The following is a 43,568-nucleotide window of genomic DNA, read 5'->3' as shown; positions in this document are numbered from 1 at the left end:
AATCGCTTCGCCGCCAACCAATACCTTACTTGGAACATGAACACCATCGTACGTTTCTAACAATCCGGCATCTATAAGTAATTGAAGCATTGAAGGCGTTATATCAAAGATTGCTAACTTGTTCTCCCTAATATAAGCTACAAACTGTTCCGGATCACTTCGTACTTCATTCGGAATAATATACAAACTTGAACCATAAAGCAGCATTTGTAATTGCTGAATAGATGCATCAAAGGCAATTGACGCATTTAAACCGACATGCATGTTAGATGGTATCTCATGTTCGAAAACCTCTTTTTGTAAACCATGCGACAAGTTTAGTACAGAATGATGCTGTATCAAGACACCCTTTGGATTCCCCGTCGATCCCGAAGTATAGATAACATACGCTAGGTTTTCTCCTGTTACTTCACATTTTGGTGAAAAAATGCTTTCTTTTAAAATCATTGCCTGATCCCTATCTAGACAAACTGCCTTGACTTCTTTGGGTATCCAACCTTCCAATGACTCATTCGTAACTAATACTTGAATTTCAGTGTCCTCCAAAATATATCGTAGGCGACTTTCTGGATATGATGGGTCCAATGGAACATATGCTGCTCCAGCCTTCCAGATCCCCATAATACTAACAATCATCTCAACTGAACGCTCAAAGCAAATTCCAACTAATGATTCAGTCCCAATCCCACATTGCTGAAGATAGTGGGCCAATTGATTAGCTTTTTCATTCAGCTCTCGATATGTTAACTGCTGTTTTTCATCTACCACTGCTACCGCATCAGGTGTACGATTTACTTGCTCTTCAAACAGCTGATGAATCGTACTTTCCTGTGGATATGCTACAGTATTATTATTCCACTCCTCCAACTGTTTTTGCTGTAATCCTGATAATATAGGCAACTTAGCTAATGATTTATCAGGATTCTCCACGATTACATTCAACCAGTTCCCAAAATGTTCAGCCATGGATTCAATAGTTAAGCTGTCAAATAAATCAGTTCTATAAACAAAAGTAAGTAATAAACCCTCTTCCACTTCTGCAGCAGTTAAACTTAAATCAAACTTAGCGATCGGAGCATTACTTTCCATTACTTCTATATTTCTTCCATGTAGTTCTGGTAGCTTCTGTCCCGTATTTTGCAAAGTAAACATGGTTTGGAAAATCGGAGAATGACTTGTATTTCGTTCAGGTTGGATAACCTCTACAATTTTCTCAAACGGAACATCTTGATACTCATACGCCTTCAATGCTTTTATCCGTACTTGAGATAACAACTCTTGAAATGCCGGTGCATTACTTAAATCAGCTCGATAAACCAAGGTGTTGACAAAGAAACCAATTAGCCCCTCAATTTCTCGATAATTTCGATTTGCAATTGGGCTGCCGACAATAATATCCGTTTGTCCCGTATAACGAGCAAGGAAACTTTGATACGATGCCAATAAGGTCATGAAAAGTGTGGCCCCTTCTTGACGACTTAGTTCGTTTAATTTATCCAGTAATGAGCGTGACAACAAAACATTATGAGTTAATCCATGGTGGGTTTGCACTGGCGGACGCGGACGATCCATTGGCAACATTAAGACTGGTAACTCACCAGATAATTCTTCCTTCCAATATGCAAGTTGTTGATATAGTACTTCATCTTTCAACCAGTCTCTTTGCCACTGAGCAAAATCGGCATATTGAACTGGTAGTGGTTCCAGCTCTGCTTGTTTTTCACCAATCGCATTCTCATAAAATGCCATCCATTCTTGAAGCAAGATTTCCATCGACCACCCATCCGAGATAATATGATGCATATTACACAGAAGAATCCATTCTTCTTCTGAAATTCTTATGAGTTTCCCACGGAATAATGGCCCTTGTTCTAAATCAAATGGAGATTCGACTTCAGTTTGAATCCATTGCTCCAACTTTCTTTCTCGCTCCTCTAATGAAAGCTTAGTTAAGTCCATTTGTAGAAGCGGACGGAAAACGTACGGTTGAATCTGCTGCACAGGATGGCCATCCTCTTCATAAAATACAGTCCGCAAAGATTCATGACGCTCTATCAACTGATTCCATCCCAACTCCAATGCCTCAGGTAACCAATTCCCTGTAAGCCGGCATACCATCGGCATATTATAAAGTGCACTATTAGGTGCAAATTGATCAATAAACCATAAGCGCTGTTGGGCATAAGACAGTGGAATATTTCCCCCTCGTTCCATCGGCATCAATGGTGGAATTTCTCGTTTTTCGCTCCCCTTACGTAACTGATCTATTCGTTTCGATAATGCCTCGACCGTTGAATATTCGAACAGTTCACGTACTGGCAATTTGATTTGAAAGACTTCCTGTAAGCGTGAGACCACTTGTGTAGCAAGTAGAGAGTGACCACCGAGCTCAAAGAAAGAATCCTGAACATCAATGTCTCTTATTCCTAGCACTTGACTCCACACTGAAGCAATAAGTTCTTCCAGCGGAGTTCTTGGGTATACAGTATTTTCAGCGAATTGTTCACTAAGTATAGGCAATGCCTTCAAATCAAGTTTTCCATTCGGTGTAAGTGGTAAAAATTCCATCTCAATAAAGTTTGTTGGAACCATGTAATTAGGTAAATGTGTTTGTAGATGTTCTCGCCATTCATGGACACTTCCTTCACCAACTACATAAGCTACTAATCTCTTATCACCTTGATTATCCTCTCGCACCAATACAACAGCTTCTTTCACAGAAGAATGCGCCTGCAAAACAGCTTCTATTTCTCCCAATTCAATCCGGAAACCACGAATTTTCACTTGGTCATCTATACGTCCATGGAACTGGAGATTACCATCAGAAAGATAACTTGCTTTGTCTCCTGTATAATAGAGACGTTCTCCTGACTTGAAAGGATGTGGAATAAATTTTTCCTTTGTAAGATCCGGACGATTAGCATATCCACGTGCAAGACCCTTCCCTCCGATATAGAGATCTCCAATTACACCAATTGGTACTAGCTGAAGATGAGAATCTAACACATAAACTTCTGTATTCGCAATCGGTCGACCAATCGATGGCGTACCTGTTGTCACTCCTACAGGTACATAACAATCTGTGGTAACAACGGTATTCTCCGATGGACCATACTGATTAATTACCGCAAAAGGAATATCGTTAGATGGATACTGCGTTAATTGATCCCCACCAGTAATGATAAAACGAAGATCCGTTTTATCTGGCCAAGATAATTTCAAGAGTCTTTCCAGAATAGGCGTAGGTGCAAAGCTAGCTGTTATTCGTGAATCAATGAGCCAGTCCCTTAGTGCTTCTGGATTAATTCTCAGTTCCTCTGTTGACAAGTAGAGTGCTGCACCAGCAGTTAGATACGGCCAAATCTCCTGAACAGCCGAATCAAAAGCAACACCTGCAATCTGAGTCGCACGATCCTCTGCTGAAATACGATAAACTTCTTGATGCCAAGAAACCATATTCATTAATGAGCGATGTTCAACCATGACACCCTTCGGTTTTCCTGTAGAACCAGAGGTATAGACAATATAGGCTAAGTTCTCTGGATTTATCTGACGTGTAGGTGCGATTACGCTTTCCACCGTTAATTCTTCTAACCTCACCATTTCGACGTGTGCAAAATGTCCTTCTTGTCCTTCCGCCGTCACTACAAATTGAATTCCTGCATCTTCAATCATGTATTCTAACCTTGATTTTGGATACAACGGATCTAAAACAACATAAGCTCCACCAGCTTTTAAAATGCCTAGTAAACTTGCCATTAGCTCAGCTGACCTCGGAAGATAAACTCCCACCACTGACTCTGGGGCTACTCCCTTTCGCTGTAAAACATTTGCCAACTGATTTGCTTGTGTATCCAGTTCACCATAAGTCCACTGTTTTGTTTGATCGACTACCGCAATCGCATCAGGACGCCTCGCTACTTGCTCCTCAAATCTGTCGCAAATAAGACCCTGATGAGACATTTCCATTACAGTGTCATTCCATGTTTCTAATAACAAAGTACGCTCGTATTCCGATAGCATGCTCAGGCCATGCAACGGATTTTGTGGGCGATGAGAAACTTCATGTAGCCATTTCTCAAAGTGTCCTGCCATCCGTTCAATAGTAGTAGCATTGAATAAATCCTTATTGTACTCAAAAGTAAAAAGTAATCCCTCTTCCGTCTCAACTGCCATTACACTTAAATCAAACTTTGCAATTGGACTATGGCTTTCTATCATTTCAATACTTCTACTAGATAACACCGGAAACTCTTGTTTCATATTTTGCAAGATGAACATAGTCTGGAAGATTGGCGAATGACTTGTACTTCGCTCCGGTTGCACAACTTCTACAATTTTTTCAAATGGAATATCTTGATATTCATACGCCTTCAATGCCTTTTGACGAACCTGATACAGTACATCTTGAAATGTCGGTCTACCACTCAAATTAGCTCGATAAACTAGCGTGTTAACGAAGAAACCAATTAGTCCTTCAATTTCTCTATAATTCCGATTCGCAATTGGGCTTCCGACCAGAATATCTTCTTGTCCCGTATAACGAGATAGAAAACTTTGATATGCAGCTAAAAGCGTCATGAAGAGTGTAGCCCCTTCTTTTCGACTAAGTTCATTCAATTTATCATGTAGTGTGCTTGGCAGAACCAGAGTGTATGTGGACCCGTGATGAGTTTGTATTGCAGGACGCGGGCGATCCATAGGAAGTTGGAGTACAGGAAGCTCCCCAGACAATTCTTCCCTCCAATATTGGAGTTGTTGATCAAGCACTTCCTCCTTTAGCCATCCTTTTTGCCACTGAGCAAAGTCGGCATATTGAACCGGTAATGGTTCAAGTTCCGCTACCTTTCCATCCGTTGCTTCCTCATAAAATGCCATCCATTCTTCAAGTAGGATTCCCATTGACCATCCATCTGAAATGATATGATGTAAAGTACAAAGGAGTATCCATTCTTCCTCTCCCACGTGCAAAATACTTGTCCTGATTAACGGCCCCTCTGTTAAATCAAATGGCACTTCTGTTTCTTGTTGAATGAAACGTTTAACCTCTTCTTCTCGGTCTTCAGAAGAAAGCATAGTTAAATCCGTTTTCGGAATTGATTGAAAAGCATACGGTTTAATTTGCTGTACGGGTTGACCGTTCACTTCGTGAAAGACCGTCCGCAGTGATTCATGACGTTCTATTAGTTGATTCCATCCCATTTCCAATGCTTCAAGTAGCCAATTCCCTGTAAGGCGACATACCATTGGCATATTGTAAAGGGCACTATTAGGTGTAAATTGATCAATAAACCATAAGCGTCGTTGAGCATAAGATAGTGGAATGGTTTCTCCTCGTTCCATCGGTATTAGTGGCGGAATCTCTCGTTTTCTATCTCCTTTACGTAACTGATCTACTCGCTTTGCCAGTGACTCCACCGTCGTACATTCAAATAGTTCACGTACTGGTAATTCGATTTGAAAGATTTCCTGTAAACGTGAAACTACTTGAGTAGCTAATAGTGAGTGACCACCGATTTCAAAAAAGGAATCCTGTACACTAATATTTTTTATTCCTAACACTTGGCTCCATACGGAAACGATGAGCTCCTCCACTGGTGTTCGTGATGAAGTAATATCTTCACTTATGAACTGTTCTTCCAATTCCAATAAGGCTTTCCGATTCACTTTACCATTTGGAGTGAGTGGCATCCCTTCAATTTTGAAGAAGTATGCTGGAACCATATAATGTGGCAATTGCTTCTTAAGATATTTACGCCACTCTCCAGTATCCCCTTCACCCACTACATACGCTACTAACTGCTTATCTCCTGGTCGATCTTCCCTCACCAACACAACAGCCTCTTTTACAGATGGGTGATCATGTAAAGCTGCTTCAATTTCTCCCAATTCAATTCGGAATCCTCTAATTTTGACTTGATTATCTATTCTTCCAATATATTCTAAGTTACGATCATTCATATATCTCACCAGGTCACCCGTTCGATATAATCGTTCCCCATTCTTAAAGGGGTGCGAAATAAAACGTTCAGTAGTTAAATCTGGTCGATTGAAGTAGCCACGTGCCAATCCTACTCCCCCAAGGTAAAGTTCCCCTGCCACACCAATCGGGACCACTTGTTGATATTGATCTAACACATACAACTCTGTATTATCAATCGGACGACCAATCGGAATAAGCATTGGTTCTTTTTCTAAATCACAATCATAATAAGTCACATCCACAGTCGCTTCAGTAGGACCATACAAGTTAATTAACTTTGTTTGTTGAACATTGTAAAAGATCCCCTTAAATCGTCGAACCTGCTCAGTGTTTAACGCTTCTCCACTAGTAAAAACTTGAATTAAAGACGATAGATCCCTTTTCGAATTATATAGTTCCATATAATCTAAGAAAGTAGATAACATCGACGGAACAAAGTGCATGGTGGACACACGATATCGTTCAATGTATTCCTCAATCACCGCAGGATCTTTCTCTCCTCCTGGTGGAAGCAAACAAACCTGCGCCCCTACAAATGACCACCAAAACAATTCCCAGACAGAAACATCAAACGAAAACGGTGTCTTTTGTAGGATTGTATCCTCCTCGGATAATGGATATTTTTTCTGCATCCACTGTAAGCGGTTTATAACGGAATGATGTTCAATCATTACTCCCTTTGGATTTCCCGTCGAACCCGAAGTGTATATGATATAAGCTAAGTTATTTGCTGTCACTCCACTCACTGGAGCTAAATTACTCTCTTTAGAAATCATTACTCGATCCCGGTCTAAACAAATTGCTTGAATACCTTTAGGTAACCAGTCCTGTAGTGCCTCTTTTGTTAACAGCACTTGAATTTGTGAATTCTCCAAAATGTATCTCAGGCGGTTTTCGGGGTAACTTGGGTCCAGTGGGACATAAGCCCCACCTGCTTTCAAAATCCCAAAGAGACCAATAATCATATCAGGAGAACGTTCAATACATATACCGACTAATGATTCAGGTCCGATACCTCGTTTTTGTATAAAATGTGCCAATTGGTTCGATTTTTCATCGAGTTCTTGATACGTTAGCTTTCCACCCTCATAAACTACCGCCACTGCATCAGGTGTCCGTGAAACTTGCTGCTCAAATAGCTCATGAATCATACAATCATGACCATAAACTACGTCCGTATCATTCCATTCTTCTAGGAGTTGTTTTTGCTCAGTGTCCGATAACATTGACAGCTTTGTATATGATTCATCTGGATGATACGTGATTTCATTTAGCCAGTTCTCAAAATGGCCTGCCATACGTGCAATGGTACTACTATCAAATAAATCCGTATTGTATTCAAATGAGACAAATAGACCTTCTTCCACTTCATAGGCAGTTAAGCTCAAATCAAATTTAGCAATAGACATATTACTTTCTACCATTTCAATACTTTTACCAGACAAATCTAGTCGTTCTTGTTTTATATTCTGTAGCGTAAACATGGTCTGAAAGATAGGCGAATGACTCATGCTTCGTTCAGGTTGCACAGCTTCTACCACTTTTTCAAATGGTATATCTTGATATTCGTAAGCTTTTAACGCCTTTTTCTTTGTTTGGCTCAAAATCTCCCGAAAAGTAGGGGTGCCACTCAAATCTGATCGGTAAACCAACGTATTAACAAAGAAACCAATTAATCCTTCTACTCCCTTGTGGTTCCGATTTGCAATCGGACTACCAACTAGAATATCTTTTTGTCCCGTATAACGAGCAAGAAAGCTCTGGTATGCAGCCATTAAAGTCATAAATAAAGTAGATCCTTCTTGTCGGCTTATATCCTTCAATTGACTAAGCAATTTATAAGGGAAAATTACGTGATGCGTAGCCCCAGAGTAAGTCTGCTTAACCGGTCGAGGTCGATCCACTGGCAGTTGTAAGATAGGAAGCTCACCAGACAATTCTTCCTGCCAATACGTAAGCTGACGATTTAGCACATCACCTTGCAACCACTCCTTTTGCCACTTCGCAAAGTCTGCATATTGAATGGATAATGAGCTTAATTTAGCAGGATTTCCGCCCGTTTCTTCTTCATAGAAAGCAAGTAATTCATTCATGAATATACCAATGGACCAAGCATCAGAAATAATATGATGCATCGTACACAGTAATAACCATTCATCCTTCTCTAATTGAACAAGCTGATTACGAATTAAAGGACCATTCATTAAATCAAATGGTTCTTGCGCTTCTCTCGCAATTAAACTATCTACCTCTTTTTCTTTTACTTCTAGAGGAAGTTGAGAGTAATCTCTTACAGGTAATGCTCTAGGGAGGAATTCGACAATTTGTTGCACAGGTTGTTCTCCTACTTCTTTAAAAACAGTTCGTAATGATTCATGGCGTTCAATGAGTCGATTGAATCCCTTTTCTAATGCTTCAGGTATCCAATTTCCTTTTAGATGCCATACCGTTGGAATATTATATAAAGAACTGTTTGGATTAAATCTGTCCATAAACCACAAACGTTGTTGCGCATAAGACAACGGGAGTGCTTCTTTATTCTCCTTTTTTTGCATTTGCTTCTGAAGCCATGCTCTCTTCTCAGGAGAAAGTGAACTCAGCTTTGCAAGTAAATCACTTCTCATTTTTTTACCCCTTCCTCAATCAAATTACTCTCGAATATCCCTTGTGCTTCTTCCTCTGATAACTCTTCTAATTGCTTAAGCAGTTCCAGTAATTCTTCATCATTACTCACTTCTGCTTCTTTTTGAATATAGTCTTGAAGACTTACATTCTCCTTACTATCATTCTGCATTTCTTGATTTTTGTTATCGAACAATTGATCAATCTGTTCTGCCAATTGCTGCACCGTATGAAACATAAATAAATCATGCAATGGTATCTCGATTCCAAAAGCCTCTTTAAGATTAGAAACGGCTTGCGTAGCAAGTAATGAATGTCCACCAATTTCAAAAAACGAATCCTGAATTCCGATGTTTTCCATACCTAAAACTTCATGCCATATCGAAACAATTGTTTTTTCCGTAGACGTACGAGGAGCAATATAACCACTTGCTATCTCCTGTTTCTCTGGTGTTGGTAAAACCTTCCTATCAATTTTCCCATTAGGAGTGAGTGGAAATGCATTTAATCCAACAAAATAGGATGGAATCATATAATTTGGTAGTTGGTCCTTGAGATAATCACGCCACTTTTGAGCATCCCCGTCTCCTACAACATAGGCAATCAAATGTGGATCGCCAGGATAATCTTCCCGCACCATCACAATAGCTTCGTTAACTAATGTATGCTTTTGTAATACCGCTTCAATTTCTCCTAGTTCAATCCGGAACCCACGAATTTTCACCTGATGATCAATTCGTCCAACATACTCCAAATTTCCATCTGGCAAATACCTTACTAGATCTCCAGTCCGGTATACTCGCTCGTTTTCTTTAAACGGATGCGGTATAAATCGATTTTTCGTTAAGTCAGGGCGTTTTAAATATCCACGTGCTAACCCTGATCCACCAATGTACAGCTCACCAACTACACCAATTGGAACCATTTTTTGTTCAGCACTTAGTACATATACTTCTGTATTGAAGATTGGTTTACCAATTGGTGGTACCCTATGCATGACACCCTTTTCTAATTCCATATACGTGGAATACGTAGTATCTTCAGACGGTCCATATAAGTTGTATACCTTCTCAATCGTACTTCTCTCGTATAAATCTTGAACAAGCGGATATGGTAACGGTTCTCCAGCCAAATTCATTACCTTTACTGAAGAAGGAATTGTCTTTGCTCGAACCAGTTCCTTTGCTGCCGATGGCACAGTATTAACCAAAGTCACACCTTTGGTAGACAACTTGTCTAGATGTAGAGCATTTTCAGCGACAATCACCTTCCCCCCCATCGTTAAGGGAACAAATACTTCAAAAACGGATAAATCAAAAGATAGTGAAGTTGAAGCTAATACTCCCGCTAATGCCTTTCGGGAATACGTGTGATGCGCCCAATGAATCATTGTTACTGTATTCCTGTGCTCAATCATTACTCCCTTTGGATTTCCAGTGGAGCCTGAAGTATAGATAATATAGGCTAAGTTATCGCCCGTCACTTCACTCGTGCATACCGTAGTAACTTCTTGTTCTATTTCTGATCGATTACGATCAATACAAATGACGTTGACGAATGTAGGTATAACCATTTTTTGTTGTAACTTTTCCTGTGTCACCAGTACCTTTATTTGAGCATCTTCTAAAATGTACTGCAGTCGACTTTCCGGATATGCTGGATCAATTGGGACATATGCTCCTCCTGCCTTCATAATTCCTAAGAGACCGACAATCATCTCGGATGAACGTGTAACACAAATCCCAACTAATGATTCGCATGTAACACCATTTTTTTGTAAATAATGTGCCAACTGATTCGAGCGTTCGTCCAACTCTCGATATGTTAGTTCTTCATCTTCGCACACTACTGCAATTGCTTCTGGTGTTTTTTCCACTTGTTCTTCAAACATTGTATGAATCATGCTATCTTCTATATCATTAACAGCTAATTCATTCCATTCCTCTAGTAGTTGCTTATATTCTATTTTCGATAACATATTCAATTCTGATAATAAACATTTTGGATAAGAGGCAATTTGATTTAGCCAATGTTCAAAATGACTTACCATACGTTCAATGGTTGTATCATTAAACAAATCAGTATTATATTCAAAGGTTAGTGATAATCCTTCTTCCGTCTCAGAAGCAAATAAACTCAAATCAAATTTTGCAACAGAAACATGGCTTTCCATGAGTTCCATTTGTCTTTCAGATAGCTGAAGAAACTCTTGTTTCGTATTCTGTAAAGTAAACATGGTTTGGAATATTGGTGAATGACTTGTATTCCGTTCCGGCTTTACGGATTCTACCACTTTCTCAAATGGAATATCCTGATACTCGTATGCTTTTAGTGCTTTTTTTCTTACCTGCGACAAAAGTTCTTGGAACGTCGGGTTTTCACTGAAATCAGCTCGATAAACTAACGTATTTGCAAAGAGACCTATTAATCCCTCAATCTCTTTCACATTTCGATTAGCAATCGGGCTTCCAACTATGATGTCGTCCTGTCCTGTATAACGAGAAAGGAAGCTTTGATACGCTGCCATCAATGTCATAAATAAAGTGCATCCTTCTTGCAGACTTAAATCTTTGAGCTTTTCCTGTAGGGAATTCGCCACTATTAAAGACTGACTTGCACCACGATGGGTTTGAACTGCAGGTCGAGGACGATCCATCGGTAATTGTAAAACCGGTAGTTCCCCAGACAATTCTTCCTTCCAATATTGAAGGTGCTGATTCAAATTCTCTTCTTTTTGCCATTCCTTCTGCCACATGACAAAATCTGCATATTGGATAGATAACTCCTTCAATTCCACCGGTTTGTCGCTTAATGCTCCTTCATAAAAAGCCATCCATTCTTCAAGTAAGATTCCCATTGACCATCCATCTGAAATAATATGATGCATCGTACAAATGAGAATCCACTCTTCACTGTCCACTTTCAATATGCGTGTTCGAATTAGAGGACCTTGTCCAAAATAAAATGGTTCCTCAGCTTCGTTTTGAATGAGCCGTTTCATTTCTCTTTCCCTATCTTCCAAAGAGAAATCTGTTAGATTCGTTTGAGGGATATGCCCGAATACATGAGATTGAACCTGTTGAAAAGGTTCACCCTCTTGTTCTAGAATTATCGTTCGCAATGATTCATGACGCTCCAACAATTGATTCCATCCGGCCTCCAATGCTTCAATTGACCATTTACCTGTTAAGCGACACGCTGCATGAATATTGTACATAGCACTATTTGGCATTAATTGATCAATAAACCATAGACGTTTCTGCGCATAGGAAAGTGGAATAGCTTCTTCCCGTTTCATAGGTACAAGAGGGGCAATCTCTCGTTTTTTATCTTCTTTTCGTAACTGATCTACTCGTTTCGCCAACGCTGCCACTGTATCGTGCTTGAAAAGTTCACGTAAGGGAATTTTGATTTGGAACAATTCTTGCAATCGAGAGACAATTTGAGTAGCAAGTAGTGAGTGTCCACCACGTTCAAAAAAGGAATCCTGAATACCAATATTCCCCACCCCTAACACTTGACCCCAAACCGAGGCAATAAGCTCTTCCGATGGCGTCCGAGGTAGAACATTTAAATCTCCAATAGCTTGATCATCAGGTGCTGGCAAGGCCTTTCGATCAATTTTCCCATTCGGAGTAAGCGGGAAGTGTTCTAGCTCTACAAAGTGTGCTGGAATCATATGATTTGGTAATTGGTTTTGTAAATACTCTCTCCACTCCTCGGTATTTCCATCGCTTATTACATATGCAACCAATCGTTGATCACCTGGACGATCTTCTCTAACTAATACAACAGCCTCTTTAATAAACGAACATTTTTCTAAAGTCGCTTCAATTTCTCCTAATTCAATCCTAAAACCACGCATTTTGACTTGATGGTCCATTCGACCTATAAATTCTATATTTCCATCAGTTAAATATCTTACTGAATCTCCTGTTCGATATAGTCGTTCCCCCAATCGAAATGGATGTGAAACGAATTTTTCAGCAGTAAGATTCGGACGATTTAAGTATCCACGCGCTAAACCAGCACCACCAATATATAACTCACCCTCAATTCCTATTGATTGCAGACGTTGATTTTGGTCTAATACATATAATTGCGTGTTCTGTATTGGCCGCCCAATAGAAACAAATTCTTGATTAGGCTGAATATCAAATGCATTCACATAAATAGTGGCTTCAGTTGGTCCATAAAAGTTGGTTAATTTCACTTGTCCACTATAATTCCATTTCTGCTGAAATCGTCTAACTAACCCTGAACTTAGTTCTTCCCCACCAGAAAATACATGGCGTACGGACGAACAATTCATGTTTAATTCAATACGATTGAAATGATCTAAGAAAACTGATAACATCGAAGGTACAAATTGAACTATAGTAACCTGATGTTTTTTAATCACTTCAGCTATAATAGAAGGATCTTTTTCTCCACCTGGAGGTAGGAAAGATACACTTGCACCAACGTGAATACCCCAAAACAACTCCCAAACAGAGACATCAAATGAGAATGGCGTTTTCTGCAAGACCACATCCTTTTCAGAAAGTGGATATTTATGTTGCATCCATTCTAGATAATTGATTACTGAATGATGCTCAATCATTACTCCCTTTGGATTCCCTGTAGATCCTGAAGTATACATAACATACGCTAAACTTTCTCCTGTTACACCACTTATACATGGGGTTGATTTTTCTTTTTCAATTGCAGTGTAATCTTTATTCATACAAATCGTTTCTATATTTTCAGATACAAACAAACTTTCAGAATTCTCTTCCGTCACTAATACTTCGATTCCAGCATCCTCTAATATATATCGAAGCCGACTCTCTGGATAAGTAGGGTCAAGTGGAACATACGCTGCTCCTGATTTTAGAATCCCTAATAACGCTATCATCATTTGTAATGAACGTTCCATATATACCCCAACTAGAGACTCTGGTCCTACACCATGCTTTTGTAAATAATGAGCTAGTTGATTCGCACGCTTCTCTAACTCTTTATAGGTAATTTGTTCATTTTCGTAAATAGCCGCGATTGCTTCCGGTGTTTTTTTTACTTGCTCCTCAAATATCGTATGAATCATGCCTTCAGCCGAATAATTTACTTGAGTATGATTCCATTCCTCAAGTAACAGTATCTGTTCTTCCGCTGTTAAATGAGTAATTTCAAAGAGTTTTGAATCTAGGCTCTTCGTCATCTGAATTAGTATTTGCAATAAGTGATTCTGAATCCGATTTATTGTTCCTTCATTAAAATAGCTTCGATCATACATTAACTTTAAAGTAATTTTCTTACCGGGCATTACAATGAGTGTTAAAGGATAATTGGTTTGTTCCGCGCTTTTAACATCTAATAATCTTAAATCTTCATTTCTCTCACCTTGAATTGGATAATTTTCAAACACATACAAGGTATGAAACAAGGAACTATTTCGTGGAACCTCACTCCATCCTTGAATATCTATCAACGAATTATACTCATATTGTCTTCGTTCCATTTCTTTCATTTGTATTTTACGAAGCCAATCTACTACTGATGTATTATCCGTTAATCGAATTCTAGTAGGTAAGGTGTTAATAAATAACCCCACCATATTCTCTGCTCCCATTAAATCAGTAGGACGTCCAGAGCTAGTTACGCCAAATACGATGTCACTTTCACCGCTATACCTACTCATCAAATAAGCCCATGCACCTTGTACTAACGTATTCAACGTTAATCGACTATTTCGTACCCACTCTTGTAAATTCTCAGTAAGTTCCTCAGATACTTGATAAACACACTCTCCATAGCCCTTCTCTTGTCCTTGGTTCTTTCTTTCCATTGCTAATGGCGTAGGTGCATAGAACCCTTTTAATTCTTCTTTCCAAAATTCCTCTGCTTGACTTTGATCTTGTTTATTTATCCACTGGATATATTTTTTATAAGGAAGAGAGTTAGGAAGATTCAATAATTCTCCCCTTATCATCTTGAGATAAACTTCCATCACTTCACTAAAGACCAATGACACACTCCATCCATCTAGCAAAATATGATGATGTGTCCAAATAATCCTCGTTTCCTCATTTGCCTCTTTAATCGCAGTGACTCTCATCAATGGTGCTTCATCTAATAAAAATCCTTTTCTACGATCTGCATTTAAAAACTGTTGTAATTTTTTCGCCCTTTCCTTGTGTGAATGGGCGCTCCAATCCTCTTGATGAATAGTAAAAGGAAGACGTTGGTAAACCGCTTGTAGTGGTTTTTCTACTTCCTCCCACACAAATACTGAACGTAAAACCTCATGTCGATGAATAACATATTCCCAGGCCTTTTCAAAAGTAGCAATATCCAATTGCCCCCCGAGCAAGAAACCTACTTGTACAATATAGGAAAATGAATGTTCATCATCTTGATCGTATAAAGTATGAAACAGTATTCCTTTTTGCAAAGGTGATAAACCATATATATCAATAACGTCTCCCATTTTCACACCCTCTTCTTTGTTAATTTAAGTAATACTTTGCTCAAGCTTTCTTCCGTAAGATCCTCTGCATCAGCAAAATCTGATACCGTAAAAGCAGACTCTGTTGTTGGTTTATTTATAAGTTGACGAAGGTGCCTCAACATACCATCTGCTATCAATTGAATTTTTAATTTAGAAAACTGTTCTCTACTATACAACCAAACAAAATGTAACTTTTCATCTTTCACCATTCCAATAACATCAATTAGATGAGATGGTTTGGAATCTGGAGCATGATCTAAAAATGTAAATCCTATCTCTTGCATAAACAAAGATTCCCTTGAGAAAACCTGATCAAATTGGCCCAAATAGTTAAAACTTATTGAAGGCTTTTGCTGATAAAACGGAAGTAATCCTTTATTCAAGTAACGTAAAATACCATAGTCAACTCCACGATTCGGAATTCGACGCAATTGTTCTTTGACAGCCTTTAACCCTTCAATAGGTGTTTGAGTTCCTTGAAAATTGAGATGAACGGGATAAATACTCGTGAACCAGCCCACTGTCCTTGATAAATCAATACCTTCAATTACCTCTTCTCTTCCGTGTCCTTCTAGATGAATAGAAACCGTTTGCTGATTTGTACAATCGACGATAGCTTGTCCTAATGCCGTTAATAGTACCTCATCAATCCTTGTCTTATGAGTTACTGGAACTTCGTGTAACAATTCATGTGTTTCTTCTATTCCTAAAGTCCCTGTCACTTGATCAATCGATTCTTCTGTTGTTTTTTGTATTGGATAGTCCATTGGAATTTTCATCGTTTCTTTTTCTACTTGTTCATTCCAATAATCTTGTACTTCTTTCGAAATACCCGAATCACTGTACGTCTGGAGTCGTTCAGACCATTCTTTAAAAGAAGTACTTTTCGCAGGTAAGCGAACTTCTTGACCTTGTTTCATCTGGTTATATACCGTCTGTAAATCTTCCAATAGAACCCTCCATGATACTCCATCTACTACTAAATGATGAATCACCCAGAATATTCGATCATTTCCAGTCAAGTTATCCTCAAAGTACACTATCCTCATTAACGGACCAGTAACTAGATTGAAACTAGCTTGATTAATGTTCATCTCTTCTTGTATTATTGTATTCCACTCTTTTTCATTAACTTGATTCCGTTTTACAACATGGAGTACTGACAGCTCATCAGTCCCTTCATTTCTCTGCCTCCACGTTCCGCTTGGTAACTGTTTGTACCGGAAACGTAAAGCATCATGATGTTTGAGTAAAGTTACTATCGCTCCCTCTAGTAACTTCACATCCAATCTTTCTTTTACTCTTAATAGCATTGATTGATTCCAATGCTCCAGATGTGGATGTTCTTGCTCGAAGAACCAACACTGAATTGGAGTAAGAGACACATCACCTATCACAATTCCCTGCTCCGCTTGTACTCCCTGCGTTTTTATAGCCACTTGTGCCAGCTCAGCGATAGTTGGGCATTCAAACATTTGCTTTGGAGTAAGTTTTAACCCCACTTGACTTGCTTGAGATATGATTTGAATACTGAGAATCGAGTCGCCACCAATTTCAAAGAAATTATCATAGATTCCCACCTTTTTAACACCTAATACTTGCTTCCAAATGGTAGTCAGTATCTGTTCGTTACTATTCCGAGGGCCAACAGATTCACTATTAATCTGCTTTTCCTCCGGCATAGGTAAGGCCTCACGATCAACTTTACCATTAGCTGTAAGTGGAATAGCTTCCATCACCACAAATCCCGAAGGAACCATATAACTTGGTAGTTTCGCTTTAAGATACTCTCTCCACGCATCTACATTTCCATCTCCTACAACATATGCTACTAATCTTTTATCGCCTGGCTGATCTTCTCTTACAATTACAACTGCCTCTTTTACAGATGCATATGTATGTAAAGTAGACTCAATCTCCCCAATCTCAATTCGGAAACCACGTATTTTAACCTGATGATCAATTCTTCCACGATAATCCAGATTTCCATCTGGCAAATACCTCGCTAAGTCTCCTGTCCGGTATAATCTCGCTTTCGGATCACTACTAAATGGATGAGATATAAAACGCTCTGCTGTTAATTCAGGTCTCTTTAAATACCCACGTGCCAGTCCTGCCCCACCAATATAAAGTTCACCATCAACACCTATAGGAACAGGTTGTTGATAAGCGTCCAGTATATACACTTCTAAATCGGGAATCCGCTTGCCAATATTACTTCTTGAAGCATGCTGCACATCTTCTAGAGTAATTGGATAATATGTAACATGAACGGTAGTTTCTGTAATTCCATACATATTAATTAACTGTGGTTTTTTATCCCCATACCTTTGAAACCACGGTAACAAGCTAGTAGGTTCTAACGCTTCTCCGCCAAATATGACATAACGCAGTTGCAAATTTTTATTCATATCTTCTTGTTCACACACTTGTATTAATTGTCGAAATGCAGAAGGTGTCTGATTTAGAACTGTGACTTCTTCCTCCACCAATAATTGATAAAAATCCTTAGGTGATCGACTAATCCAGTACGGAACAACAACTAATTTTCCACCATATAATAATGCTCCCCAAATTTCCCATACTGAGAAATCAAATGCATAAGAATGAAAAAGCGTCCAAGTATCTTTTTCATTAAACTGATACCAACAATCCGTTGATTTAAATAACCGAATGACATTGTGATGCTCTATCATAACACCCTTTGGATTCCCCGTTGATCCCGAAGTATAGATCACGTATGCTAAATTTTGGGAACTGACATCAGAAACCGGTAAAGTCTTACTTTCTTTCCCAATCTCATCTTGATCACGATCCAGGCAAATCGACTCAACATTTTCTGGTAAACATTTCAATTCTTTTAAACTTTCTTGCGTTACGAATAACTGAATGCTAGCATCTTCTAAAATATATTGAAGTCGCTGCTCTGGATATGTTGAATCAAGTGGAACATAAGCCCCACCAGCCTTCAAAATCCCTAAAATACCTACAATCATTTCGAGGGAACGTTCAACGCACAGTCCCACTAAAGTATCAGGTCTTACTCCCTTTTTCTGCAAATAATGAGCTAACTGATTTGCGCGTTCATTAAGCTCTCTATAAGTAACTTTTTCTTTTCCATACGTAACTGCAATATCGCGTGGATAGTTCAACGCTTGCTGTTCGAACAATTCATGAATAGTTACTTGAGATGGGAAATCCAGCTTAGGATTGTTGAACTCAACTAAACTTCTTCTTTTATCTTCATCAGAAATGATTTCGATTTCAGCTACCTTCTGCTTTGGTTTTTCAAAAGTGTTTTCCATTATCGCTAACATCACGTTAAAAAAACGTTTTATCTCTTCCTTAGAAAATAGCTCCTCACGATAATCAATATGTACATGTAAAGAGTCAATATCAATTAGATTTTCAATATGCACTGCAAAATCTTGCACCTCTTCATGGTTTGGAATCCATAGTGAGTCACCACTTTCATCACGATCCCTATAATCAATCGTAGTTCCGAAAAGTCTCACATTACTATTATTCTCTTTATTAATCTGCTTTAATAACAAATCAAATGGATATTTCTGGTGTCTCAATAATTTGCTTTGTTTTCTGGATACCCTACTAATAAATGAAAGTACTTCTTCTTCCGGATCAATATCCATTCTTAAAGGAACTGTACTCACCATCATTCCAATCAATTTTCGCTCCATTTTAGTCATACGATTGCCGTAAGCCATTCCTAAACCAATATCAAGCGATGAGGTCCACCGATACATGGACAACGAGAAAGCAGCAACAAAAAAAGTGTATAAACTAATTTTGTAATCTTCAGAAAATTTTTCTATCTTTCTCTTCAAATGCTCCGTTAATATAAATGTCTCACGTGATGCTTTGGTACTAGCTTGGTACGTATTATAGGGCTTCAATCCAGTCACAGATGGCAGTGTTTTAAATTCCTCTAACCAGAATTTTTGATCTTTTTGAAAGCGACTACTATTCAAGTATGTTTGTTCATTAGTCAGAAATTGAACATATGAATTTTCACTTTCACCTTCCTCATTCTCGTTATACATTTCATAATAATATTTTGCAATCTGCTCAGTAAATATTTGAATTGATAAACCATCCATAATAATATGATGAACATTTCCAAAGACTGCACATTCGTTATCGTTTAATTTTATTAAAGCGAAATAGTATAAATTTGAATTAAATAATGTAAACGTTTCTTTTGTTTTCTGCTCAATCCATTCCTCAAGCAAATTTGTATTCTCCACATTACTGAAATCAAAAAACTCAAATTCTTGTTCTTCATGTTTAATAAAATATTGTTTCGGTTCCTGATGCCCATTTTCTTTTAACCTAATGCACAGACCATCATTTTCACTAATGACTCGATTCACAACTTGGTTTAATTTTGAATAATTCATTTTTCGATGAAGTTTAAATAAAAATCTTAAATTACATATTCCTTTATCAGAATGAATAACTTCTGTATACCATATTCTTCGCTGCGGATGGCTTAATGAATAACATTCCTCATTGGTCATAAAAATCTTCCCTTCAAAAATTATTTGCTCTTATAGGTTCGTGTTTATGTTTAGCCCATAAATATTTCTGCAGTGAAACTCCAATTACTCCAATGATAACAAGCCCAATCCCTCCATAAACATAGAGTTGAGTTACTCCGAACAAATGCACTAATGGGCCACTCATAGCAGGAGAAATAATTAAAACTGCGTTTGTTAAACTGCTTTGAATACCAAATACTCTTCCTACTTGATCTTGATCGGATTCTATTTGTAAAATGACTTGATTAGATACAAGCATCAGCCCACTTCCAATACCAGCGATAAAACTAATTAAATAGGCCAAAACGAAGACCGTACCGGGCGTTATCAAACCAATCCCCCCAAAACCAATTCCCATTAAAACCATACCTCCACATACTACCCAGCCATATTGAAATTGTTTTAATTTCTGAGTTAGTAATGCACCAAGTATTCCGCCAAGACCAATAATAGAAATGATATATCCCATTTTACTTTTATCATGTGGGAATAAGCTCTTAAATAAAGTTGGGAATTGTGAGTCTACTAATTGTAATACTGCCATGGCTATTGTAACGAAAATCATAGTTGATAATATTATCCGATTAGATAACACATAACCCCACCCTTGTACCCAAGCGGTCCAAGTACTTTGTTTTTGCTTTTCAACAAATTCTTTCGATATAGTTTCTTTAAATTTTATTGTGGGTATCAGAACTAAGGTAGCTAATAAACAACTTATAGCTCTTATAATGAGGCAGAACTCTGGTTGAAACCAGCTCAGCAACATGCCCCCTATAAGTGGGCCAACTATTTTGGTACCCTGCTCTACTATTCCGTTGATACTTACTGCTTTAGTAAGCAAATCCGGAGAGACAATCTGTCTTGTTAGTGTTTGCTGTGCAGGATAATAGAAAACAATAAAAATGGAACGAATCATTAATGCCACTAAGAGCCAGTGGATATCTTGTACAAATAAAAGAGCAATCGTTATTAGACCAACCATTAGATTACAGAACATCATAATTGGAATTTTTCTAAAACGATCTGCAATAACACCCGCCCATGAGCCAAAAATAATTCCTGGAAGTGCATATGCAACAGGAATCAATCCAATCATAGTAGGATCTACTTCCCATTCAAACCCAACTATAGTCATAATCGCTAACATATCAATAAAAACACCAAGCATAAGCAATGAATAGGCAGAGAAAACTTGTAAATAAACCCTATTTCCTAATAGGCCTTTTGAATCAGTAGTTTTCATAAAAGCAAGCTCCTTAGGTTACTAATATAAACGCTTTTGCGTATAAGGTACCTCTTTATTAAACCTAATTAATCATTATTGACATCTCACCTAGAATTTAATTTCGTCAAAACTCAAACCAATCTTGTTTTTCATATATTTAAAATAATCAGACAAACGAAAGCGTACCTATTTCTTCATTTTTATATCAACTGTTACAAAATATATCTTTACCTTACACTAATAACAGCTAAACGTTGCCTTAATATAACCCTTTACAGTCGTTTGCACATTCAATTCACATCCTTTTTAAAGTTGGCTTTTTTCTATCTCAAATACTATCACACAAATATTTCACCTACTATATTCATAAAGTTGAAATATTTGAATCAGAAAATTCGGATAAAAAGCTAAATCCACAAATCATACCAAACAATTATTTAGTTATATTGTCATTTTATAGATGGCTTTAGCCATAAGGATATCAAGAATTAAGTTTTTTTAATTTTATTAATATAATAGTTTATGGAGACTATAAATCCTACTAAACAAAAAAACAAATATACAATAAAGTATATTTATTTTTTCTTATCCTACATATTTTCTATGCAAATTAATTCCAATAACTAAAGTTGATCATAAAAATATAATATTACTAATCACTAATGTACTCATAACAAGAATTGAATAATATAGTATTAATACTTCTGCACCTACTACCTATTTTATTTATTGGATATTTATACTTCAAAAAAAATTACACATCATTCACAATTAGGATACATACCCAAAAAATCATTTGAACATGTTATTGTATTTTAAGATAATATAAAATCATTTTTTCTATAAGAGAACTTAATTTTTATGTAGTATGAAACTGTTAGTAATACAGTATATACTAATTTAGTTATAAAACCATTTAAAGACCACCTATTTCCATAAGTGATCTTTCTTTGTGATTCTTTATTTGTGCACTACTGTAGAAATATATCGCAGAAACGCTTTGTTTGCTAAATGTTTAGTTCTTTCCATTTACTAAAAAACATAGCTTCATACACTTAATATCATATTCGTTACATTGCAAACTATTATTTTGTTTTCTGTACAGGCAAACTACTAAAAATTAATTCAGCAACTTTTACATATCCTTTTGAGTTTGGATGAATTAAATCCTTAGACCAAAGCGTATTGTCGTTAACTAAATGATGATTCCAAAAATCAACATGATGAAGCTTATACTCTCTGCTCAGTGAATGTACAACTTCATTTGCCTCTAATAATTGTTCTTTTATTACTTGTTTTTTTTCAGAAGCAAAAGGAAGCCTAACTGTAAAATCTGGAAGGTTTGCTATAATAATATCCGCCCCTGCTTTACTTAATGTATCTATCATAAATTCCATATCATTCTTATATGCATCATGATTCCAACGTCCTTTTAAAACATCGTTTGCCCCTGCAATGAGACTAACCAAATCTGGATTAAAAGTTAACGCCTTTTCCAATTGCTGCGAGCGAATTTCTTTAGTTACTAACCCACGCTTTGCAAAATTGGCATATTCTATATCGTTTTCACACAGTTGAACAAAATGATCTACCCAGCTTTTTAATGCAATTCCCTCAACTTGATCCCCTATCCCCTCTGTAAAACTATCACCAATTGCTACAAATCGCTTCCACATATGTATTCCCCCTTTATTATTAACCATATCTATACTATACAATAGCTCACACCGTAATTGTTATTTCTAAGTGGTTTTCGATTTCAATTATATTCCACTTTACTATATTGACATTTAGAATCCAAAATTGACCGATTCCTAAGTATACTTAGGAATCGGTCATATTCATATATTTACTAAAGAAATGAAGTTAAACTTTAATCAGTAGAGGTTTTCTTCATCCCTCACTGATTATTAGTTGAACCAATTGGGCTTTTACGGACAGTTAATTTCCCACCTAACTTCTTTGCTCTCGCTGAATTTTGAAGTGAAGGGATCTTACTGTGCGGCAAATAGCGGGATATAATCCCTCTAGGTATTATACTTTTTTCAAAAAATTTGAAGTTCTTTGTTTTGCCCAGTTGATACATTTCTTTTCGATTAAATGATACGAAACTATAGAAAAAAGTAGTGTCATTGTAATGCACAAAGTAAGAAGGAAAAAGATAGGTATCTTTGTATACAAAAGTTTAAATAGTACCATCATGATTGGAAAATGACACAAATAGATACTGTATGAAATTTCTCCTAAGTATACAAACACACTCTTATTTAAAAGTATTTTTACTTTTAGGTTACTCATAACCATTATAATAAATATACTAACCCCCATTACGACACCCCAATCTTTTAATAAGAAAGTAGTATCATTACGGGAAAAACCATAAATTAAAATGGAATATAAATATAGAATAATTCCTAAGGCAATAAGAAATCCTTTTTTAAATATTTTCATATTCCTATATGAGTAGATAAGTTTTTCCTGATGCTTAAAAAGTAACATTCCAACCATAAACATAGATGTAAAATGCAGTGTATCGGCATAACCATTATAAAATCCTTCAGCTTTCCCAATATGCAACATATTAAGAAAAACACTAATTAAAGAAAAGCTCAAAGCAAATAGTATCGTTTTCTTCCAATTCAGTTTATAAAAAAGAAGGAATAACAAAGGAAACACAATAGATATACGCATTTCTTGAGCCAATGACCAAATAACTGGATTATAATTTTCCGTAAAAAAGTTATTAAGAAGCACAAAGTGGTTTATAATATCTAATTTTGTTATAGACCCTTGCCACCTATCATAGAACCAATCCCGTAGTCCTACCACTTCATATGGCGAAAATAAAATAAATAAAACAAAGGTAACGATTATCCAAAAATAATAAGGAATATAGATTCTTACAAATCTCTTAATTAAATATCCCCAATAATTTGTTTTTGAATGATAAAGTGCCATAGATAACACAAAACCACTTAGTATATAAAAAACGATAACAGCTTCCCCACCCGCCCATAAAAACCTAAGCGGGGAAAATTTAATAGAATTAGGCAACGATGGTAGCATTAAACAAAAATGTCCAAATACCACAGTAAGTGCCGCTAACCCTCGTATGGAATCTAATTCTTTTATTCTCTTACTCATAAAATGTTCTCCTTGTAAATTGTAGATTTTTCTTTTCATAAAGGCCACTATGCAAATGTAGTGGGAGAATTGTACATATTCTTTCTTTAAATTCCTAATATAAGCAGTACAAAGTTAATTTGACCTCCATTTCTTTATATACATAATTTAAAACAAAATATTTAATACAAAGAAAAGATTTTATTAAATTTTTATAAAGTGAAACTTTAATCAGTGGAGTCTTACTGCCCGTTAATGCGGGATAAAATCTAATTACAGAAATACTTACCGGATATTATTTTTTTATTGTCATTTGATGGAATAATGGGTGGTTTTTCATCATGTAACTTTATTAAACTAACCTTGCACCAGAATCCTTTAAATCGAAAGATTCATAATAAACGCCATCCTTTTTGATTATATAGATACAAATTTATTTTAGCTTAATAGCAATACCAAAAATTCCGGAGGACCAAATTTGTAAATCAATGCAATCTTTAATTCCAAGCCGTCCACATAAAAATCTATAATACTTTGAAACTGTTTGTTTCAAACTATAAAATTAGCTTTTTACTATATCAACCGTACTATCCCACATACCGCTAAAAAAAGATCCTATGTTACGCATAAAACGTGTAAACCAATTCGCTTGTTCTATATCAGATTTTGTTACAAGGTCTACTTGTAATGATTTACCTGATAAGAACCCAGGATCTGTACTATCTTTAGGCGAGATAATCATCTTACTAATTGTTACACCTTTTTTAATAGGCGCTTCTTGTTCCGTATTCAATACTTTAAATTCTTTTTTATAAATGTCTTTGTTGCCCTTCGGCATTGGAAGTGAAACAGCTTGCTTCGTTTGAACTACTACATCTTTGTCTTTTGCATTTGCCACTCGAACTGTTTCATGTCCTTTTACTACTGAATCTTTTCCGTAGACATTCTTCACTTCAAAATTCGCAAATCCATAATCGTATAATTTCTTTGTTTCATCAAAACGTGCCGTATGAGATTTTGCTTTTATCACTACAGAAATTAGGCGCATACCGTTTCTTTCTACTGTACCAGTGAAACAATCTCCCGCTTCTGGAGTCGTTCCTGTTTTCAAACCATCTACACCTTCATATTGCTTAATTAAACCTTTTAACATCCAGTTAAAGTTCGCCATATCAATTGGATATTTACCACCCTCTTGGAATGTTTTTTTAGGAATTTTTGCTGTATTTAATATTTGGGGAAAATCTTGAATAAGACGTTGTGCTAAAATTGCACAATCCCTTGCAGACATTTTATTTTTCTCGTCTAGAGTCGTCCCTTCTAGGTGATATCCTTTTAAATCTTGATTTGTTAAGCCTGTAGAGTTTACAAACTTATAATCTTTCATTCCAAACTCTTTCGACTTATCGTTCATCATTTTTACAAAATTGATCTCTTTGCCAGCAATCTGTTCAACTAAAGCAATTGTTGCACCATTTGCAGAGTAAATTGCCATTGCCTCATATAACTCTTTTACCGTATAAGAGCCACCATTTTCTAATGGAACATTTGATAATGAACGATCTTGCGAAATCTTATGTGCATATTCAGAGATTTTAACTTTTTGATCCCATTTAAGTTTTCCTTTATCCACCGCTTCATGAACTAAGTATTCGCTCATCATTTTTGTCATACTAGCAATTGCCAATGATTCATCTGCATTTTTTTCATATAAAATTTTTCCGGAATTTGCTTCTATTAAAATTGCTGATCCTGCTTCAACGTCTATAGCAGGAATTGTTTCCGCTGATGTTCTTCCAAATGTAACGACCATGCTACAAAATAGTGTAAGCACTGTTACTATTGTAATAAATCCCTTGCAAAACATATCTTTCACTTCTGTTACCTCCAATATTTTTGTACTCAAAAAACGTTGTTCTAACATAACCCTTCAAAAAATAGACAGCGTTATCAAATTCTATATACATATAAGACATTAGGACCACTTTCATATAGAAACCCTTTTAGACACACTGACACATAGTATTCCCACACATATCCCTCTTTTTAATACCTTTGTATTTTTCAAAATGATTCGTACTTTCATATTTTTTAGGGTTACACTTAATAGACAATATAAGTAATACATTTGTTCCACATTTACAAAAAATAAAAAACTACATCCTATACTGGATGTAGTTTTTCTAACTGATTTATTTATTTTTCACTTGATTTTTATAAAAAGCAAATAATGGTTCGATGGATGGACTAGATAACAGCGGGATTGCCTTCTCAATCAATTTCCTATCCCAATCAAACCAACGCATTTCCATTAATATATTTATCTCTATATCAGTGAATCGTTTCTTTATTTCCTTAGCAGGATTTCCACCAACTATTGTATACGGCGGAACATCTTTACTTACGACAGATCCTGCAGCAACAATTGCTCCTTCACCAATAGTAACGCCAGGCATTATTATTGCATTCATTCCAATCCAAGCATCACTTTTAATGACTGTATCGCCCTTCGCTTCATATGATTGTTCAATTTGCTCAGCGAATGGATATACTGTAATCCATTCGGAGTGATGATTATGATTACCACCCATTAAAATGACTACTCCACTTGCAATGCAAACATAATTCCCAATAATGAGTTTATCAAGATGCCATCCCATCTGTTCAATTGGATTGAACAGTGCTTGGGACTTAGCATCCCCCCACAAATACCTTACACAGCCATCTTCAAAATTTTGATGACTATAATACCCTGAATAATAGGAGTACTCTCCTACTTCAATGAGTGGATTTGTTACTATATCTTTTAAATACCTCGTTTCTGACCAATGATTATATAATGGATGCTTCATAACTTTATTCCTCGCTTCTAAGTATTGTAGATCTTTGTAATTCACTTAGAAGCTTAATACGACTGCTACATTTTTTAGCTTTCTCAAACGACGAATCATTATATTCAAGCCTTTCTGTTATAATAAAAAAATCATAACGTGTTAAATTACATAAGTCAAATTGTAAAATTATGTACTAAAACTTAAAGTGTGAATTGAAATTTAACATTAAAACAATCGAGTTTTCAAATAACAAATCCCAATTACATATGATAAAGATTTCTTAACTATACATCTAACTTCTTTCCTGTATTAGCCGTAACTTCCTCGATATAGTCCTATTACATTTTAATTTGTCTGATAAATCAATAAATGTTAATATGATTATAGAAGATATTATCATCCATTAGATTTCACAGCTAGTTTTTCACAAAAACGATTTCTGAATCCTTAAGTAAATAGGAGGTTTAGAACATGAAACTTTTAAGGCAATCAACAATTATTGGTGCATTAACTGTTGGAGGATTTTTATTTTCGAATACAATTGCTACACTCCCACCTGTGTCTGCTGAATCGCAACTTACACAAAAAGAATCACGATATTCAGATAATTGGCGGTGGCAAAGCTATTTTTTATTACATCATAATGCAGATTTTATAGAAGAGTTAGCAGTTGGTGACTTAAAACATGGAGATACATTCAATGTTACTATATTTACTGGTGGTAAAGATACTGGTATTGTAAAAATATATCAATTGAGTGGAAATGAAAATGATGAAATAAACTTGCATAGATATAAAACCATTTATGACTCGGGTTTGAAACATAATTATGGTAGATTTGTAACACCTATTACTAAGGCTTATAATCCTGGAACATATGTAGCTGTTATGAAACTTGGAGAAAATTATTATTATGGAGGCAGTTTTAAAATCTCAAAATAATTTACGTTTATCTCACCAATAAATATTGGATACCATTGTTATTAGACAAAAACTATTTTAAAAGCTCTCTGCCTTATATAAGGTAGAGAGCTTTTTGATTGTCTGCCCTTTTTAAGGTTAGAAAAAATCCTTACTTTCTTTATAAATTAGCATTTTTATTCACGAACCGTTTTCACTTCTTTATGCCCTACAATTCGATATGCAATATTGCATATTCTATATGTTCATTCTTTAAACATGCGATAATTTATTTATATAAAGGTCTAAAATTAATATTGGAAGGAGAATATTACATGTCTTTCTTTTCTTGGTCTCCTCTTATTTTCTTAATAGTTGTCGCAATTAGCATTTCTATTCAAAAGTCTAAGAAACAATAATTGATTATTTGGAGGTGTAAAGATGTCATTTGCAGCATGGGGTGCAATTTTTATGACTTTAATCGGAGCAATAACTGGAGCAGCCTTTGGTACAATCTCCTCGAGAAATAAAAGCAAGAATTAAATACTAACGTAAAAATGAATTTCTAATAAAACGCTATACAAAAAGTAGCCTATAAAGTTTTATAGGCTACTTTTCATTTCATTACTATTATTTAGCCAATTCCTTCGTACCCTTCATTACATCAACGAAGAAGCCCCAGTTATTCACAACAGAAGAAATACTAATATGTTCATCTGGAGTGTGAACATTAAATATATCTGGACCGAATGAAATTGCATCTAATTCAGGCATCTTTTGAACGAATACACTACATTCGATTCCTGCATGTACAGCAAAGATTTCAACATCTTTATTGTATTTTTCTTGATGTACTTTTTCAAATAAATTACGAATTTGTGAATTCGGATTGTATGGCCATTCTGGATACTCTGACTCTATTTCAAATGTTGCACCAACTAATTCGGCAATACATTTAATCTCATCTGCAACATGTTGTTTTAAACTACTTACAGAACTTCTCACTTCGTTACGTAATTTAATTTCATTTTGCAACGTTTCAATAACGCCTAAATTTGTTGAACTTTCTACTAGACCTTTAATATCCATGCTCATACTTTGAATGCCGTTTGGAATTAAGAATAATGATGAAATAAGTTGCTTTTGTGTCTCTTTAGCAAATACTTTTTCTACTTTTTCATCCAATTTTGTAATTGTAACATGAACATCTGGATCAACAGCACGCATTTCTTCTTGTAATACTGTAGTCCAAGATTCTAGTTTTTCTTCTACTTTCTCTACATCTTCTGTACGTAATACAATTGTAGCTACACTTTCACGCGGAATTGCATTTGTTTTTAATCCGCCGTGAACTTCACTTATACCAAATTGAATATTTGCTGATAAATCACGTAATACTCGTCCTAATACTTTGTTTGCATTACCACGTTGTTTATCAATTTCCATACCAGAATGTCCGCCTTTTAGACCACCAACATATAGACGGTATGCATTCGTATTAGCTGGCGCTTCATCCCATATTACTGGAATTGTTTCAACAGCTTTCGCACCACCTGCGCTACTTACAAGTAATTTATGATCTTCTTCAGAATCAATATTTATAAAAATCTTACCATCAAAGTGATTTGCATCAACAGCGAAAGCCCCACCCATTGTTGTTTCTTCTTCAGTAGTAATAACTACTTCAAGTGCTGGATGCGGAATATCTTTTGAATCTAATAAAGCCATTGCATACGCAACTGCAATACCATTATCAGCACCTAAAGTCGTTTGACTTGCATATAACATGTCCCCAATGATTCGTAATTCAATTGGATCTTTTTCAAAATCATGTACGGTTGCTTGATTTTTTTCACACACCATATCCATATGACCTTGAATGATAATAGCTGGTACATTTTCATAGCCAGCAGTTGCTTCTTTTTTAATAATGACATTCATTGCTTCATCTTGAATCACTTCTAAATTACGCTCTTTTGCAAAGCCCACTAAATAATCACTAATTTCTTTTTCATTACCCGATCCTCTAGGAATCTTTGAAATTTCTGCAAAATGATAAAATACAGGGTGCTTTGTTAATTGTTCTAAAGTAGAATACATTTTTAAGCTCCTCTCAAAATGACAAAATAATATGTAAGTCTTTTATCATTATACCATGATTCATTATTTTACCTTTCTTTTAACTTTTTAATATATTGTTCATTTTATGGACAACACTCTTACAACATTGTAAGGGGGTTGTAATCTAAATCGATTTTTCTCATTTCATAATAGCCGTATACTGTGTAAAGAAACAAATTGAAGGAGATAAAGAAAATGAAAAGGTTTTTAGCGATTATTACACTATGTTTATTATTTTCTAGTTTTACTATTGGATGTGAAAGAGCATCATTAAATCGAATTGGTAAAGATGTATATTACGTACAGATACAAGGCGAAGGAACTATCGAAAAAGTTGAAGGTAAAAACTTAAGAAACTACACATTGCCTGCTTATGACGAAGACGGAGTAAAAAAACATCAAATGATCATAAATTAAATGAAAATGCATTTTTACGCCTTTATGTAGATCAAGATGATAAGAGCAAAAATGAAATATCATCAATTGAAGTAAAGTCATATGAAGAGGTTCAGGAAGCTGACTTACCTGCAAAAGTAAAGGAACAGTTAAATGCTAAATAAAAAACAAAAGAAAATGCTCTATGCATTTTCTTTTGTTTTTTTCACTCGTATATATTTTGAACTGCTATTATTCATCAGTTTCTCTAAACGATTTATATTTTCCGTTAACGCACCTTTCACAAGAGAGAAATCTGTATTTGGTTCTTCTTTTTTTTCTTTAAAAAATGAAGACTTTTGTACATTTACTTCAGCCATCTCTTCTCCCCCTTTTCAAAAAGATACAACCTTCTATTTATATTATATCGCAAATGTACGCAGCATGTACAAGTATCATTTTCTTTTTAATTCTTCTTCTAACTCTTCTACTTGCTGTAATGTATCTCCTTTTATTAACGAGAAATCTGTTGTATCTTCATTATCTTCTTTAAAAAAATCATTGTCATAATCTTTTATCACTACAATCACCTCTACGTGCTAGTGTAGGAATGATTGTCCGATTTTATACAAGTTTGTCTAAATTCGCTTTACCTTTATGTATAAGTGAAAAGGACAGAAGAAAATCCTGTCCTTATTTACTAAAATAACTATGATGTATTGTTAAATTATATACATTTTCAAAATCTCGATCTTGCAGATTATTTTTCTTCCCATCAATAACAATGAAAACATCACTCACAGTTTTTGCTGGTATAATGCCGACATTTTCTACTTGTACCGCTTTCTGCTCATTCAACTGCTCAATGTGTTCAAACGGAACGATAATACTAAATTGAGAACGGATACCGCGAAAGTTAGTATTTAATTCCTTTGCCGCTTCAAATACAACAATTTTCGCACCAATCTTTTCCCCATACGAATCTAAAAATGCGTTTAAGCTTTTTGTATACTCTTCTTCCGTATGCCATTCCATTGTACCGAACATTGCTGGATTGACATTTTGAATAATTGTTGTATATATTTCCCCTCTTGCTTTAGAAGCAATTAAAGACCGTTTTATCGATTGAACAGTCTTGCCAATATCGCTAAATTTCGCTCCCCATATTTCGGAAATATTAGGTGTTAAAATAAATGCGATATCAACGAAAATAACCATTGCAGTGAACATTAAAAGGTTTTTCCAGAGGGTTAAATCAATTCCTTTTATCATGAAATACACGGTGACTGATATTATAAACAACCCATACCAAGTCTTTCTAATACGTTGCTTTTTCTCCTCGTACAACTCTTCGTTTCTCCAGTAAAAGAACACAAGAACGAGAAAAACGATTGCTAAAATAAATAAGCCGATTCGAATGTTAGAGATCACCAATGACATCACCCTCCATTCAAAAACTACTCACGATATCATTACATGCACAAGCAGCCCTCTTTATGACAAAAGACGTGGACAAGCTTCTAAATTTAGCAATATCGCATATACATTAGAAGGTACCACGTCTTTTATCATGAATCTACATTGTATATGTAGACAAGCATGCGTTTCAAATTTTCATGTTAAAAAGAAATATGTTTCGGAATTTCCCCTTTTGGTACTTCTCCGTCCATACTTAAGTAATAATGACGAATCGGACGTAAATCATCGTCTAATTCATAAACGAGTGGAATGCTCGTTGGAATATTTAATGAAACAACACCATCGCTTGAAAGGTTATCTAAGTATTTCACTAGCGAACGAATCGTATTACCGTGTGATGAAATAATTACCTTTTCACCACTTTTTAATGATGGCGCGATTTCTGAATGCCAATAATCAAGTACTCTTTTCTCCGTATCCACTAAACATTCAGTCAATGGAAACTCACCTTTTTTAAGTGCTTTATATTTTGGATCATTCATTTCATATCTAGGATCATCCTCAGTAAGAGCAGGTGGTCTTACATCAATACTTCTTCTCCAAATATGAACTTGCTCCTCACCATACTTTTTCGCAGTTTCATCTTTATTCAACCCTTGCAATGCACCGTAATGTCTTTCATTTAGCTTCCAAGATTTATGTACTGGTACCCAAGCAAGATCCATCTCATGAAGTACAATCCATAACGTCCGGATTGCTCGTTTTAATACAGACGTACACGCGACATCAAAAGTATATCCATTTTTCTTTAATATCGCTCCTGCTTCTCTCGCTTCACTTAATCCATTCTCTGATAAATCTACATCTGTCCATCCTGTAAAGCGATTTTCAAGATTCCATAAACTTTGTCCGTGACGAATAAGTACAAGTTTTATCATAATAATTCCCCTCTCGGAAATGTGAATTTTATTGTTCCATTGCGTACACGTATAAAGTATCTAGTAATGTATCTTTTTATCCATTCACTCTATGACCAATCCATAGTTGCCAAATGTATGGATAAAATTTGTTCTTTTTCAAACTATAAAAACAGATATATTTCTTATTATTTCTGATTGATTACAACTGCTCGTTTTGATATCCAAGCATCAAAACCTGATCGACTATTTGCCATTTCATTCATAACTTGATGCCAATTTTCTTCACACGATTCACCAAATTTTGAAAAAATAGCACTCATCTGTTGTCTTTGAACATCGCTCAATTTTTTCTCTAAATCTACACCTATTTCTGTTAAAGATAACTGTTTCACACGGCGATCATGTGTAGCTTCATTACTCTCAATTAAGCCTTTTTCCACAAGTTGTCGTAGTGGTCCGTGAAGAGCTTGTTTACTTATTTCTAACAGTGATAATAACTCATTTACACTTATCCCTGGAAATCGTGCGATAAAAAATAAAATTCGGTGATGTACTCGTTGTATGCCATACTCTTTTATAATTTCATCTGGCTTTTCAGTAAATGTTTTATATGCAAAGTAAAATAATGCTAATGCTTCATTCATCTGTTCTTCTTTATGTTGTGTCATCTACTTTCCCCCTGTATGTAAATTATAACACAATCTAGTATTGAATATTTTAACGAACACATCAGAACTTCTTTAATTTATTGAAATATACATTGCACAATTAGGAGATGATTCATTTGAAATCGCAATATACTGTAAGTACATATTTATTAGATCGACTAAGCGAATTAGGAATTGAGCATATATTTGGTGTTCCTGGTGATTATAATTTGGCTTTTTTAGATGACGTACTAGCACATGAAAAGCTAAAGTGGATTGGTAATTGTAATGAATTAAATGCGGCATATACTGCTGATGGATATGCTCGTATAAAAGGAATTGCAGCTCTTATTACCACCTTTGGCGTTGGAGAATTAAGCGCCCTTAACGGTGTTGCTGGGTCATACGCAGAAAACGTACCTGTTATAAAAATCACGGGGACACCACCAACAACAGTAATGGAAAATGGAGCACTCGTTCATCATACGTTAGGTGATGGAAAGTTCGATCATTTTTCCAATATGTATAGAGAAATCACGGTGGCACAATCAAAATTAACACCTGAGCATGCCGCTGAAGAAATCGATCGTGTGTTACGTGCATGTTGGAGTGAGAAACGCCCTGTTCATATTCAATTACCGATTGATGTGTATAATAAACCAATTAATAAACCTACAGAACCAATTTTACATAAACCAGTTCTAAGTAATAAAGATGCGTTGGATAAAATGCTTCTACATGCGACTTCAAAAATAAACAGTGCCAAAAAACCAGTCATTTTAGCTGATTTTGAAGTGGCTCGTTTTCATGCGGAAGAATATTTGCATCAATTCGTAGAAAAAACTGGGTTTCCTATCGCAACATTAAGTATGGGAAAAGGAATATTCCCTGAACAACACCCTCAATTTATAGGAATTTATACTGGTGATGTTAGTTCTCCATACTTACGAAAAAGAATTGATGAATCTGACTGTATTATTAGTATTGGCGTGAAATTAACTGATACTATTACTGGTGGCTTTACACAAGGCTTTATGAAAGAGCAAGTTATAGAAATCCATCCCTACACTGTGAAAATTATAGATAAAAAATATGGACCCGTTGTAATGAAAGATGTTTTACAACAGTTAAGTGATTTAATCGAACATCGCAACGAGGAAACACTTGAAATTAAGCCCTTTATTTCAGAATTACTATCTATGACAGAAGAGTTCAATCCAAAAGCTCAAATGGTTACACAAAAACGTTTTTGGCAACAAATATACCATTTCTTACAAGAAAACGATGTTTTAATTGCTGAGCAAGGAACACCTTTCTTCGGTAGTGCTGCTATCCCTTTACCAAATAACACTACATATGTAGCACAACCATTATGGGGATCAATTGGTTATACATTACCTGCTCTACTCGGTACACAGCTCGCTGATTTATCGCGACGTAATATTTTAATTATTGGTGATGGTTCTTTCCAATTAACTGTTCAAGAGTTATCGACTATACTTCGTCAAAATTTAAAACCGATTATATTTTTAATTAATAACAATGGATACACTGTTGAACGTGCAATTCACGGCGAAAATCAACCGTATAATGACATACAAATGTGGGATTACACGAAATTAGCAAACACATTCGGATTAGAAGAAAAAAGCCTAACATGTAAAGTGGAAAATGAAACAGAGTTAGCAGAAGTCTTAACTAATATAATTTTAAATAAGAATCAGCTTATCTTTATTGAAGTTGTAATGAGTCAAGGGGACCAGCCTGAATTGTTAGCTAAACTCGGTGAAAGATTCGGCAAGCAAAATTCTTAAAAAGAAAAGAGTAACTATAAATAATGACAACTTCAACTAAGAGATATGAAACTTGTTTATATACTCAAAATACACAAGGAAAAGGATGGCAAGTGCCATCCTTTTTGATATATATTGAACTTTCACTATTTTTAAGACCATTCTTCAACTAACCCCAGTATAACAAGTAAAAACTTTCAATCTAGCTTTAACTTTACAGCTCTTGTAGCAATAAAAGTTTTAATATACTTATCTAATATTCTAGTTCCACCAAAATCATCCTCAAAAAAACCAGTTATAACTAAACCAGCTTCAACTTGACCTTGAATTTGGTCTTCAAGAGTATGTGCATATTCTATTGTTTGATTAGAATTCACATACTCTTGAACTTCATTCTCTGGTAAATAATCTAGTGTTGATGATGGTATTGAATGTTTAACATCAAGTATACCCTTTTGCTCTTGATTGTCATCAAAAATCCATAGTAACGGATTTGTAAATCCTGAAATAAGAATACCTCTATTCTTTAGTACCCTTGATACCTCATTCCATACAAGATGAACATCTTTTACAAACAAATTAGAAACGGGATTTACGACAATATCAAAATATTCATCTTCAAAATCACTAAGGTCTGACATATCTCCTTGAACTGTTTTTAAAGTTAACCCATCCCGTTCTGCCACCTTTTTATCTTGTTCCAACTGCTTTCTTGATATATCAGTAACTGTTACATCCGCCCCAGCAGCAGCTAGAATCGGTGCTTGTTGCCCTCCACCTGATGCTAAGCACAGTATCTTTAATCCCTCTAATGACTTTGGAAACCAATCTCTAGGAACTGATTTTTCTGTGGTGACTGTGATTTCCCATTCGCCTGATTTACTTCTTTCAATAACCTCGCTACTTACAGGTTGCGTATATCTAGAACCTTCTTCAACCTTTTTATCCCATGCATTACTGTTTTGTTGAGTTGTATCCATTATAACTATTCCCCCTAGCTATCTTGTTACATTTTAAGTGTAAGATCATTTACTATTTATGCTTTCCTTTTTCTATTAACCTAACCAATAATTAATACATATTTTTCTATATTTATATTAACAGATAAAAAGTAGTAAGAAAAATAAAATATTCTAAATAGAAAAAATATAAATTCATTTAAGCAAATCAATTACATATAAAAAGGCATTCCAAACCTGTTGACGGTTGGAACACCTTTTTATATATTATTTAAATTTTCACCCTCTGAACTAAACCCATTAAACAAATAAATTACATTTTTTATTCAGCAAGCGTTAACTGCCAAGACACACCATATTTATCATTTAACCAGCCAAATTTTTTACTAAACGGATAAGCACCTAAAGGCATAAGTACTGCTCCATCTTGGGCTAGTTTATGAAAGACAGTTTCAATTTCTTCTTCCGTATCACAAGTTACATAAAGAGACATAGCTGGTGTAAATGTAAAATTATGATTTACATAACTATCGATGCACATGAACTCTTGCCCATTTAGCGTAAAAGTTGCATGAATGACAGAACCCTCTTTACCAGGTCCATTTTCATCGTAACGAGAGATATTTACAATTTCTGATTGATCGAATAGTGACGTGTAAAAATTCATCGCCTCCTCAGCATTACCTTCGAACATTAAAAACGTAGTGATTTTTTGATTTGTGTTACTCATATAGAGACCGCCCCTTGTTATGTATTTATGTAAAACATACATCGGCCAGCCGGAACCGAACGTACATTCTTATAAATGTATTGTCTATAAAAAAGATGAGTTTGTCAATTAAATCCCTGTTTATTTCTTCTTAAATAATGCTGTCCAAAGAAATGATTCTCCAAACATAGTATTTGGTTGGTCAATTTGCTTCATCTTTCTAATTTCAATCACTTCAAATTCTTTAAATATCTCTCTTAATTTTTCTTCAGAATATGCAAGTCCACCTTGTAGACTCCACCCTCTATATACGTCCCAATCCGTTATTTCTGATCCATTTCGCTCATCTAAATCGCCTGCTGCAAAACATGTTAATCCAAAATAACCACCCGGTTTCAATGATTTTTTAATTAAATCCACATAATGTATCCTTCTATGTGGTGGAATATGATGTAAACAGCCTGAATCGTACACAAAATCAAAATCATTTTGACAATCTAAATTAAAAATCGAATCACAAATAAAATCGATTTCTATTCCTTTTGCTAACGCTCTCTCTTTCGCCCAATTAATGCCCTCTATCGATAAATCCACTGCTGTTACTTCAAATCCTTCATTCGCTAAATAAATTGCATTTCTTCCTGGACCACATCCAAGTTCCAACACTTTCCCTTTGGAAACCCATCCTGTTTCTATATACGAAACTAGATTCTCATCTGGAACATTTTCAAAGAACGGAACATCCTTTTTCCTATTCTCATAAAATTCATTCCAAAATGGCTCTGCTGGTCTTAATAATGAATCAAGCATTTTAATAATATCTTCTTGCGTGTGCAACGTTTCATTTTTCATTTGTATTCCTCCAAATTCAAATAGTCAGAAAATTATTATATATCTTCTAGAACTTTCAGGCAAAGAAAAAGCTCCTACATTTAATAGGAGTTTTTATCTTTAAAATCCAAGTACAGCTAACCATTTTAATAGATTCTCTTCTCGCACTTTCAACTCATTATTCCTAAGCTTACCTAATTGAATTTCGCTAACAATTTCTCCATCCAACATAAAAAGAACTCTTTCTGTTTTCGCTGCTACCTTTACATCATGAGTCACTAACATAATAGTAGTTCCATCACGATTAATATTTAGTAATATTTGCATTACCTCTTCTGTTGATTTTAAATTTAGAGCACCAGTTGGCTCATCAGCAAAAATAACATTTGGATTATTGATAAGCGCTCTACAAATAGAAACTCTTTGTAATTGGCCTCCAGATGCTTCGGTTATATAATGAGACGCTATATCACTTATCCCCATTTTCCTCATTAGCTCCAGAGCACGTTGATTTACTGTTTCCTTACTCTCGCATTTCGCTAAATATGCTGACAAGATGATATTATCAAATAGATTCAAGTTTCTTAGAAGGTTGCTCTGCTGAAAAATAAATCCTATTTCAGTAAGGCGCAATTTGGCTAACGCTTCTTCTTTCATACATGATATTTCTTTACTATCAATTTTCACACTTCCTGATGACATTTGATCCATTCCACTAATATTATATAATAACGTTGATTTCCCAGAACCAGAAGGGCCCATGACCGATATAAATTCTCCTTCATAAATCTCTAAATCTATATTTTTTAGCACGTGATATTTTGTATTTCCATCTATTGAATATGTTTTGTTTAATTGCTTTACTTCTAAAATTTTTTTCACGTTACACCCCTACTCTCCACTTCGTTTTAAATCATCTGTTTGTTTCATATTAAAACTACTGAAAAGTATTGTTGCAGTCACAGATATAAATAAAATAGCTGGACATATTACATAAGAAACGATAGGGTTTACGGCAAACTTTATATGAGCCGCTCCCATAAATGAGCCTAACCAACTTACTAACATTTCACCAAACGTAGCAGCTAGTAATGTCCCTATTACAATGCCTATTAATACAATGACAATAGAACGAGTTATATACTGTATACGAATATCTTTGTTAGAAAAACCAATACTTTTCATAATTAATATTTGTGAAGAGTCTTTTGCCAATAACATTTTAAAAAACATCGCAGTAATTAAAACTGATATCAATATAGCAATCAAAATTGCCACTTGCGTCACGAGTCTTAATTGTTTAATTGTCTCTCCTAAAGTTTGCGTTAAATAATCATCTGTATCTGTTATTTTTGCAAAACTAAAATTATGCTTATACTCCTTCACTTTTTCTTGTAAATTCACAGTAGGCTTCATATCTACGTTTACTACATACCATAATATATTTTCGCTATTATAAGAGAAGCTCGCTTTAGCTGTTTTCCCACCATTCGTTACATCTTGATATATACCACTAATAGTTAGTGCTTTTTCTTTTCCTTCTACAAATAAAACGATTTCATCCCCTACATTCTTTTTTAATTCATTTGCGTTCATATACGAAAGAGCAATTTCATCTTCATTTTTTGATGCCATGCCTTGAATATAGTCTAATGGGAATTTAGTGAAGTCTCCCATTTCTACATTTAAGTTTTCATGTGTACCATCAGCGTTTACTATTTTAAATGTACTCGTAACAAATGTTGCATATTTTTCTACTTCTTCATCATTTCGTATATATGAAATAACGTCCTTAAATCGTTTCTCTATATTTTCAGATTGCTGTATATCTATTCGAATGTCACTCTTTCCTGTTCCCATATAATTTACAAACTTCGGTGACTGAATCGTATACAAAAAGTTAACAGGTACAACAATGATGAACACAGCTATGATTAAAACGATACTTAATACGCGATATAACTTAAAGCGTTTTACGACATCTTGTATACCAATAAATATATTTACATTTATAATTTTAGTTTGAGAGAGAGAAAAAGAACTTTTCACCTTCCCCTTTCCTAGATTATCTCTTGATTGTAAAGCGTCTATTGCTGTAATTCTCCTGAAATTCCGCAAAATAATACGACAGAAAAGGATAACAGCTAGAAATAACAGAGTTGTGACTATTAATGTTACAATAAAATGTAAAACACTTGTATTTGCTGTTCCCATATAAAGTGAGATATTAGCGGTAAATATTTTTGTAACAAATAATGAAAGAATATATCCACATATACACCCGCTAGCAGCAATAACAACATATTTTGTTACATATAATGTTTGGATTTCTTTGCTTGTAATGCCGATAGCTTTCATAACACCAATTTCCCGATAATCTTCTTCCATAGAAGTCATAATCGTAAATCTTATACATAAAATTGCGATTAACATTAATAATGCACTTATTATGATAAGTACTGCAGCTATTATTCCATCTGTTAATGAATTGAGTGTTTTAAAGAGTGAAAACGTAATAGAGGGACCTTTTTGAGGTAAGTTCGATGACTGGTATAGATTTTCAAATTCATTTATTTTATTTACATCTGTTAGCTGGAATTCAATAAGATATTCACTTTCTCCAAAATTCCCCTATATTCTTTCGAAGTCTTCATCGCTTATTACAAATCGTTTTGAACTAACAAGTGATGGGTTCATTTGAACATCACGAACAAATGCCGAAATAGTCAATGCTAGTTCATTATTATTTTTAACAACCCATATTTTATCTCCAATTCGCAAATTATATTTTTGCATATAATAAATTGGTACACCTATTTCTCCTTTTCTAACATCGATCACTTCATTATTTAAATCTAATAAAAAGTCAAAATTACTATTTTGTTTAACGAAGCTAATGTCCATTACACTATTATGTTCCGCTTGATTTTTCTTCTTTATAAAAATGTTAGACCCGCCTATTTGAACCATCTCAGCCGTTTGCTGTTTTTTTACAAAAGGAGTTTTCGCTACAAATGAATCGATTGACTTTTGATTTATTTCTCCGGCATGCATTTGTACGAAGTGCGGTGCATTTGATGCTTTAAACAATTGATCCATCGAGTTCAATAGATTAATAACGTTACTTGAAGCACTTGCCATTAAAAGGCTTGATAACATGATAAACATAAATAAGATGGTAATCATCATTTTATTTTGAGAGAAATCTCTTTTTAACATTCTCCTAATCATATTAAGCTAGTTCCCCTCATTCCATAATATTTTCTTCGTCACTATCGCTATTATTATCATTATGAAACTAATAGCGAATATAGGTAAATAAATTTTCATACTGAATCCTTCGAACATAAAACCATAAATGACTTGCCCGATTGGTGCCATACATTGAGATACCGCTGTTATAATTGCCATTATTTTCCCTAGGTTTTCATTTGGTGTTTTCTTTTGAACTACTGTAATGACATAAATAGATACAATTGTCATGATCATTGCAATTAGAATTGAAGAGAGGATAAAGAGGATAAATGATGGATAGTGTCCTAAATTAAGAATAAATGGTGTAACGGATAGTGCCATAGGTATTACTAATAATGCTATTAAAAGTATCCAGTAATACAATGTTTTCATCTGTATCTTTTTCGCAAAATAACCTATAGATAACGCACCTAATATAGTAGCAAAATCAATCAATCCCATTCCAATTCCATACAAAGTGTCACTACTTTCCATTGTTACACGTATAATAATTGGAGCACCAACTACAAATAGCGGTGTTAGTATTAAATTTAGTAATGCCGCTAAAAGCATAGATTTCAAAATAAATGGTTGTTTTAAAACGTATATAAACCCTTCTTTCATATCCTTTACAATTGTCGGTATGATATGGCTTTCTTGTGTTCTTTTTATATAAGGTATTGTAATAAACATTTCCAAAATCGCAGATAAAAAGAAAGCGAAGCAACTTATTATTACGAGCATTTTCAAACCAATTATGCCGTACAATATTCCTCCTAATACAGGAGCAACTATGCTAGATAATGCTTGCACACCATTTACGATACCGTTCGCTTGTTCTAACTTTTTCTCTGGAACTAATTGCGGAATACTCGCCATTACAACTGGTGAGTACATTGCACTAATGACTGCAAGTAAAAACATAATAGTTCCAATTAATATAATAGATACCGATCCAGTAAATAATAAAACTATAAAGCTTAATACAATCGCAGCGTTTATAAAATCAAAAATGACCATTAAATTGCGGCGATTGAAACGATCTGCTATCGCTCCGCCAAGAGGAGCTAACAAAAATGGAATACTCGTTACCGCATATAATCCAGCGAATATATCAGCACGCCCTGTTATATCTAATACATATAAAGACAGAGCAAAACGTAAAAGTATTGATCCTAAAATAGTAATTATTTGCCCACTCACCATTAAGTGAAAATCTTTCATAGAAGATTTTATACTTGCTGGCATGTTCATCACGCCCTTCAGTTGAATTTTGACCGACTGTCGGTCTGTAATAATTAAACAGAAATCACGATTTCTGTTTAGTTAAAACTTCCAGCATATAATTAAAGGATCCTTCTTTCGCTCCAACAGATGCTTCCATCATATTAATATAAGCTTTCGCTCTTCTCATCATTTCTTCCGGCTCCCACTGGAATAAACCTTCATCAAATATGACTTGTGCTGAAGAGAGTAATAATTCAATCGTTTCTTGTGGGTATGGTGTAGAAAATACACCTTCATCGATTCCTTGTTCTAAAATCTCTGCTAAAACAGGAGATAAATGAATAATAGATTGCACTATACTTTTTTGATGCATTTCCGCATTATTTGGTTGATGAAATTGTTCAATCATTTTATCTTTTACATCTCCTGATTTTGGTGATTGCTCCATTAAAACTCGAAATAACTTTTCTAAAACTGGGATATTTGGATTAGAGACAATTACTTTCGCTTTAGCAACATCATCTTTAATGACCCTCATAATGATCTCATCCATTACTTCTTCTTTCGACTTAAAGTAGTGATAAAACGTCCCCTTTGCTATCCCTATCTCTTTTAAAATGTCATTTACTGTTGTTTTCGTATAACCTTTCGTAATAAATAAACGTTCAGCAGTTTCTAAAATTTCCTTTCTTCGCTCCTCATACTCCTTTACAATTCGCATTCATGTTCTCCTTCCTATCAGACCGACTGTCAGTCTATTTAAATTATATGCTTAGTTAGTAAAAAGTTTCCTGTTATCGTACATATACAACATCTTACTTTCTATTTCCTTTATAAACTTTTATTTTTTAACGTCCGTTCAATTTATTTAAAACATATCTCATGTTTCTTATCGTCACCTTTCATTTTAGGAAAAGAACGATGCCCCCGCTTGATCCTATTTTTCTTGATTCTTCATTCAGACGCACAATACTTTGTATTTTTTCAGCTCCTTTACCACAAGTCTACGCATCTCCTTTTCATCGATGACTTCAAAAAATGACAATTAATTCATACGATACGGTTCCCCTCTGTTCGATCTATTTACTTATGAATGGATTATTTTGTTAAATATGCAATATTACATATTTCGTACTTTTAATTTTCATATATGCAATAATTTTTTTATAAAAATACAAAACATTAATAATGGGTGATTTATATGAGCAAGTTCCGAAAGAAGATGATTAAATATCTGCAAACATTTTGGGGATGCTTAGCATTTGGTGTATTAATGTTTGCTATCTTCTTAATTATGGATTTAACAGATACGCCTTTAAATTCATTAGGCTGGAGAGACTGGTTAGGTTCTGCGGCAGGTGCAGCCATTTTATCTGTTGGGATGTTTACTTTAAATAAATTGGATTTAAAATAAATATTCGGTCAATACTGTATGTAGGCTGTATGCCAAATCTCATTTAAAGTAGTTTTCCCTGTATCTCCTTGTATTGAGCAGTTAGCTTTTTCTAGCTGCTCTTTGTTTGTAAAAAACGAACTCAATTGACTACACGCACATATAATATTCTGTGTTCCTTTCTTTATAAATTGAAATAGT

23 protein-coding genes and 2 pseudogenes are annotated in these 43,568 nt (G+C 35.0%); 4 read left to right on the top strand and 21 right to left on the bottom strand.

Going from position 1 to position 43,568, the window contains the following annotated elements; translation table 11 throughout:
• From GFJ36_RS29605 to GFJ36_RS13125, 8 genes are all read right to left on the bottom strand, one after another.
• Positions 1–8,607, bottom strand: an 8,607-nt coding sequence (locus GFJ36_RS29605) for a non-ribosomal peptide synthetase (protein ID WP_242015991.1), incomplete at its 3' end; no start/stop codon positions are given.
• On the bottom strand, positions 8,604–15,074 hold the full coding sequence (locus tag GFJ36_RS13155; RefSeq protein ID WP_097891205.1) for a non-ribosomal peptide synthetase: 6,471 nt from the start codon (positions 15,072–15,074) through the stop codon (positions 8,604–8,606). The genes GFJ36_RS29605 and GFJ36_RS13155, both read right to left, overlap by 4 nt.
• A gap of 2 nt (positions 15,075–15,076) precedes the next feature.
• The gene (locus tag GFJ36_RS13150; protein ID WP_157349650.1) at positions 15,077–19,633 is read right to left on the bottom strand and encodes a non-ribosomal peptide synthetase; all 4,557 of its coding nucleotides are present in this window, start codon (positions 19,631–19,633) and stop codon (positions 15,077–15,079) included.
• A gap of 13 nt (positions 19,634–19,646) precedes the next feature.
• Positions 19,647–20,900: an MFS transporter gene (locus GFJ36_RS13145; protein ID WP_000858613.1), complete on the bottom strand. Its 1,254-nt coding sequence runs from the start codon at positions 20,898–20,900 to the stop codon at positions 19,647–19,649.
• Positions 20,901–21,967: 1,067 nt separating this feature from the next.
• Positions 21,968–22,558: an SGNH/GDSL hydrolase family protein gene (locus GFJ36_RS13140; RefSeq protein WP_141542856.1), complete on the bottom strand. Its 591-nt coding sequence runs from the start codon at positions 22,556–22,558 to the stop codon at positions 21,968–21,970.
• Positions 22,559–22,916: 358 nt separating this feature from the next.
• Entirely contained in the window at positions 22,917–24,065 is a 1,149-nt protein-coding gene (locus GFJ36_RS13135; RefSeq protein WP_097891211.1) for an acyltransferase family protein, read from the bottom strand.
• A gap of 502 nt (positions 24,066–24,567) precedes the next feature.
• Entirely contained in the window at positions 24,568–25,881 is a 1,314-nt protein-coding gene (locus GFJ36_RS13130; RefSeq protein ID WP_087986170.1) for a D-alanyl-D-alanine carboxypeptidase family protein, read from the bottom strand.
• Positions 25,882–26,197: 316 nt separating this feature from the next.
• Positions 26,198–26,857: a CatB-related O-acetyltransferase gene (locus GFJ36_RS13125; RefSeq protein ID WP_087986171.1), complete on the bottom strand. Its 660-nt coding sequence runs from the start codon at positions 26,855–26,857 to the stop codon at positions 26,198–26,200.
• Positions 26,858–27,310: 453 nt separating this feature from the next.
• Between GFJ36_RS13125 and GFJ36_RS13120 the strand changes: the two genes are divergently transcribed.
• A complete protein-coding gene (locus GFJ36_RS13120; RefSeq protein ID WP_087986172.1) occupies positions 27,311–27,781 on the top strand; it encodes a DUF5065 family protein in 471 nt (156 codons plus the stop codon).
• Positions 27,782–28,369: 588 nt separating this feature from the next.
• Here GFJ36_RS13120 and pepD read toward each other — a convergent pair.
• Positions 28,370–29,839, bottom strand: coding sequence for a beta-Ala-His dipeptidase (gene pepD / locus GFJ36_RS13115; RefSeq protein ID WP_087986173.1), 1,470 nt, complete (start codon positions 29,837–29,839; stop codon positions 28,370–28,372).
• A gap of 216 nt (positions 29,840–30,055) precedes the next feature.
• Here pepD and GFJ36_RS13110 point away from each other — a divergent pair.
• Positions 30,056–30,420: pseudogene (locus GFJ36_RS13110) on the top strand (YxeA family protein).
• An 18-nt stretch (positions 30,421–30,438) separates the two neighbouring features.
• Here GFJ36_RS13110 and spoIISB read toward each other — a convergent pair.
• From spoIISB to GFJ36_RS13085, 5 genes are all read right to left on the bottom strand, one after another.
• Entirely contained in the window at positions 30,439–30,615 is a 177-nt protein-coding gene (gene spoIISB / locus GFJ36_RS13105) for a stage II sporulation protein SB (RefSeq protein ID WP_000852620.1), read from the bottom strand.
• A gap of 75 nt (positions 30,616–30,690) precedes the next feature.
• A complete protein-coding gene (locus GFJ36_RS13100; RefSeq protein ID WP_000588712.1) occupies positions 30,691–30,816 on the bottom strand; it encodes a hypothetical protein in 126 nt (41 codons plus the stop codon).
• A gap of 112 nt (positions 30,817–30,928) precedes the next feature.
• A complete protein-coding gene (locus GFJ36_RS13095) occupies positions 30,929–31,666 on the bottom strand; it encodes a type II toxin-antitoxin system SpoIISA family toxin (protein WP_074650800.1) in 738 nt (245 codons plus the stop codon).
• A gap of 188 nt (positions 31,667–31,854) precedes the next feature.
• Positions 31,855–32,592 (bottom strand): 2,3-diphosphoglycerate-dependent phosphoglycerate mutase, encoded by a 738-nt coding sequence (gene gpmA / locus GFJ36_RS13090; protein WP_087986175.1) that lies wholly within the window; start codon positions 32,590–32,592, stop codon positions 31,855–31,857.
• A 167-nt stretch (positions 32,593–32,759) separates the two neighbouring features.
• Positions 32,760–33,242, bottom strand: a complete 483-nt coding sequence (locus GFJ36_RS13085; RefSeq protein WP_087986176.1) for a MarR family winged helix-turn-helix transcriptional regulator — start codon at positions 33,240–33,242, stop codon at positions 32,760–32,762.
• A gap of 107 nt (positions 33,243–33,349) precedes the next feature.
• Between GFJ36_RS13085 and GFJ36_RS13080 the strand changes: the two genes are divergently transcribed.
• A complete protein-coding gene (locus tag GFJ36_RS13080) occupies positions 33,350–35,035 on the top strand; it encodes an alpha-keto acid decarboxylase family protein (RefSeq protein WP_087986177.1) in 1,686 nt (561 codons plus the stop codon).
• Between the two features lie 176 nt (positions 35,036–35,211).
• On the opposite strand, the gene GFJ36_RS13075 is transcribed toward GFJ36_RS13080, so the two are convergent.
• The 7 genes and pseudogenes from GFJ36_RS13075 to GFJ36_RS13045 form a co-directional block, all read right to left on the bottom strand.
• Positions 35,212–35,994 carry a class I SAM-dependent methyltransferase gene (locus GFJ36_RS13075; RefSeq protein WP_087986178.1) on the bottom strand — a complete coding sequence of 261 codons (783 nt, stop codon included), beginning with the start codon at positions 35,992–35,994 and terminating at the stop codon, positions 35,212–35,214.
• Between the two features lie 301 nt (positions 35,995–36,295).
• On the bottom strand, positions 36,296–36,703 hold the full coding sequence (locus tag GFJ36_RS13070) for a VOC family protein (protein ID WP_087986179.1): 408 nt from the start codon (positions 36,701–36,703) through the stop codon (positions 36,296–36,298).
• A 120-nt stretch (positions 36,704–36,823) separates the two neighbouring features.
• A complete protein-coding gene (locus GFJ36_RS13065; RefSeq protein ID WP_087986180.1) occupies positions 36,824–37,534 on the bottom strand; it encodes a class I SAM-dependent methyltransferase in 711 nt (236 codons plus the stop codon).
• Between the two features lie 99 nt (positions 37,535–37,633).
• Complete coding sequence (locus tag GFJ36_RS13060; protein WP_087986181.1) at positions 37,634–38,395, bottom strand: ABC transporter ATP-binding protein; 762 nt, start codon at positions 38,393–38,395, stop codon at positions 37,634–37,636.
• A 9-nt stretch (positions 38,396–38,404) separates the two neighbouring features.
• Positions 38,405–40,744 (bottom strand): annotated as a pseudogene (locus GFJ36_RS13055) (ABC transporter permease).
• A 6-nt stretch (positions 40,745–40,750) separates the two neighbouring features.
• A complete protein-coding gene (locus tag GFJ36_RS13050; protein WP_097891215.1) occupies positions 40,751–42,001 on the bottom strand; it encodes an MFS transporter in 1,251 nt (416 codons plus the stop codon).
• Between the two features lie 55 nt (positions 42,002–42,056).
• On the bottom strand, positions 42,057–42,695 hold the full coding sequence (locus GFJ36_RS13045; RefSeq protein ID WP_097891217.1) for a TetR/AcrR family transcriptional regulator: 639 nt from the start codon (positions 42,693–42,695) through the stop codon (positions 42,057–42,059).
• Between the two features lie 480 nt (positions 42,696–43,175).
• Here GFJ36_RS13045 and GFJ36_RS13040 point away from each other — a divergent pair, with 480 nt between their 5' ends.
• The gene (locus GFJ36_RS13040; RefSeq protein ID WP_000033155.1) at positions 43,176–43,388 is read left to right on the top strand and encodes a hypothetical protein; all 213 of its coding nucleotides are present in this window, start codon (positions 43,176–43,178) and stop codon (positions 43,386–43,388) included.
• Positions 43,389–43,568: the final 180 nt, after the last annotated feature.

The sequence above is a fragment of the Bacillus sp. EE-W1 genome (genome assembly GCF_009760835.1).
In the GTDB taxonomy this organism is placed as follows: domain Bacteria; phylum Bacillota; class Bacilli; order Bacillales; family Bacillaceae_G; genus Bacillus_A; species Bacillus_A wiedmannii.
Note: the sequence above shows the minus strand (reverse complement) of the source record. Positions and strands in the feature narration are given on the sequence as shown.

Excerpts from the sequence above, each read along its gene's own strand:
- GFJ36_RS13155 (WP_097891205.1), bottom strand. The coding sequence starts at position 15,074 with ATGGGAGACGTTATTGATATATATGGTTTATCACCTTTGCAAAAAGGA.
- GFJ36_RS13150 (WP_157349650.1), bottom strand. The coding sequence starts at position 19,633 with ATGACCAATGAGGAATGTTATTCATTAAGCCATCCGCAGCGAAGAATA.
- GFJ36_RS13145 (WP_000858613.1), bottom strand. The coding sequence starts at position 20,900 with ATGAAAACTACTGATTCAAAAGGCCTATTAGGAAATAGGGTTTATTTA.
- GFJ36_RS13140 (WP_141542856.1), bottom strand. The coding sequence starts at position 22,558 with ATGTGGAAGCGATTTGTAGCAATTGGTGATAGTTTTACAGAGGGGATA.
- GFJ36_RS13135 (WP_097891211.1), bottom strand. The coding sequence starts at position 24,065 with ATGAAAAGAAAAATCTACAATTTACAAGGAGAACATTTTATGAGTAAG.
- GFJ36_RS13125 (WP_087986171.1), bottom strand. The coding sequence starts at position 26,857 with ATGAAGCATCCATTATATAATCATTGGTCAGAAACGAGGTATTTAAAA.
- GFJ36_RS13120 (WP_087986172.1), top strand. The coding sequence starts at position 27,311 with ATGAAACTTTTAAGGCAATCAACAATTATTGGTGCATTAACTGTTGGA.
- pepD (WP_087986173.1), bottom strand. The coding sequence starts at position 29,839 with ATGTATTCTACTTTAGAACAATTAACAAAGCACCCTGTATTTTATCAT.
- spoIISB (WP_000852620.1), bottom strand. The coding sequence starts at position 30,615 with ATGGCTGAAGTAAATGTACAAAAGTCTTCATTTTTTAAAGAAAAAAAA.
- gpmA (WP_087986175.1), bottom strand. The coding sequence starts at position 32,592 with ATGATAAAACTTGTACTTATTCGTCACGGACAAAGTTTATGGAATCTT.
- GFJ36_RS13085 (WP_087986176.1), bottom strand. The coding sequence starts at position 33,242 with ATGACACAACATAAAGAAGAACAGATGAATGAAGCATTAGCATTATTT.
- GFJ36_RS13080 (WP_087986177.1), top strand. The coding sequence starts at position 33,350 with ATGATTCATTTGAAATCGCAATATACTGTAAGTACATATTTATTAGAT.
- GFJ36_RS13075 (WP_087986178.1), bottom strand. The coding sequence starts at position 35,994 with ATGGATACAACTCAACAAAACAGTAATGCATGGGATAAAAAGGTTGAA.
- GFJ36_RS13070 (WP_087986179.1), bottom strand. The coding sequence starts at position 36,703 with ATGAGTAACACAAATCAAAAAATCACTACGTTTTTAATGTTCGAAGGT.
- GFJ36_RS13065 (WP_087986180.1), bottom strand. The coding sequence starts at position 37,534 with ATGAAAAATGAAACGTTGCACACGCAAGAAGATATTATTAAAATGCTT.
- GFJ36_RS13050 (WP_097891215.1), bottom strand. The coding sequence starts at position 42,001 with ATGAACATGCCAGCAAGTATAAAATCTTCTATGAAAGATTTTCACTTA.
- GFJ36_RS13045 (WP_097891217.1), bottom strand. The coding sequence starts at position 42,695 with ATGCGAATTGTAAAGGAGTATGAGGAGCGAAGAAAGGAAATTTTAGAA.
- GFJ36_RS13040 (WP_000033155.1), top strand. The coding sequence starts at position 43,176 with ATGAGCAAGTTCCGAAAGAAGATGATTAAATATCTGCAAACATTTTGG.